Genomic DNA, 47,502 nt, shown 5'->3' on the forward strand with positions numbered 1-47,502 from the left:
TTCTGAGGGGAGGCCATGCCAAACACCAGCGAAAACCGAGCCCCTGGAGCGGAAATCAACAGACTTATTACACAGTCAAATAAATAAAAAGGGGCTTCCAAAAGTCAGTTACCTGACTTTTGGACAGCCCCTAGATTTTAATAACCTTGTGCAGACCGTCAAATTCGAATGGTAATATCATGAGGTCTTTGATAAAGGTTAATCCATATTGATTTAGGTAATAGAAAATATTCCAGACCCTTTCCTGCGGGGATCCGTCTGGTCTTAAGGCGAGATTGATGCGGCTGAATTTTTTTAATTGGATATCGTGTCTCTGCTTTACCGCATCTTCGAGCTTTGTTTCCATGAACCCTATCTCCTTAAGAAGATAGCTTTCATTTTTCTTGAGCAGCGGCAGGAGACCACGGTCGATCACCGCTGTTTTTGCTTCAATAAACTGATATTGTTTAAGCAGTTCTTCCTTAACAGAAGAAAATAACATTTCAACTTCCTTATCCTTCACTGTTTCAAGAAATTGCTCTTTTTCTTGATTCGTTCCCCTTTGTAAAACTTCCTCTAGCTTTAAATTTAATTGTGTCACTTCCGCTTCCACTGAGCGGTCCAAAAACGTAATATTTAAACGAGGAACAATCGGTGGCATTTTCATGTTAAATTGTTCAAAGACAAGCTTTAGTTCTGCCCAATACGATATCTCGCCTGGACCTGCAATAAAGGCAAGGGTAGGAAAGATCCATTCCTGCATGAGCGGCCTGGTCACCACATTATTGCTAAATTTTTCAGGATATTGTGCTGCCATCTCCACTAATTCCTCTTGGGTGAAGGTAACTCTTCCACTTTTCCCCACAAAGCAATTGGCGGCCCGGTCATATTCCAGCAAAATGCGTTCTTTTAATTTTTGATCATAATAAAATAAATTAGCAGCATGTTCCCCCGCTTCGATGGTGATTGGGAATCCTTTATCTCCTATCTGCTTTTGCTGTTCCAATAGTGAAAAGGTGATTGCCTCGTGATTGACAATTTGCTCCGTTAGAAAATCCCTTTGAAGCTGCCGGAAGCTTTTGTCGCCGGAGTCAACAAGTAATAAACCATAATCCTTAAACAGTTCCATAATTATATAAGCAAAAAAGTCAACAAAGGTTGCCGATTTTTCAATCTGCCTTTCGGCAAACTCTAATAGCCGCTTCGTATGCTCCGATTCACCGAAATTCTCAATAATATTGCGAACCCATTCCCGGCAGATTTCCTGGTCCAATGGAATATCAGTAACCATTGGCTTGCTATGAACCTTTTTCGGATAGGTCCATTTATCAAGCTTTTCTTCCATCGGAACATAGACATGATTCACTTCTTGATAATCATGGTCTTCACCCGCAATCCAAAACACTGGGACAACCGGAATCCCAAGAAGCTTCTCTTTTTGTTCTGCCAATTTAATGATTGAAATAACCTTATGTATCGAATAAAGCGGACCTGTGAGGATTCCTGCCTGCTGTCCCCCAATTACGACTGCACTGTCCTCACGCTTTAACTTCTCAATGGAGTTTTCCACCGCTTCCGAGGTGCCAAATCGCTCCATAAAGCTTTCAATATGTGTGGCAGTCTCAATGCGCGGAAAGTTTCTCTCCTTTAATTCAGCCGTCCTCTTTAAATCTTCGTTTAAATCATTAAAGTGATAATGAAAAAAAGACATAACATCCTTTGATTGCGCCAAGTAATTTGAAGCGAACCGGTTGGCCGCTGGTAAAGAGAGATTTAAAATCTCCATTCATGAACTCCCTTTCTGTAAACCCAAATTATTCTTTTAAGAGTATACCACTCCCCGGCCTATATAAAAAAAACATATGCCTCAATTTTTTTAAGATGCTAACGAAAAGATAATGGCCCGATGAATGACACCAAATAGTGTCAGGGATATATAGGCAAGAAAAAATAGAAGAAAATTAAACCGCCAAAAACCTTTCATCACCTTTTTTAAAATGATCTCATCTTTCACTTTCCAATGGACAACAACAAAAATGATCGCGATGAAAATCATTACTAGTAGTATTATCCAAAAAAATGAATTCCCCCAAATTGTTTTTACTAAAAAATGAACAGAAATAATAAATAAAATGGTTGAATAATCAAGGGCATGATGCACTGATTTCCGAGTGTCATTCGTGATGAGTTTAAAGACAAGGAAAACGAGTAAAAAGCCAAGGAACGGCATAATGAACAACAGCGTTAACAAAGTCGATAGGACGGCGCTCAAAATTTCTCACTCCTTCCTTCTTGTTCTTTTCCCTTAATTAGGGAATATAACCCCTGTATTTGAGCGGCCTGTTTATGCAGCTTCTTAGCCTCATCCAAGAGAAACCCTAAAATGGCGTCCACCTCGGTCATTCTGCCCGCTTCCAAATCCTTCAGCATGGACGAACGATTTTCGGCTGTTGATTGACAGACATAATGAATATGCTGCAAATAGGCTTCCTTATTACCTAAACGCAGCACGTCCGAAATTTCCTCGAATAAGTTGTTCAGCGCCTGCAGGTAATATGGATTTTCGATTAAGTCGCCGTTTTTGACGCGAAGAATAGCCGTCAGAGGATTAATTGTTGCATTGACAATCAATTTCTTTAGCAACATATCAAAATAATTTTCTCTTATCACAATCGGAAAGTCATTCGGTACTTTAGCAGCAAGAAAATGCAGCCAATCGGCCGTTCCTTTATAACTGGCAGCATTCGTGATTCCTTCCCCATTATGATAAACCGTGTAGGCATTTTCTCTTAAGGCACCGTGTTCCACAGATCCTACCGCAATATTTTTTTCCTTAATCGCTTCGAGCAGCTTTAAATGCCCCATACCATTTTGGATAAATAGTAAGTTAGGTGCCGCCGAGCTGTTCACATTTTCAATAATCGTTTGCAGATGATATTGTTTTACAGCAACAACCGTAACGGTTTCTGTTCCTTTCCAATCGCTGATAGGCAAGGCTTGTACATTGGTGCTCGTCACAGTATCTCCTTTTTTAAGCACGATTCCATTTTGATTAATTTGCTCTGCTTGTGCGGGGGTTCTTGTGTATATAATAGTTTCAAAAGCCCTGCTCAAATAGGCAGCAAATAATAAACCTAATGAACCCGCTCCAATAATTCCAACCTTCATCGCTATCCCTTCTTTAAATCGTCTTACCCGTATTTTACCAAAATCAATTAATTGTTTGTAAAAAAATAAACCCTCTTCGACAGAAAGTTCGAAAAGGGATATTTTTTTTAGACTGGGTAGACAGGATGTTTCCTGACACCGAAGTTCAATTCTTTTGTTTCATAGTAATCAAAGCGCTGAATGAGTACGCTTCTTAATTCGGATGGGGCAACAATTTCATCAACAATAAGCTCAGAAGCCAGCTTATAAATGTCAATAGCTTCTTTATATTCCTTTTGCTTCGCCTGAACATAAGCGATTCTTTCCTTTGGATCGTTAATTTCATTTATTTTATTGGAGTAGACAGCATTTACCGCAGCTTCAGGACCCATTACGGCGATTTGCGCGGTAGGTAGAGCGATACAACAATCCGGTTCAAAGGCGGGGCCTGCCATCGCATAAAGCCCAGCACCGTAAGCCTTGCGAACAATGACCGAGATTTTTGGCACTGTGGCAGAACTCATAGCAGCAATTAATTTAGCCCCATGACGGATGATGCCCGCACGCTCGACCTTTGTTCCAATCATAAAGCCCGGAACATCCGCCAAGAACAATAACGGAATATGAAAGGCATCACAAAGCTGAATGAATTTTGCGGCTTTATCCGCGGAATCGACAAACAGGACGCCGCCCTTTACCTTCGGCTGATTGGCAATGATGCCAACCGCTCTTCCATCTATTCTAGCAAGTCCAGTTATTAACTCAGGTGCAAATAATTTTTTAATTTCATAGAAGCTGCCGGCATCAACCAGTCTATCAATACACTCATACATATCAAACGGTGCATTTTGGTTTTCCGGAATAATCGCCTCTAATTCCCTTCCTTCCTTAGCCGCCGTACCAGCAATTTTTTTTGTCTTCTCTTTAAAATTGGCTGGAAAAAAGCTGATATATCTTTTGGCAGACTCAATTGCCTCCTCCTCGCTGAAAGCCAGAACATCACCACAGCCCGAAATTGTACAATGCATTCGAGCCCCGCCCATTTCCTCTAGCGTCACCTTTTCGCCGATGACCTTTTCCGCCATTCGCGGCGACCCTAAGTACATGGAGGCATTTTGGTCGACCATGATGACAATATCGCAAAAAGCTGGGATATAGGCCCCGCCTGCTGCGGATGGCCCAAAAAGGATACATATCTGCGGAATCATGCCGGACAGCTTTACCTGATTATAAAAAATTCTTCCGGCCCCGCGGCGGTTTGGAAACATCTCTAATTGGTCGGTTATTCTCGCACCTGCCGAATCCACCAAATACAATAAAGGCAGCTGCAATTTCTCAGCAGTTTCTTGAATACGGATAATTTTTTCAACGGTCCGTGCTCCCCAGGAGCCCGCTTTTATGGTGGAGTCATTTGCCATTACACATACAGTCTGGCCATTTATTTTGCCAATTGCTGTTACCACGCCATCAGCAGGCAAATCACCTGCCGTAAAGTTAGCAAATTTGCCGTCTTCTTCATATTTCCCATCATCAAACATTAATCTTAAGCGGTCACGGACGAACAGCTTATTCTGCTCTTTGGCCTTTTCATGATATTTTGGATGCCCGCCCGCGTCGATTTGTTTCCGGTATTCGTTTAATTGGTCATTTAATGTATTCATCTGTGCCATAGTGCCCCTCCTAAACTAGAACAATCAGCACATCGCCTTCATTTACGAAGTCTCCGATGTTAACCTTTACTTCCTTAACCACACCTTCGATACTGCTTTCAATCGGAATTTCCATTTTCATGGATTCAAGCATTAATACTTCTTGACCCATATTGATTGATTCGCCTGCTGCTGTGAAAATATTAAGTACGGTTCCTGCCATTGATGCTGTAATTTCTTTCATCTTTAAAACACTCCTTAGTTCACTAATGTTTTTGTTAAAAAGCTTGTGGTATAATTTCCATTTTGAAAATCTCTATTTGCAAGAATATTTAAGAATAACGGGGCATTCGTTTTAATCCCCTCAATTTTAATTTCCTGGAAGAAAATCTCAGCCATTTCCAATGCTTTTTGCCGGTCTGCACCATAAAAAATGCATTTAGCTATCATTGGATCATAAAATGGGGTGACCGTTCCACCTTCTTCATAACCCGAATCGATCCGTACACCTTCTTTTTCTTCCCACCTCAAGGTGGTGATTTTGCCAGGAGAAGGCAAAAACCGTACAGGGTCTTCCGCATAAAGACGAAATTCCACAGCATGGCCGGAAGAATGGACTTCTGATTGCAGCAGCGGCAGCCTTTCTCCCCGCGCAACGAGAATCTGCCATTTTACTAAATCAAGACCTGTAATAGATTCAGTTACTGGATGTTCAACTTGAAGTCTCGTATTCATTTCAAGAAAATAAAAATTCTCGTTTTCATCAACAATAAATTCAATTGTTCCCGCATTTGTATAATTGACAGCACGAGCCGCTTTAACGGCTGTTTCATACATTTGCTGCCGGACTGAATCGGAAAGAAACGGCGATGGCGATTCCTCGATAACCTTCTGGTGCCTTCTTTGGACGGAACAATCCCTTTCAAATAAGTGAATGAGATTGCCAAATTCATCACCGAAAACTTGAACCTCAATATGCCTGGCATCCGCGATATATTTTTCGATAAATACCTCATCCGACCCAAAATAGGCAAGTGCCCTTGCCTTGGTGGATGCGTATGACTTAGCGAGCGCTTGCTCATTTTCACATAAGACCATGCCGATTCCGCCTCCGCCGCCGCTTGCTTTCAGCATAATCGGATAGCCTATATTTTCTGCTAAGGCAAGGGCCGCTTCAACCGTTTTTAAACCGGTGCCGCTGCCTGGGACAACCGGAACTCCCGCTTTTTCCATTGTTTGCCGGGAAACAATTTTATCTCCCATTAAATCAATTGTTTCGGGCTTCGGTCCGATAAAGATAATGCCTTCGTTTCTGGCTTTCTGTGCAAAAGCTGCATTTTCCGATAAAAAGCCATAGCCTGGATGGATGGCATCCACTTTTTCTGCTTTTGCTACCTCTAAAATTTTCTCTGCCTGTAAATAAGACTTGTTAACTTGAGCTTCCCCAATACACACCGCCCTCGTCGCAGCCTTTACAAAAGGCATCTCCCTATCTGCTTCGGAATAAACAGCAATTGTCTCAATTCCCATCGCTTGGCACGTTCTAATAATACGAAGGGCAATTTCTCCCCGATTGGCAATTAAAATTTTTTGCACATTTCTTCCCCTTTCCTGACCCAATGTCACTTTCACTATTAAGTTTCTACATCATTCTTCGAATTTCCTGCCATTTTTGAAACCGCTTTCGATTATTCAATGAGGAAATTTTAGTTTTTTTGTATTATAATGATAGTAATTCATTTGAATAATGAAAAAATTATTCATATCATGTTATTCAGTAAAAAAAAATATATACAAGGTTACAGAATATAATTTCTAGGAGGAAGAACATGGGGACTAAAGTGGAAAAATTAAAAGTTAATTTCAAAACTCTAGAAGAATTTAAAAAATTTAAAGAATATGGTCTTCAAGAGCTTTCAATGTTTGAAGATCTTGAAGCCAATATGATAGACAATGATATCAATTCACCGTTTTACGGTATTTACTATGGAGATAAGCTTGTTGCCCGGATGAGCTTATACCAAATTGAAGCTAAATTCGATCGATATTTTTATCCGCCCCAAAGTTATTTGGAATTATGGAAACTGGAAGTATTACAAGACTATCAGGGAAAAGACTTTGGTAGACAACTTGTAGATTTCGCCAAAAGCTTTGGACTACCAATTAAGACAAATGCAAGAATGCAATCTCGCGGCTTCTGGGAAAAGATGGGCTTTTCAAGTGTTGATTACGATATGGAACGAGACCGTGGGGAAAATCCGCTTGTCTGGTATCCAGAAGGTGTGGAAGCACAATAATATAAATGAAAACTCGCCGATTAGCGAGTCCGATAGGACGGTTCATGAGGCGTAGTTGAATTTATACTTTCTTATTAGCTAAGCGAAAAAGCGGACCGGATGTCCGCTTTTTCTATTTCTCTACTCTTTCTAGGTTGCCGTTTTTATCCATCTGAAATCTAACCTTGGATTGACGGTCTTCATCCTGAAGAACAACCATTTTGCGAGCTCTTTCCATAATTTCCAGTAATGAACGGTAGTCCTCTTCGATGGCCTTTAGGTTCTCCGTAAGTCTTTCATTCTCTGCTGCTAAATAATAAGTTTGCTTTTCTAATTCTTTTATTTTTTCGGAAGACTTCCTGCTTCCCTCTTCAAGCTCAGCAAAATTCTCTACTTGTTTAAAAACGCCCTCTAAAAACTGAATGACAGCCGGAAATGTTAAAGTACCCCCTGGCTCGGTCGAGACAGCTTCCTTTTTAATTATTTCAGGGGCTGGATCAGCTTCAGCAGGAGCAATATGTTTTTTCAATTCTTTACGCTGCTTCTTGGCAAGCTCAATTCCAGACTTGTATTGCTTTCTTACATATGAGTTCCAGCGGAATCCACAGGCCGCAGGTGTCCGCGATAGCTGTTTCCCCACCTCCTCAAATGCTTGAAGCTGTGTCCCGCCTTCTCGAATATGCCTTAATACTACTTCAGCAAGCAGTAAATCCTCATCTTGGCTCCAAGCATCTTGTCGAGTTGGTGACATCAAATCCCCTCCTAGTAGTGTTTTTATAAACATATGCATCTACTAGAAAAGATAGACTTAATCTGGAGCCGTGAATTCATCTTATCTGGTGTTTTTCTTAATAAAATTTTTTACATATTGATGATGGGCATCACTTTCCCAAAGGATGGCACAGTTTTTAACCTCTTCCTCTATTCTTTCACGAAGGCCTGCTTGCTTCCACTTATTAATCCATATTCTTTTATAGGATTTGAGAACCTCTAAATCATTGGACAGCATTTTCTTAAGAAAATCTTCACATTGTTGAAGGGAGTCTCCGTCGAATAGGTGATTAATAAAACCGGTTTCGGTTAAATATTCTGCAGTTTCGAGGTCTGCTTCCATCAAAAGCTTCATTGCAAATGGGGATGGAAACTTTTCGACAAGAATAGAGCCTCCACCCCAACCGGTCGTAATGGCTTGTTTTCCTTGAACAAACCCTGCTTTAACGCCTTTTCTGGCGAGCCGGAAATCACAGGCAACAGCAAGCTCACAGCCGCCGCCAACCGCTGGACCGTTCATTAGTGCAATGGTGGGAATGGGCAAGGTTAATAAGGAATACAGAATATTGGACATTTTCGAAAGCATTGGATACGCATCCTCTTTGGTGTGCAGGAGATGAAAAACGGATAAGTCTCCGCCGGAGCAAAACGCACTCTCACCGCTCCCCGTAATGACAAGAGCTTTTATTTCAGGTTCACTAGCTTTTTCTAACGCTTCCCATAGCCCTTCCATAACATCGTAGTTTATGGCGTTTCGCTTTTCGCTTCTTTCGATGGTAAATAATAAATATCCCGTGTCCCGCCTTTCAATCGAAAAAGCCATTTTTTGCTCACCCTCTCAATTAAAAAAGTATGTATTTGTTTTGAAATGACAAAAGCACAAGGGCGTTTGCTCCTTGTGCTTTATCTAAGTAGAAATTAGTCGTTTACTACTTCTTTTCCTTTGTATGTTCCGCAAGATTTGCATACGCGGTGAGCAAGTTTCATTTCACCACAGTTTGGGCATGCTACCATACCAGGAACGTTTAATTTAAAATGAGTACGACGCTTTCTCTTCGCAGTTTTAGAAGTCCTTCTAAAAGGTACAGCCATTCTTCCCACCTCCTTATAAGAAATGCGCAGGAGCGCTTGAAGTCAGATCATTTCGATTAGCTTTCCGATGAATTGTTTTTGTCAAAAAACTTTGCTAGCCCTGCAAGACGTGGATCAATCTTGTTAGATTGTTCCTCCTCCTGAATAACCTCCCAATCCTTACCGGATTGCGGCGCTGCATCTTCAGATTGGACATCGTCACAGAATACTTGCATTGGAACCTCAAGTAACAGAATTTCTCTTATGATTGGTTTTAAATCAATCATATCTCCTTTTACCTGATGGACCTCCTCTTCAGTTTGGTAAACTGAATTTTGCAGGAGGAAGGTTTCCGTAGTTTCGACATTAATTGGAAATTTGACATCCACTAAGGTTCGCGAACATGGAAGAATCAGATACCCCTCAATTTTTAAATGAAAGGTAACTTTTGAAGAATCAATATCCCCACGTCCGGTAATTTGCATTGGAGACACTTCACGAATAGTTGGGTCATCCAGTTTAAGCTCGTCAACCCGAATGGTATCGTCAATCGAAAATTCCTTATCTCGATATTTTTGCAGCTGATTTAATGTCCATTTCAATTGAATCACCCCAAGGCAACAAAGGTAATTATAGCTTTCGATAAAATTTTTGTCAATATTTTTTCTTTACACTTCACCTTGTGTTGCATAAATAAAAAAATTTTTTCCATTATAGTGTATCCATAAATACCTTTTGCAAACATATGTATCATCATATCATATTATTCGATTGAAAAACGGAATAAATTGCTATAATGATAGTAATTAAATTTCAAGGAGAGAGTTATGAGAGCAGTTGGTGTTATTGTTGAATACAACCCATTTCATAATGGACATGCCTTTCATTTACAGGCATCCCGCGAGGCAGCCCAAGCGGATGTGGTTATTGCGGTAATGAGCGGAAATTTTCTGCAAAGGGGAGAGCCTGCACTTGTTTCGAAATGGGAGAGAACGAAAATGGCCTTATTAAATGGTGTGGACATCGTTTTTGAACTTCCCTACCGCTTTGCCACACAAAATGCCGAAACCTTTGCAAATGGGGCAGTGTCCATTCTTGCTGCTGCAGGCTGTCAGTACCTTTGTTTTGGAAGCGAAAGCGGGGAGATTGAAGCTTTTCAACAAACGATTCATTTTTTGGAAAGTCAGCAGGATTCACATAAAAAAAATATAAAGCATTTTATGGGGTCAGGTGTCAGCTATCCGAAGGCTTTAGCATTATCATACAAACAGCTGTCAAATTCGAATAATTATTTAGATTTGTCCAGGCCAAACAACATACTAGGCTTTCACTACATAAAAGCGATCCATGAGCAAAGAAGTCAGATTACTCCCTTAACGGTGGCACGTAAAAGCGCAGACTATCATGATGAACATTTTGCCTCCGAAACTATTGCCAGTGCAACCAGCATCAGGAAAGCACTATTCGCAGATATAAACAGCCCATCTGAAATTAATCAGTATGTACCGGAGCCTACTAGACAATTATTACATGAATATCTAAATCAATATGGGCTTTACCACCGCTGGGAAAATTATTGGCCATTTCTTCAGCTTCGTCTCCTCCATTCCTCCCCAGAAGAGTTGAAAGAAATATATGAGGCTGAAGAGGGACTTGAGAACAGGTTACAACATGCCGCAACCGAAGCGCGAAGCTTTCAGGAGTTTATGGAAAGAATTAAAACAAAACGCTATACATGGACGAGGCTGCAGCGATTATGTGTTCACATATTGACCAATAGCAAAAAAATAAACATGGAAGGAAGCAAAAGAGCGGGCTATTTAAGGCTCCTTGGGATGTCTGAGAGAGGACAAGAATACCTAAATAAAATGAAAAAGGAATTTGCTTTGCCTTTGGTTGCGAAATTGTCTTCATTTAAGGACGAAGAGATTAACCTCGACTTAAAGGCTGCTAGGGTATATGCAATGGGGGTCCCGGGCCCGGCAAAAAAATTTTTGATGGAACAGGAATTCAAACAGCCTCCCATCATTATAAAGAAATAGGACGGCGCACTCTGGCACCGTCCTATTTCTTTTTAGGTAATTTTTCTAAATATTTTACCGCATCGTCAAAGGTATCCACCGGAACAATTTTCATCTTTGTTTTGATATCTCGTGCTGCCTTTAAGGCTGCTCGATAATTGGAGTCCTTAGCACCCTTTTCGTTTGGTGCAAAAAAGATTTCTGCGCCGGCATGATCAGCGGCAACAATTTTTTGTTCGATACCGCCAATCGGCCCAACGGTGCCATCTGGGTCAATCGTTCCCGTTCCAGCAATTTGGTAGCCTTTGGTTAGGTCATTCTTGGTTAACTGGTTATATATCTCCAAGGTAAACATTAAGCCGGCAGAAGGCCCGCCGATTTCATCTGTTCTGACTTTAACATTGGGATCGACGGAGATTTCTTTATCATCCACAAGTGAAATGCCAATGCCTGCCTTCCCAGGCTGATCCTTAAATGGCTGCAGAATAAGATTCACACTTTTTTCCTCGTTATTTCTGGAATAGGTTAATGTCACTTGATCACCGGCACTTTTTTTCCCTAAATATTCAATGAAATCTTTTGATGAGGGAAATGTGTGTCCATCCATTTTAAAAACGCGGTCACCAGCCTGGAGCTTCCCTTCTGCAGGCATTCCCTGCAGGACCTGCATCACATAAATCCCCTTATATTTATAATGTACAGGCAGCCCTGCTTTATGGTATGCCACCTCAATCGCATTAAGTTTTGATGCTGCCATCAAATGCAGCTGCCTGACATTATACTCTTCTTCCGTTTCCTGTTCATTTAATACCATATCGAGCGGATAGATTTCCTCATATTTTCTCATTTTGGCTTCTATATAGGAATAGATATTAGCCCTTCCCATCCGGACAGTTGTCAGCATAAAATTTCCCTTTTCCTGATAACCGCCTTCAACTGTAATGATTGGAGCAAGTTCTTTTGCCATCCCTGGTTTTGAAACATAGTAAGGTAATGAATAATACATTCCGCCAATCAGAAACACTGCAAGGATAAAGAAAATGCCAATTGATAATTTTTTACGCAAGCTGCCATCACCCCTTCCAATTATCAATTTCCTTCTTAATTTGCTCAAGATACTTTTTTGCCTCGTCTTCGCCAATTTTAATGATTTCTTCAATGTTAGTAAATGCACGCGAACTATAGCCCTCGACAGGGGGACGAATCATCACATTTGCAGATGTTTCGTGGAAATTGATAATCTCAGTCTGCATAATATCAATACTTTGCATGATGACATCATAAATGGAGGTAATTTCAGCGTTTCGCTTAACCCGTGAAACGTCCACTGCAATCACAATATCCGCCCCCATCTCTTGCACAACAGAAATGGGAACACGGTCGGCAACTCCTCCATCCACGAGGATTCTTCCCTTATACTTTTCAGGCACAAAAATTCCGGGTATGGAAATGCTTGCTCTGACAGCCTCTGCCACTGGCCCCTCTTTAAAGACCACTTTTTCTCCGGTTAATAAATCCGTTGCCACAATCCCAAGTGGTATTGACAAATCTTCGATGTTTTTCCCATGGGTAAAGATACGAATAAATTCCTTTACTTTCTTGCCTGTAATAAATCCCATTTTCGGTACAGTAAAATCAAGAAAATACTTTCTCCTAAACGCGGTTGAATATTTATATAGAAGGTCTAAATCAATCCCTGCTCCATAAAAACAGGCGACCAGGGCTCCCATGCTGCTGCCTGCAATTAAATCAATCGGAATGCCGGCATCCTTTAACACCTTAATAACACCCAAATGAGCAAACCCGCGGGCTCCTCCTGAGCCGAGCGCCAAGCCAATCTTAGGGTGCTCCATAGCAGAACCCTCCTATTATACATCTAATAAATCACGTTCAATCTTATGGTCTAAAACAACATTCTATGAGTATATTTATTTTATATGAGGACATGCAGTTTCACAAGGAAGGAGAACTCTTTGATGTTTCGGTCAAAGCTCAAAACGCTTGCTTTAGCCATCTCCGGCATCGTTTTAGCGGCGTCACTTATTTTCTATCCAAAAGAATCATTTGAAGGCTCTATCCGTGGCCTGAATATGTGGTGGGAAATAGTATTCCCTTCCCTCCTGCCTTTTTTTATTGTATCAGAAATGTTAATCGGGTTTGGAGTGGTCAAGTTCATAGGGGTTCTTCTTGAACCACTTATGCGGCCGCTTTTCAAAGTTCCTGGTGTTGGAGGCTTTGTTTGGGCCATGGGAATGGCCTCAGGCTTCCCGGCAGGTGCAAAATTTACCGCAAGAATGCGGCAAGAAGGACACATAACGCGAATTGAAGCTGAGAGACTCGTCTCTTTCACCAATTCCTCTAATCCCTTATTCATCTTTGGAGCAGTAGCTGTGGGTTTTTTTCACAATACCCAATTAGGCATTCTCTTGGCCGTTGCACACTATTTGGGCAACATATGTGTTGGCATTATGATGCGTTTCCACGGTAAGGAGTCGCCTAATAAAGCGAAAAACGCCAAAAAATTCAAGATTCGGGAAGCCTTATCAGCTTTGCACCAAACAAGGCTGAAGGATAACCGCCCGATTGGAAAGCTTCTCGGCGATGCTGTTACCTCATCGATTCAAACCTTATTGATGGTCGGCGGTTTTATCATCCTATTTTCTGTGATTAATCAACTTCTTTACCATCTACATATTACGGCTGCGCTGGCAAAATTCGTGGAAATGATTTTTTCAGTTTTTAGATTTTCAGAAATGTTAAGCATACCGTTTATTTCCGGACTGTTTGAAATCACTCTTGGCAGCGATTTGACCAGCAGAGTGGAAGATGCCACACTGCTCCAGAAAGCGATCATAACAAGTTTTATTTTGGCCTTCAGCGGTTTTAGTGTCCAAGCACAGGTGGCCAGCATCCTAGCCCAGACTGACATCCGCTTTCGGCCATTCTTTATTGCACGAATCTTCCAAGGCATTTTTGCCGGTCTCTTTACTCTCCTATTGTGGAATCCCATTTATGTGCGCTTCCAAGGCCATAATCAGCCTGCAGGAGCCCTGCCTGTATTTGGAGATGGAATATGGACAAAGGATTTTTATCATAAAATGCTGGAAACCGGCCCACTCATCACGATTTGCTCCCTATCATTATATGTACTAATCTTATTTATCAGGCTAAAAGAAAGTAATATAAAAAAGAGCTAAAGGATTTGCTAACAGATTGTCGGGAAAGAGTATTTTTCTCGGCAATTTTTTATTTCGTCTAATTACGGATTTTTAATAATTGATTATTCCTGCAAATGGGCCTGTTGAAAAGCCAATATTCAATAACATTATTCAACAAATAAACGCGAAGAATTATAAAAAAGGAGTAAATTAAAAGGCTATCGAAAGTTTTTCGACAGCCTGCAAGCTAAAGAATTTAGCTCTTTTTTATCTGTATTTTTTTTGCAATTCTTTTTGGACTGGAGGAGGAACAAGCCCTGATATATCCCCTTTGTACTTTGCTGCTTCCTTAACGATGCTGGAGCTCAAGAAGGAATATTGATTATTGGTCATCATAAAAAAGGTTTCCACATGATCGTTTAAAAACCTATTCATCGAGGTAATCTGCATTTCATATTCAAAATCGGAAACAGCCCTAAGGCCCCGAAGGATTGCATTTGCGTTCACACTCTTGGCATAATCGACAAGCAGCCCGGAAAATTGATCGACAGCCACGTTAGGGATGTCCATTGTAACTTCCTTTATTAGGTCAAGCCTTTCCTCAACAGTAAAGAGCGGATTTTTTGAGACATTATTTAATACCACAACATAAACCTTATCGAAAACCTTAGCCCCTCTGCGGATGATATCTAAATGGCCATATGTAATTGGATCAAAACTCCCCGGACAAACGGCTATACTTGCCAACTTGACTCCCCCTTATTCCCCATTAGATTTTAAATATATTGTTATAGCAATAATCCCGTATTTCTCATGTTTTATCTGCGAGAACCGCCCAACAGAGGGAGGTAAATCGACATCAAAACTATGTTCACAGACAATAATTCCTTGGTCTTTGACCACATTTGCCTTTTCCATTTTTTCCATTAATCGGACCAGCTCTTGAAGCTTGTACGGCGGATCCAAGAAAATATAGTCAAACATAATTTCTCGTTTAATTAAAGCCTTTAGTGCCCTGTCTGCATCATTCCTGTATACCTCAGTTTTGTCTTCAAACCTGCATGCGCTGATATTATCTTGGATTGTCTGAATTGCTTTGGCGTCCCTGTCGATAAAGATCACTTTATCCAAGCCTCTGCTCAGTGCTTCCAAACCTAATCCTCCGCTACCGGCAAAGAGGTCAAGCCCAGTACCCCCGTCAAAATAAGGGCCAATCATATTAAATAGGGCTTCCTTCACCTTATCAGTTGTCGGTCTTGTTGTATTACCAGGGACAGCTTTAAGAGGACGGCCTTTACAGATGCCAGAAACTACTCTCACGTGTTCACCACCACATTTTATCCAAAATCACGTTTTTTTACATCCTACCATAGGCTGCAAAATATAAACAAATTTGTCACATTAGTTTTTTCTTTTCTTACATTTTATAAAAAATTTGCGAAAAAAGGAAATTTTAAATTTCGACGTATAAGGTTTTGGGTTGTGGAAATAATGTAAGTAACAACATCAATTCGAGGATGTTGTTGCCAACCGCGGAGAAGACTTACGTTTCCCCATAAGTTCTTCCTCCGGTTTCTCCTCTCCCTTTGCCTTCTGTCCTATATCAGGATTTAGAAGGACCCTGCAAAATTTTTGCAGGGTTTTTTTCTTTTTAGGGCAAAAAAAAGATGAGATGATTCTCACCTTTTTATATCCCCATTTTATAGTCATATTCTTTTGCCTTGTCAGGTGCTGAATTTTCGTATTCCATTTTTAAAAAGGGCTTGTATGAAGGCTCTACTTTTTTCACGAACGAAAAGGATTGGAGCTTTTCTATAATTTCCTCTGCGTCGTCCTGGTTACAGTAAACCACAACATATTTTAGCTTTTTTGACACATAATGGACATTTCCAAAACGTCTGAGCATTTTGGCCTGTTTTAGTGAATACAGCCAAACAACTAATCCTTGTCTTTGAACAAACATAATTTTTTCCCCTTCATTGCAGGCTTCTTTTTAAATAAGTCTAGCACATGAAAAGGTTTTATTTCAATCCTTACCCCTTTAGCTCACATGCTCATTTTTTTAACTGCAGCCACAGCTTCCTCCGCCACCGCAGCCGCTTGAATGACCTTTATCAAAAAACGGGTTGCCGGTCGGGACTTTTATATGCTCGGAGACGGATCGGCCAACGTGGAGACTGATTTCATCCAAAAGGCTTTGCAAATCGTTTTCCGCCAATTTAAATTCGGCTACGTTTACGTCCAAGTCCATTTCCCGTTTATATTGACGAATTTGAGTCATCACGTTTTTGTAATCAGGATGGTATTTACCAAACCTTTGCACCTCTTCATAAAGGTCTTTAAGCTTCGCAAAACGCTGAATCTTTTGCTGCGTTTCAGGGCTGCTTTGCATTTTATATAAACAAATCCGATAATGTTCAACAATGTCAGATTCGAGTACCATTTTTGCCAGTTGTTCAGCGTAGTCCAGTAATTCAACTCTTTCTGATGTAGCAAGCATGTACGCTCACCTCCACTGACATTTTATCATGAATTCATCCTGAAAGCGAAAAAATCCATTTAATTAGGGGATATTTACTATAAACTCCTTTTTCAAACCGTAGGAATTATTTTTTAAATCAACCACATCCAGCTTTACCTGGTGGTTCCCTGGAGAAAGATCCTTGATAATGAATACCGCCGAGGAGGCTTCGGATTTTTTCAGCCCGTCTACCCAAATGACAATTTTGCCCGTTTTTTGTTTTGAATCCTCCGTCCCCCTAAAACTAATTCCCGTTAAAATGCATTCTACCAGCACTTGATTTCCTTTTGTTTCATGTTGAACAATCAGCTCAGGTATTTCGCTTGAGATTGCCTTTGCTTCGTGAAGTATTAGGGCGCCTAAGGACCAGAACAAAATAAAACCAATGAGGATATGTTTTTTCACCAATATCACTCCTTCTCATGTTTGTATTGTTCGCCTTCTCAATATTTTTTAATCCAAACAAAAAAAGGCCACATCCAAATTTATGTGCCCTTTGTTAATTTTGGTTTTTCATGGCTTGGAACATGGAGTACATCATTGAAGCCATTTGCACTCCATTTGTGAATTTCTCCACTTGGTCTGGAATGGTTTTTTTGTAATAGTGTAATGCTGCAATTTCTAGCGATTGAATATCATAAGGATTTCTTGACAGTTTCCGATACCAAAGTGGCTGCTCCCGAATAAATCGTTTTAAATCCTTTTGTCCTTCTACATATTCTAAAATTTCCTTGCGCATTTCCCCCACCCTTTAATTAGTCTTGTCTAAATGAAAATGGATGTTTTGGCCCTTCAGGAGGTTTTACAGGATTATTTGGTGCATTACCGCCTTGAAATTGGGAAACAAGGCCTTGGATGGCGCCAATCGCCTGACTGATATTCTGTAGATGGGACTGCATTTGATTGGGATCCATCTTTTTGAAAATTCCCATCACATTGGACATTAAGTCCCCTTTGGCTTCTTTCTCATCTTTTACCTCCGCAGCTTCACCATCTGAACCAATTTTCTCCCAACGCTGGTCTTCTTCCCCTAATAAGTACCAGTCCTCGTATAATTCCTGCCAGGTGGCGTTTCCTTTGCGGACCTCCTTAATAATTTTCGGATTATTTTTAACAAATTCTTTAAATTTTTCAACGGATGGGTGCAATTTTTTTTGCGTCATTATCCTCACCTCTGCCCCTATTCATTCCAATAATAAAGTATGATAAACCAGAAAAAATGTGAAACGGCGAATTAGGTTTAAAACATTTATTATTAGGCACACAAGTGGTAAGATGGTCAAAGAAATGTAAATGAAAACTCGCCGATTGGCGAGTCCGATAGGACGAAGACAGAGGCATAGTTGAATTTATGCGTTAGGAAAGTATAAATTTGTGAAAATTTATACTTTTCTATTAGCCAAAAAAAGAAAGAGGTAAAAAAATGAAACAAGAGTTAAGGCATCTTTTAGAAGATTGTATCGAGAATGGCTCGGAAACAGACTTGGAAAGTCTCGCCTCCCTATTACGAGGGGTTCAGCAAAAGATTGACAAGAACAGTGATACCTATATTGGCCATCTTCTCCATATGGACAGAAAAATGGACAAAAACACGTGTGAAATTACCATCCCCATTAATCCAACCATTCATAATAATTTAGACATTGTTCATGGCGGCATTACAGCCACAGTTTTGGATACTGCAATGGGTTCATTAGCAAACTATGTTTTGCCAGAAGGTTTTGGGGCCGTAACTAATCAGCTTAATATCCACTATATTGCCCCTGGAATTGGGGACACATTAAGCTGCAAGGCTGACATCATTCATCATGGCACAAAAACAATCGTCGTCTCAGGCACCGCCTACCGAAATGACGGCAAAAAAATAGCCTATGCCACCGGCACATTTTTTATCATAAATAAATAAGAAGGGGACTAATGATAATGGTTACAGCCATTCTGATCCCGATTATTTGTTTTTATTTCTACCTGCTGACTAAAAAAGAAATGAAAGAGCACGATGAAAAATGGCTTGCTGCAGGGAATGTAAGGGAAGAAGCAATATTAACAGGTGAAATTAAAAGCATCGACGAAAGCAAGGAACGCTATTATTATCACCGTTATCTTTTGGTTCAGACAATAAAACTTCAAACTGATGCTAAAATGATCACTGCCAAAAGAATGACTCCTGTTACGAAAAACATGGAAAAATGCTTATTTACACCAGGCCATTTTATTCGTCTATATGGGAGCTGGGAAGGAAATACGTTTTTATTTAACCGATTTGATTCGAAAACTCCGAACGGCTAATTTTATAAGAAATAATAAAGGGAGAAAATGCAGGACCCTGCTTCTTCTCCCTTTTATTGTTCTGTTTTTTGGATAAAGTTTTGCGTATAATATTTTTGATATACACCAACACCAAGATGGGTGAATTCCTTATTTAATAACGAATCCCTGTGGCCCTTGCTGTTCAGCCACCCTTCAACCGCAGCAGGCCCGTCCGTATAATTGGCGGCGATATTCTCACCAGCCGTTTTATAGGCAACCTCAGCTTTATTTAATCGATCGGCAAGACTGCCAAATTTTTTAGATGTATGTGAAAAATCATTATTCAATGCCATATCCTTACTATGGCCAAATGCTACTTCAGCCGTCCTATCGTCCCATTTTAATGGATCCAATTTGTACCTTTGCCTTAACACATTTGAAATATCAAAAATTTCTTGTTCTGCCCCTGTTTCAATCTTTTCCCACATTTCTTCGTCAGGCAGAGGCTGTTCGATTAATTCACCGCGATAGACGAGCTCATAAGGGCGCTGCTTGATAAACGTCTCAGCATTTAAAATGCGTACGCTTGAAAGAGTACCCTTGAATTTATCAATATAAAGCTGAAAAAAAACATCACCCAGCTGAATGATTGGTCGCAGGTTTAAATCTGTGTCATTTAATTCAAACCGATAGTTATTCCCATTCAAATCGATATTGATATTCGTTTCGAAAAATTGCGTATTAAATATTTCTTCAACCGGCTGCCCGATCTCAAAAGGCGATATATTCAAATTTTCACCAAGGACGAAAATCGTTGCCACATGACTATTTTCAATCCCAACTTGAACATAACGTTTAAAGTCCAAGTTATAAATATACCATTGATAACCGTATGGAGTCTCATCAATTCGCTGTGGTTCCCCTAGTTCTTTGACAATGTCCGCAGCATTTTTGCCTATCAATAAAGACAAGCCTTCTTCAGGTTTTTTCAATTTATTGTTTGATTCCGAATTGGGATTTTGCTGATAAGTTTGTTCCATTTCTGATGTGCTGTCTTTCTTTATTAAAACCTTATCCTGATTCTTTTCATTTATGCCAACATAAAAGCCAATGGTGACGATTACCGCAGAAAGCACCAAAATTCGTAAAAGCGTCTTCAGAGGCTACACCCTCTCTATTACTATTTCTACCATTATATGTACTGTTAGAATAATTATAGCATTTATATCTTTTTAAGTAATACCCGTTTTCCTAAAATGTCTGAAAATGCTTAATTAAAAAAGAAAACAGGCACCGGGGCGCCTGTTTAGAAATATTTGTCCTATAATAAATTACTATTTTAATGCTGCGCACTTTTATAATTTTGTTCCGAAATTTGTGTCAAGGCCTGCCTTGCTTGATCATCAGTTAGTTCACGGATTGCAAAATCGCCAAGTGATACAATACCAATCAACTTCTCATCCTCGACAACAGGCAAACGACGAATTTGATGCTGTGCCATCAATTTTGCCGCCTCTCTAGTAGAGGCCTCTGGAGAAACAGTAATCAGGTCATTGCTCATAATTTCCTCCACTTTGGATGAGCCAGGATGCTTTTCTGCCACGCCTCTAATGACAATATCACGATCAGTAATCATACCAACAATTTTTTCTTTATCGACAATAGGAATAGCCCCTACATTTAATTCTTTCATTTTAACGGCTACTTCATAGATATTATCTAATAGAGTACAGCAGTCTACCTCATCAGTCATAATATCACGGATTTTTTCCATAAAATCGCCTCCAAAATTAATAGCTCTTTTCGTAAATTAGAATATCCAGCCATAATGGATTTATTCGTTAAATGATTTCGTTGCAAGTTACAGAAATTTCATCTATTATTAAATTGAATTAATCTTGCTTTATTACCAAATAATGAATACAGGCAAGCGTTTCTAGGAGGGATTTATTTATGAAATTCGAAAATACTGGTATTGAGGAGTTCAAAGCAGACATAAACCGGCTTGATGACGTAATGCATCAGCATGGTTTAGTGCGCGCAGGACAATGGGATTATGAACGCGTTACATACGACAAAAAGTTTGAACTAAGAGAGGGAGTATTTTACCTTCGCATCCAAGGCTATTCTGTTGAAGGCGATGTAGATACCTTCAAAGCTGTGGTTCAATTGATGACTCCTCTGTTGGGAAAACATTATTACCCACACGGTGTTGAATACGGTGAAGGTGAAAATTTCCCTGCATCACTTGTAAATCAATGCAAAAAAATTATCGAAGATGTAAAAAATGAAGTCAGCAAATTTGCTGTATAACGCACAAAAAGCCGCATGAATGTTAATCATGCGGCTTTTTTGATCTTAAAAACCTAAAATCGCTTTAATCATGGAAGTTGTTTCTCCGCCTCGGTAAAATACGTATAAGAGCAGGTAGACCACTACTCCGGTAGCGGCTGAAAAAAACCAGACGATGCTGGTAAAGGGGCCAAGACGGCGATGGAAGGTGAGTTTATTTTTATAACCTGAAATAAGAGACATTATCCCCAAGACTGCTCCTAACGTGGCCAAGGTAATATGAAAAATCAAAAATACAGTGTAGAATATTTTGATATTATCCGGTCCACCAAACGATGTGTTCCCGATGAATATAGTTCTAGATGCATAAATAATAAAGAAAATAAGAGCAAAAATACCTGCAAAAAACATAGTCCGTTTGTGAGCTTCCAATTTTCTTTGTTTAATTTGCCACCAGCCGATGGCAACTGTAATCCCGCTTAAAACGATAAAAGTGGTACTAATCGTGGGTAAAATTGGTATCGAATCCATGCATAAATCCTCTCTTTTGTTTATTCTCCTCTTATAGTAGAGGAAACCTTCCTAAACTTCAACCAAAAGAAATAGAGGTTGTCATTCGGACAGCCTCTATTTAATAAGCGATGGATTAAATTTTTGATTTAAATCGCGCTCTGTTTCTGCTTGGTCCTTTCGATACCATTCAAAAAAGACGCGGAAAAGGATTACCCCATAAATTATTTCCTGCATAATCTTCATCAATACTCCGCCAAGCTGTTGGTCGTGGATTAAGGACATCGAACTAAACAGCTCAGGACCGCTCAAATTTAAGCTGTTAAAATTAGCGGTACCAACACACAAGCTCATCACGTTGCCCCATACATGCGGATCAGAATAGGTGGCATAAATAGGTGTGTCAGCAAAGATAATCAATGCGCAGGCCGGTGTTAAAAGAATGCCATCCGCAAAAATATACCCAACCTTTTTTAAACCGCTTAGGGTTTGATGCTCAGGAAGCTGATTAATTAATGGCCACCACATAAAAATGGCAACGACAAACAATAGAATCGAATAGCCTGCATGCAGCCAAATATTTTGCATGACATGATCAAAAATGATAGGAACATGGTAAAACGAAAATAACCCGTTAAAGATTATTAGAGCCATAAGCGGTCTAGTGAAAAACTTAAAGAGAGAGTTAAAAACTCCGATGCGTAAAACCGCTCTCCACAGCCATGCAGGTACACCCAAAATGAATAAAGGCGGAACAATCAAGACCAGTGCAGCCATCTGAATCATATGAATATAAAACATCAAATGGGCCATTAAGTCCAATGGAGACCCTTTAATAGCATACAAAAGAATCATTGAAGTAAGAAATAAAGACCCTTGCTGCCATGTTAATGGCTCACTGTCCTGGAAACGGTGTCTAAATCTTGTGGTTAGAAGAAAAAATCCTCCTGTCAAAACAATCATAATCAATAAAAAATACGGGCTCCATAACGCTTCAAATCCAAATATATCCAAGGTAAGCACTGCAATATCACCTCTAAAATAGTTAAAGAATCATCAACTTTATTATACCCTTGGCTTTTGGGATAGGCAAAGAAATGATGCTGCATATGTTTTCCAATTACTAAAAAAGAAAATCGGCTAAAAGCCGATTTTCTTTTTAATTACTACCACCAAATAATGGTAGAAAATGCCCAAATCATAACCAAGCCAACAAATAAGCCTGAAAACAGGAATAAAGTTGGGGCCTCATGGCCTTTATGACTCATATGCATAAAATAAAACAATTGGAAAACCACTTGCACGAACGCTAAAAGAACGATAAATGGTATAGTAAACCACGCTGTAAATCCTTTAGCAGCTACAGCAGCAAACGCAATCAATGTTAAGAAAATCATCAAAGCAAATGAAATGACTTGATATCTCATCTCTTCCGCACTTTTACGGCGGCGATATTCAAGGTCAACTCTTGGGTTACCTGAATTTAATTGTTGATTTGCCATCAGTTTATCCCACCATTCCCATTAAATATACAATAGTAAAGATGAATACCCATACAACATCAATAAAGTGCCAATACAAACTAAATACATAGAATTTTGGCGCGTTGTATAAGTCTAAGCCGCGTTTTGCATTACGTAACATTAACGATAAGCACCAAGCTAATCCGAAAGCAACGTGAGCTCCGTGGAAGCCAACAAGTGTGTAGAAAGCAGATCCAAAAGCACTACTCGTAAATTTATGCCCTTCATGAACATAATGTGTGAACTCATAAACTTCAAGTCCTAAGAACCCAAGTCCTAATAGGACAGTAAGACCTAACCACACCATCATTTTTTTGAAGGCGAAATTTTTCATCTGGTACATAGCGTAAACACTTGTTAATGAGCTTGTTAATAACAGCATCGTTGCCACGAAGGTCAACGGAAGTTCAAATAAATCCTTTGCCAGAGGCTGAGATGTATTTGGCACTTTATCCTTTAACGAAAGGTAAGTGGCGAAGAGAGAGGCGAAAAGCACAGTCTCTCCCCCTAAGAATAACCAAAAACCTAAAAATTTATTTTTCGCTTCAAGGGTTGATTTCTCCGGCTCTGCAGGCCAAGTTTCATAAGTTAATTTTTCTTCAGCGTGCATTATGCCTTAACCCCCTTATTATCATCATCGTTCATTAATTCTTCTTTATGAATATGGAAACCATGGTCATCTTTAACAGATCGTAATAACATGGAACCAAATGTTACGAGCAGACCAATAAACAAGACTGGCAATGCCCATCCCTTATCATCCACATGGTACATCGCACCGAAAGCAGCGATGAAAAGACCAAGCGATGTTGTAAATGGCAAGAAAGAAGAGTTTGGCATATGAATATCACCAAGCGGCTCAGCAGGAGTCATTTCTTTCTTTCCTTCCATTTTTTCTAACCAATAAGCATCTAAACCGCGAACAAGCGGAAGCTGCTTAAAGTTATAGAACGGCGGTGGAGATGGAATAGACCACTCTAATGTACGTCCGTCACCCCAAGGGTCATTTCCAACTCTAACATTTTTAACAGATGTAACAATAATGTTAATCAACAGCACAATAACACCGACAGACATGAAGGCAGCTCCAATGGAACTAATCATATTAGAGGTTTCAAAGCCCTGACCTGGCAGATAGGTAAATACGCGGCGAGGCATACCCCATAGACCAAGGAAGTGCTGGATAAAGAATGTCATATGGAATCCGATAAAGAATGTCCAGAATGTAATCTTACCCATCGTTTCATTTAACATTGTTCCAAACATTTTTGGCCAATAAAGATGTGTACCAGCTAAAAGCGCTAAGACAACCCCACCAACAATAACATAGTGGAAGTGGGCAACAACGAAATATGTGTCATGGTATTGATAGTCAGCGGCAGCAGAAGCAAGCATAACACCGGTTACTCCACCCATAACAAATGTCGGGATAAAAGCAAACGCATAATGCATTGGTGTTGTAAATTTAACACTTCCGCCCCACATGGTGAACAGCCAGTTGAAAATCTTAATACCAGTCGGAACCCCAATTGCCATCGTAGCGACAGCAAAGATAGCATTAGCCACTGGACCAAGACCAGTTGTAAACATATGGTGCGCCCAAACCATGAATCCTAAGAAACCAATTAACACGGTTGCGAACACCATTGAAGAATAACCAAATAGACGTTTTCTTGAGAACATTGCAAAGATTTCCGAGAAAATACCGAAAGCTGGCAAGATCAAGATATAAACTTCTGGGTGACCGAAAATCCAGAATAAGTGCTCCCAAATCACGGTATTACCACCTTGGGCCACTTCAAAGAAATTAGCTCCAAATAGACGGTCAAACATCATTAATACTAATCCCACTGTTAATGGAGGGAATGCAAAAAGAATAAGTGCTGACGTTACAAATGTTGTCCAAGTAAACAACGGCATACGCATATAGGTCATTCCAGGTGCACGCATGTTAATGATGGTTACAAGGAAGTTAATACCACCAATCAACGTACCTAAACCTGAAATCTGTAAACCTAGAACATAGAAATCTACACCATGTCCTTTGGAGTGAATAGCAAGAGATGCATAAGAAGTCCAACCAGCATCTGGTGCTCCTCCTAAGAACCATGAAAGGTTTAGAAAAATTCCGCCAAAGAAGAACAACCAAAATCCTAATGCGTTCACATAAGGAAAAGCTACGTCACGCGCTCCTATCTGGAGTGGCATAACGGCATTCATGAACGCGAACACAAGCGGCATGGCAGCTAAGAAAATCATTGTTGTTCCGTGCATTGTAATGATTTCATTAAATGCCCCGGCGCTTACAAAATCATTGTTGGGAACTGCAAGCTGGATACGGATAAAGACAGCTTCAATACCGCCAACTAAGAAGAAAAATCCACCTGCAATCAGATATAGGATGGCGATTTTTTTATGGTCAACTGTTGTTAAAAAATCCCATAAAGTTGCACCAAATCCCTTTTTTTGAGCATAGGTACTCACGTTTTTACCTCCCTTTCAACCAAATCCCCTATTAGTCCTGAACCTTTAAGCCCATCAGATATTCTGCTAAAGCATTTAGCTGATCTTCCGTCATTTGCGGATACTTACCAGTCATAGTGTTGCCTGGCTTATAGGTTTCTGGATTACGAATCCAATTTTTTACTTCTTCCTTATTATGGTCCAAAATACCAGCAACACGTGATCTTTCGCCAAAGTTTGAAAGGTTCGGCGCGATACGAGCTGTTTCCGGCATTTTGTTTTCAGGTGTTACAGCATGGCAGCCAATACAGCTTTTATTAAAGATATCCTGACCTTGCTGTGCTAAAGCAGTTTGGGCTTTTTCAGGAGCTTTGACGCTCTGCATATCTTTCACCCAAGTATTGAAATCGTCTTTGCTCATTGCTTTTACTTTAAAGTCCATTAAAGCATGGGATGGTCCGCAAAGTTCAGCACATTTCCCATAGAAAAGATTTCCTGCTTCATTAGCCTTTGCTGCATCAAACTCTAACCAAAATTTATTAATATTGTCTGTATTTGTATCAAGTTTTCCGCCTACAGCCGGAATCCAGAAGGAGTGTTTAACATCCATGGATTTCAAACTGAAATATACCTTCTCATCGGTTGGTACAACTAGTTCTTGGCTGGTTACAATCTTTTGTTTAGGATATTCGAAATCCCACCAATATAAATGAGAACGAACATTAACTACAACTGCATTAGATTTTTTGTCATCCATTGTTTTAACATCCGCAAGTTTAAATGTTGCGGAAACAGTTGGAACAGCTAGAACCAAAAGCAAAAGAATCGGAATAACGGTCCAAATAATTTCTAATTTATGACTTCCTTCTACCTGTTTTGGTATCCTGTCATCCTTCCTTCTAAAACGGAAAAAGACGATAACAAAAATTAACATAACTACAATAATAACGCCAACCATAATTATCGTGCTTAGCTCCATCAAATCGTACTGGATGTCAGCAACTTCACCGGCTGGAGTTAATGTGGATAAATATGGTTTACCACAACCGGAAAGTACAAGCGCTACCATCGCAAACAGCGAGAATAAACGCCAATTTGCTAGCCTTTTCATGCTTAATCAAACCCCTCTTTCACTTTTAGTTTATTATTTTATTGATTGATCAAAGAAGTATGTACGACCTCTTTCCCGCAAAGAAATTGCTTCAGGAAAGAAACGTCAGCAAAACTAGATTAATGTAACTATAACCATCGCCACAAAAATAATAGTCAAATATTGCAATGAGTAAACAAACATTAGTTTTGCCCACTTTATGTCATCTTTGATCTTATATCCATAAATCCCTAATGCAAGCCAGCCGAGATTTAAGACGGTGGCAAGAATTAGAAATGGGATTCCTAATTTAGTAAGAAAAAATGGGATTGGCAAAAGCACTGCAACCCAGAGTAAAATGTGAATTTTTGTGGTTTTAAACCCTTTCACTACAGGAAGCATTGGGATGTTCGCAGCTTTATACTCTTTCACCCTTCTCATCGCCAAAGCATAGAAATGCGGCGGCTGCCAAACAAACATTAACACAAATAACGCCCATGCCATGACATCAAGATTTGCATCTACTGCAGCCCAGCCAATCAACGGTGGTACAGCCCCAGAAATACTGCCAATAATGGTATTAGAGACTAGCTGTCTTTTTGACCATAAAGTATATAAGAAAACATAACTAAAAACTCCAAGCAGTCCTATTACTGTTGCAGTTATCGTTGTAAACAATAAAAACAGTGTTCCCAGTCCTATAAGTAAAATACCTAATCCCAAAACTTTTACCGGCACCACTTTCCCGGTAACAGTAGGTCTAGATTTTGTTCTTTCCATTAAGTGATCGATATCCCGGTCAACGTAATTGTTTATTGCACAGGAACCGGCAACGATTAAAGCCGAACCCGCCACTGTATAGAAGACAATATCTAAATTATTCAAAAAGCTAAGGCCGGAAAAATGCAAGGCGAGCCAAAGACCTGTAAAGACAGTAATCAGATTGGAATTAACGATTCCAATTTTGATAAGGGCCATAAAGTCTTTCCAAACGGATGTTTTTTCTGAAACAGAATCCAGGCTTGTCGCACCATTTCCTATGGCAGCCTTTGAGTTGGACATTTAATTTCTCCTCCTGATTCTTAATACTGTCCTCGATGAAGCATACCCTCATTATGTATACCGTGATTTCAATAACACTTTCTCTGTATATTAAATCACACTTTCAGGAATTTTTGTGAACTTTTTTTGAATAATTTTTGACTAATTTGTGACTAAATAAAATTTCTTCTTATTTTCCCCTTGTTCGGACCATTAAAGTTTTGTAAAAAAATAAAAAGGAAGTCTTTTAAGTATTTATTTCAACAGTATGAATATAGGATTGTTGGAATTAAGACTGCAGTATGCAAACCCTATCGGTCTCTTGAAAAATGCATCCCTCTATAGTTCTAACAGACTACACCTTAAGTTTCAACGTTTTCCACTATAATAATAGTGATAAATTAACATTATCCATTTTCAAAAAAAATCCTATAAGAAACTAGGCTGAAATTCTGTTCTTTTTTTGGATAATTCGTTATGATGTATAAGTACTTTTAATCTTGCTTCTTTTTTTATCCATTATACTGTCAAGAATTTTTTTTGACAAATTATTGAACTTTAGTTAGAGGTGAAATTTTTTGCGACGCTCTTTGAAGTGGTTGGCTGTTGCCACCACCATTGGAATGATACTTATTTTACTCGGCGGGGCACTCGTTACCAAAACGGGTTCTGGAATGGGCTGCGGCAGATCTTGGCCATTATGCCACGGCAAGATTCTGCCTTCGGACATTACACCGGAACTTATTATTGAACTTGCCCACCGGCTTGTTTCAGGTGCAGTCGGCATCATGGTATTAATATTGTCCGTTTGGTCTTGGAAGGCAATCGGGCATATAAGGGAAACAAAATTTCTTTCCTTTCTGTCTTTTTTCTTTCTTCTGCTCCAGGGGTTAATCGGAGCTGCTGCAGTAAAATGGGGACAATCTGATTTTGTCCTGGCTTTACATTTCGGCATTTCTCTCATTTCATTTGCGGCTGTTTTCCTATTAACGCTGCTAATTTTTGAAATCGATAAAAAGTTCGCCGCCGAGAAACTCTATATTGATAAACGGATGGGTTTCCATATTATTGGCGTTACTATTTATAGTTATATCGTCATTTATACCGGCGCCCTTGTCCGTCATACAAAATCAAGCCTTGTCTGCAGGGATTGGCCATTTTGTCTAAACGATTCTCCCGGACTTCCAAGCAATCTATATGAATGGGTGCAAATGGGCCACCGAACGGCCGCGGGCTTGATTTTTCTCTGGATCCTTTACATTACTGTACTTGCTGTCCGTCATTATAAGCACCAAAGAGTCCTGTATTGGGGCTGGATTATTTCATTGATATTGGTATCAATGCAAGTAACCGCAGGCGCATTTATCATTTTTAGCCGCCTAAACCTTTACATCGCATTGCTGCATGCTTTTTTTATTACTTGTTTATTTGGTCTCTTAAGCTATTTTGTCCTTTTGTATTCAAGGTCAAAAAGGAACTTTCATTAAAAAAGGCTGTCTCAAGTTTGAGACAGCCTTTTTCTTTATGCTTTAACTAGTTCAATCAAGAGGTCACCGGTTTGGATAGAGTCACCGTTTAATGCATAGATGTCTTTTACAACACCGGAAAATGGTGCTTGAACGGTCGTTTCCATCTTCATCGCTTCTGTAATCATCAAATGATCACCACGTTCGACCTTTTCACCCTTCTCTACCAATACTTTAATAACTGTTCCAGGCATCGAGGCAGAAATATGGTTTTCATTTTTCGGATCCCCTTTAAGTCTAGAGACAACCTTTGCTTTAATACTCTCATCTTTTATAACCACTTCACGAGGCTGGCCATTTAATTCAAAATAGATGACTCTTGTCCCGTCTGCCTGCGGCTGACCAATCGAAACTAGTTTCACAATTAGCGTTTTACCTGTTTCGATTTCTACTTCAATTTCCTCCCCCATGCGCATTCCATATAAGAAGGTTGGAGTATCAAGAACGGAAATATCCCCATACAGCTCTGTTGTTTTAGCATATTCCATAAACACCTTTGGATAAAGGGCATACGAAATAATTTCAAAATCAGTTACCTGTCTTCCCAATTCCTCATAAAGCTCTTCTTGTAACGCATTAAAATCAACTGGTTCAAGCAGTTCTCCAGGTCGCACTTCCAAAGGCTTCTTGCCTTTTAAAATCACCTTCTGCAATTCCTCGGGGAATCCGCCATGCGGTTGACCTAAATAACCTTCAAACAATTCAACAACTGAATCAGGGAAATCGAGCGAATTTCCTTTTAATACGACGTCTTCCTCGTTTAAGTCATTTTGCACCATGAACAACGCCATATCGCCAACAACCTTTGAGGATGGGGTTACCTTGACAATATCGCCAAACATTTGGTTTACACGGGAGTACATTTCCTTTACTTCATCCCAGCGCTCGCCAAGCCCGACTGCCTTTGCCTGCTGCTGAAGGTTGCTGTATTGCCCCCCCGGCATTTCATGCTGATAAATTTCCGAATGCGGCGACATCATTCCGGACTCAAAATCTTGATAATATTTACGGACATCCTCCCAATAATGGGAAAGCTTTTCTAGAGCATCGATGTTTACATCAGGCTTTCGCTGATTGCCTTCTAAAGCGTAATAAAGGGAATTACCACTCGGCTGGGAGGTTAACCCTGCCATTGTACTCATGGCAACATCTACAATATCTACACCTCCGTCGATTGCACGGGCATAAGTATAAATCCCATTACCACTAGTATCATGAGTATGAAGGTGAATTGGTATATCGATTGTCGCTTTTAATTCTGACACCAGCCGGTAAGCAGCTTCTGGCTTCAATAGGCCTGCCATATCCTTTATGCCAAGAATATGGGCACCTTGATTTTCAAGCTCTTTGGCGAGGTTTTTATAGTATTCAAGATTGTATTTCGTTCTCGTAGGGTCCAATATATCCCCAGTATAACAAATGGATGCTTCGGCGATCTTTCCGGTCTGCCTTACAGCGTCGATAGCCACTTCCATTCCCTTGATCCAATTTAAGCTGTCAAAAATTCGAAACACATCTATCCCAGCCGATGCTGATTGCGTAACAAATTCCTTGATCAAATTGTCAGGATAGTTTTTATACCCAACAGCATTTGCTCCGCGAATTAACATTTGGAACAGAACATTTGGAATCTTTTCGCGAAGATTCAAGAGTCGGTCCCAAGGGTCTTCCTTAAGGAACCGGTAGGCCACGTCAAACGTAGCTCCTCCCCACATTTCAAAAGAAAATAGATCCGGTAATAGCTTTGCTGTCGGTTCGGCGATATGCGCGATATCAGTTGTGCGCATCCGTGTTGCGAGCAATGATTGATGGGCGTCCCGGAAAGTTGTGTCAGTTAACAGCACCTGCTTTTGGTCTTTTACCCACTGGACGAGGCCATCTGCTCCTTGCTTTTCTAAAATTTGTTTAGTCCCTTCTTTATATGCTAGATCAAATGGCAGAGAAGGAATTCGCGGCTTTGAAAAAACAGGTCTTTTCTTTTTTTCAATGCCCGGAAAACCATTTACTGTGACGGTACCGATATAGGACAGCATTTTTGTTCCCCTGTCTTTACGGACTGGGAAAATAAACAGTTCAGGTGTTGTATCAATAAAGGAGGTATCATACTTGCCGTTTAGGAACAATTCATGTTTCACAACGTTTTCTAAAAATGGAATATTCGTTTTGATTCCTCTTATCCTGAATTCCTGCAAATTACGAACCATTTTTGCAGCCGCCTGTTCAAACGTTAATGCCCATGTGGAAAGCTTCACTAATAATGAATCATAGTAAGGAGTAATGACTGCGCCTTGAAATCCATTCCCGGCATCCAGTCGAACGCCAAAACCACCACCAGAGCGGTACGCCATAATTTTGCCGGTATCAGGCATGAAGTTATTTAACGGGTCTTCTGTTGTAACCCTGGATTGAATAGCATATCCATATAAAAGAATCTTTTCTTGTTCCGGTATCCCAATTAAAGGCCCATGCAGTTCATGTCCTTCGGCAACTAAAATCTGTGTCTGCACAATATCGATACCTGTTACCATTTCTGTAATGGTATGCTCCACTTGAACACGAGGGTTTACCTCAATAAAATAAAAGTCATTCTCCGAAACTAAAAATTCCACTGTTCCTGCATTGATATAATTGACATTTTTCATTAATTTTACAGCCGCATTACAAATCTGCTTTCTTAACTCATCAGTAAGGGAGACGCTTGGAGCAATCTCGACCACCTTTTGGTGGCGCCGCTGGACAGAGCAATCCCTGTCAAAAAGATGAACGATATTTCCTTCTTTATCTCCAATAATCTGAACCTCAATATGTTTAGGTTTTTCAATTAATTTTTCCAGATAAACATCATCGTTTCCGAATGCTGCCTTTGCTTCTGATTTAGCCCGTTCAAATGCTTCACGAACTTCTTCGCGGCTTCTGACAATTCTCATTCCTCGTCCACCGCCGCCAAGCGCTGCTTTGATGATGATTGGGAAGCTATGTTCTTCGGCAAATTCCAGCACTTCCTCAACACTGTTAACAGGGCCGCCGCTCCCTGGTATAACTGGTATTCCCGCCAGTTCAGCCTGATAGCGGGCTTTTACCTTATCGCCAAACATATCTAAATGTTTAGATGCAGGACCGATAAACACAATCCCTTCTTCTTCACAGCGTCTGGCAAAGTGGATATTCTCCGACAAAAAGCCATAGCCCGGATGAATGGCGTCTGCACCACTTCTTTTAGCAATCCCAATGATTCCTTCAATATCTAAATAGGCATCTATTGGTTTCTTCCCTTCGCCCACTAAATATGCCTCATCTGCTTTATAGCGATGATAAGAGCCGGAATCCTCCTTTGAATAAATCGCAACAGTTCGAATATTCAGTTCAGTACAGGCGCGAAAAACCCTGATTGCAATTTCTCCACGGTTTGCAACCAATATTTTATTTATTTGTCTTGCCACATGAAACACCTCAATCTATGTATTTTTAAAAATGCGGGAGGCTGATGGACAGCCCCCACAATTTTATTTCATATAAATAACTTTTCCATTACCGCTTTGCACTTTAGTATCCACTGCTTGTTTTTGAGTTTTATATTTTTTCTCATATTTAACAAACATAGAAACGTTCACAAGGATTCCCATTGCAGCAGCCAGCATTAACAAGGAGGAACCTCCATAGCTGATGAACGGCAGCGGAACACCTGTTAACGGAATAACCCCAGATATCCCGCCAAGATTAATAAATGTTTGAATCCCAATCATACTTGAAATCCCAATCGCAAGGAGACTCCCGAAGGGGTCCTTACATTGTAAGCCGATATAAATCCCGCGCAAAACAATATAAGCTAGCAGCAGAATGACAAAGCCTACACCCCAGATTCCTAATTCTTCGGCTATTACCGCCATAATAAAGTCAGTATGAGATTCCGGCAAATAGCCTAGCTTTTGAATGCTTTTACCTAGACCCAAACCATTTATTCCGCCCTGTCCTATCGCAATAAAGGAATTTGCAAGGTGAAATCCAGCGTTTTGGGCATCAGCAAACGGATCGCCCCAAGATGAGAATCGTTCAAGCCGTTTTTCAGAAAAGATAAACCCCTTAGCCGCAATAAAAAGAGGCAGAATAATGATTAAAGCCATCACAAGCAGTTTCCCGATCGTTTTATAATTCATGCCAGAACTAAAAATGACCATGCCGGCAATGAGGGCAATGATGCTCGCTGTGCCGTAATCAGGCTGAAGAGCAATTAATACACAAACTATAAAAAGAAAGAAAATTGGAGGTAGTACCCCTTTGTTAAATTGATTGATATAATCCTGCTTTTTGGAATAAACAGCTGCCAAATAAATGATAATTGCCAGTTTAACAAATTCAGAAGGCTGAAATTTAAAACCACCAATCTGATACCAGCTTTGTGCACCGCCTGCAACAGTACCAAATACGAAAAGTCCCAATAAAGTGATAAGGGAGGTCAGAACAATAAATACCATTACTTGCGTAAACTTCATAATTTTATACGGAATGATAGCTGTAAAAAGGAAGATGAAAGCAAACAATAGCAGCCACATTTTTTGCTTTTGATAAAAATAATCACTTGGCACATCATACCTTTGAACGGCCCAAGCCATGCTGGAGCTATAGATCATGATTAAACCAAAAGTACATAAAAGTATAATGGCAATGATTAGAGAATAATCATATGATTTTAATATTTTCTTTACCATGCTTACATCCTCATTTTCAATTTAGGTTTATACCATTCTATTATAATCGAAATTTCATGTTATGACTTGAGGAAACAATTATTTGTTACAAGATTTTAATAGAGAAAATTCAGAAAAGTGGGGTAAAAAATATTAACTCTATATATAACAAAAAACTCAAACAATGGCAAGCATTGTTTGAGTCCTTTTGTGTTATTTTTTTATGGATGCATCGTGAAGCGCAGATAGTTCTCGTTCCAATTGATCTAAAATCGCTTTCCCATCCTTGCTATCTATTAAGCCCAATCTTACCGCAAAGTCTATTTCTCTAGATAGGCCAAACATTTGGGTATCCAACACCTCTTCATAAAGAGGGCATTGAGGCATCGTGAGATTGTCCATTTGCACTTTGATAAGCTTTAATATTTTTTCAGCGTCTGCCTGCAATAAGGCAAAAGCTTTTTCCTGGTGATTCACGATCATTTCAGACGCCAACATTGATCCCCCCATTTCAGAGCGAATATTCAACTTATCTATAAATTTTACCTTTTGCAGCGGAAAATTGCAAGAACAATAAGCCTTAGCTGCCGCTCGAATGAATAATTATGACTTTCGGGCAGAAAAAGGCTATACTTAATAATGTAAATAAGGAGGATTGACCATGGAACGCATTATCAATATAAAAGGTAAAGTAAAATATCCAATCACACTTGACCCAAGTGTTTGGATTTTCGATGATCGCCGGCTTGATTTAACTACTCATTTTTCAACTGAAAAAGATAATACCGATTCGACGGAAGCATATACGAAAGCCGTGTCAAAGCACTGGGACCGTGAAATCATGGAAGGAGCCGTCTTCCCTCCGACATTAAAAACAGAGCGCATATATGAAAAACAAAAGATGCTAACCGGAACCTTCGGAATTCTGTTTAAACCATTTCTGAAAAATTCCGAGCCAGAAAGCACCGCATCAGTGCTTGTAATTGAAACAGAAGATGAAAATTATGAGCTGCCCTTAAATGAGGCCTATGAGTTGATTTTGGGATTCTCAGATAAAGGCAAGCAACTATCCGCTGATGGCCCTGTTCACGTTTATTTTGGCGATGGCTCAAACCAGCAAAACCCTATTAAAAAAGTAAAAGGTTTTATCGTAAAATAGGACGGGCAATCTTGCCCGTTTTTACTTACAATAAATCCGCGGCTAGCCGTGCCAATCCCGACCTTTCCCCTTTTAATAGTTTCACATGCCCGGAAATAACTTGATTTTTAAATTTCTCCACGACATAGGTTAAACCGTTATTATAAGCATCAAGATATGGATGATCAATCTGCTCCGGATCCCCCATTAAAACGATCTTACTGTCCTCTCCAACCCTGGTTATAATTGTTTTCACTTCATGCTTGGTCAGATTCTGCGCTTCATCGATAATAATAAATTGCTTAGGAAGACTCCTCCCCCGAATATAAGTTAGTGCCTCCACCTCAATGGATCCCATACCAGCTAAGATAGCATCCAGTTCCCCAGGTTTTTTTGTATTAAACAGAAATTCCAAATTGTCAAAAATCGGCTGCATCCACGGACGCAGCTTTTCCTGCTTTTCACCAGGCAAAAAGCCTAAATCCTTGCCGACCGGAACAATCGGCCGGGCGACGAGCAGTTTTTTATATTCGTGAAAATCTTCTGTCTGCATAAGTCCAGCGGCTAATGCCAGCAAGGTTTTTCCTGTTCCTGCTTTGCCGATTAAAGTTACTAGCGGGATATCTTTTCGCAGCAGCAATTCGATTGCCATTGTTTGCTGTACATTCCGCGAATGAATTCCCCAAACATGCTCTTGGTTCAGCGCTAGCTTCTTGACCTTCTTGGCCGTTATATTAACCATCCCAATCGCCGAGGCCGAGCTTCCGAGGGAATCCTTTAATATCAGAAATTGGTTTGGATAAAAGGTATAATTGGCGATTTCTGAAAGTAGAAGTTCTCCTTTCTCATAATAACGGTTTAACAGGTCTTTTGGGATATAGACCTCAAGAAATCCCGTATATAAAGAATCAACTTCCACCACCCGGTCATTTAGAAAATCTTCTGCAGATAGTCCGATGGCATCCGCTTTTACTCTTACTAATGCATCCTTGCTGACTAGAATAACGGGTTTCCCATTCTCCTTTGTTTGTTCCTCTAAAAACAAATTTTTCGCAACCGCAAGAATTCGATTATCATTCGTTTTTTCAACAAAAATATCCTGAAGCTCATGAAATGATCGGTGATTCAGCTCAATCCTGATGGTTCCTCCATTTTCGAGCGGGATTCTTTCATGGAGCTTTCCCGAGGCTCTGAGACCATCAATTAATCTTGATACATGCCTAGCATTTCTACCGATTTCATCCATGTACCTTTTCTTTGAGTCCACTTCTTCAAGTACGACTGCAGGAATAACTACTTCATTATCTTGAAAGGAAAAAATGGAATACGGGTCTTGTAATAAGACGTTTGTATCTAACACGTATATTTTACTCAAAGCGACGCCTCCTGCTTTACTTGGTGTAAGGAAAGTGTAAAGTTACTATACATGCCATTTTGCCGGTTGTACTTTGGTAAAATATATGTTTATTGGAATAAAGATAGAAGGTGTTCCGCACAATAATTGTTAGTTGGGACCTTCATATCAAATAGAATATTATGTGAATTTTCCCAGTCTTTTAATTAGCTTTTTGGGAGGGTTTTTTATGAAGAAGATTTTAGTGACAGCTGCCATTTTCTTATTATTAACGGGATGTAATACGAATCAAAATAACGAGACGGCAAAAAATCAACAAAATAAATTAGTAAATGTAAAAAATAGCTACATAGAAAGTGTAGACCGAAAAACGGGCCAGGAAATATCAAAGCGGTTGGTGGAACTGGCGACCAGCGTACCGAATGTAAATGATGCAACTGCCGTGGTAATAGGGCGTTACGCAATCGTTGGAATCGATGTAAATGCTAAAATTGACCGTTCTCAGGTGGGGACTATAAAATATTCCGTGGCAGAAAGCCTCAAAAAGGATCGGTATGGTGCCAATGCCATCGTTGTAGCAGATGCCGATACAACTGAGCGGCTCAAAGAAATTCAGGCGGATATAAACAACGGGCGTCCAATCAAAGGGATTATGGAGGAACTAGCTGACGTTGCCGGGAGGTTAATGCCGGAAATACCCGGAGATTTAATAACCCCTAATCCGAAAAACGCTACGGAAGAACCCGATAAAAAGCTCCCTGCAAAACAAGAAAACAAGCTTGAAAAAGAGCAGGAAAAACAGTCTAATTATCATAAATGAGAAAAAAGCTTAGCTGTAGGCTAAGCTTTTCTTATTGCATCCATGACCTGCCTGTCCAATCTTTCAGCGGCATTTTTATCATAGGTTTTGTCATATTGGACTTCCTGAACAATTTTAGAGCCATAAAACATGACATCCCTTACTTCCTTAATTTTCACTTCAATAAGGGCTAGTTTCAATGGAACGTCTTTCAATCTTTCTTCTTTTAAATTAGCTTCTCCCTGGATGGAGTATGTAGACTCATTTGCGATAATATTAATAACGACATGGTTATTTTTATTTATATTTTCAATGATTCTGGAACGGTTATCAACCGCAAAATAAATGATATTTTCATCTTTTGCAAGCACCCAGGATATAGCGCTGACATTTGGTCCACCTGTTTCATAATCAACGGTAGCCAGCGTAACAAATCTTTCTTTTTGCAATTCCTCAAATAAAGGTTTAATTAATTTTGGTTCAACTTGATTAACCATTTCTATTTTCAACTCCTTTTTCTTCAATGCTGCCTTAAAACAGACATTCCCATATTACTACTATCTCTTTTTTTCTTCAACTAATACAACGTTCCCCTACAGACAGCCTTGATACTATAGTATAATAAGTAGTAACCAAGAAATATAAAGAGGTGCATAATGAGAGTTAAATGCGTGCTTTGTGATAAAATTGAAACGATTGATGACGAATCTCCAGAGGCAAAACGACTAAGAAATCGTCCAATCCATACATATATGTGCGATCCATGTCAGGAACGTATAGCGAAAAAAACGAACGACCGGCTGGAAACCGGAAATTTCCGTTTTCTCAGGCCAAAATCAGATAGGGATGAATGGTAAAGAGGCTGACTTTTCCGGTCAGCCTCTTTTTTTTAATCTGCAATAGGAAAGTTTTCGTATTTCTCTGGTTCCCTACTGATTTGGTCCAGCATAACTTCAATTAATTCCCGTGGGAAACGTGTTTTTTTACTATCTTCCCCCTGCTGATAGGCAACATAGTACATCACTTCATCGTGCGTAATTTCAACTTTGCTAATATGGTATTCATCCTTAAGCATTCGTTCGAAATGCTTTAAGGTGTCTATCGCAGCCGTATCTTCCGGACGGGCATCACTAACCACTTTTATTGTCAGCCAATTATATAAAACATCCTGAACGGAATTCATCGTATCCCCCCATTACTTTGCCTCCGACTGCTGCTTTTTCGATTGATGCAGGCGGATTTTATATATGATTAAGATTAGCGCAGATACAGCTAACGCTTCGGCTACTGGCAATGCATAAGAAAGAATCAGCAAAACTAAGCATCCAATTACGAGACAAGTATAAATGACCACGTTTTTTAAAAGAGGCAGCTTCTTCGCATATCCCAATTTATATACAACGACAGCTAAAATCACGATATATATAAACTGTAGCCAAACAGCCGTTTTAACATCTGTAAGCTGCATGAAAAATCTTAGAGTGGGGGAGAATCCTTCCATCTAAATTGCACTCCTTTTATTAACTCATTTCAGCATATTTTTTCTTTTTAGCCAAACGTTCCCGTTCGTTTTTATCAAGAATTTTCTTACGAAGACGAATTGATTGTGGAGTCACTTCACAAAATTCATCCTCATTTAAATACTCCAAAGATTCCTCTAAGGTCAAGAGACGAGGTTTTTTAATAACAGAAGTCTGATCTTTATTGGCAGAACGAACGTTTGTTGCCTGCTTAACCTTCGTAATATTAACTGTCAGGTCATTTTCTCGGGTATGTTCCCCTACGATCATTCCTTCGTAAATTTCCGTTCCCGGCTCAACAAAGATGGTTCCGCGGTCTTCCACTTGCATAATACCATAAGTTGATGCTTTACCCGACTCCATTGAGACAAGAACACCTTGTCTTCTTCCGCCAACCTGACCCGTAGCCATTGGCTGGTAGCTGTCAAATGTATGATTGATGATTCCGTACCCTCTGGTCAGAGTCAAAAATTCTGTTGTGTAGCCAATTAAGCCGCGGGCAGGAACATTAAATATTAGCCGAACCTGACCTGTTCCATTATTAATCATATCAAGCATTTCACCTTTACGAGCTCCGAGAGATTCCATGACAGAACCGGTATGCTCCTCAGGGACATCAATTTGTACCCTCTCGATTGGCTCACAGCGTACCCCATCAATTTCCTTAACAATAACCTCTGGTTTAGATACTTGAAGCTCATATCCTTCACGGCGCATGTTTTCAATTAAGATGGAAAGGTGAAGTTCTCCGCGTCCGGAAACAATCCATGCATCTGGCGAGTCTGTATTTTCAACACGTAAGCTGACGTCTGTTTGCAATTGAGCTTGAAGTCTTTCCTCAATCTTTCTGGATGTTAAATATTTTCCTTCACGGCCGGCAAATGGGCTGTTATTGACAGCAAAAGTCATTTGCAGGGTCGGTTCATCGATCCTTAGCACCGGCAGGGCTTCCTGATTTTCTACTGGACAGACGGTTTCCCCGACATTAATATCCTCCATACCGGAAACAGCCACTAAGTCACCGGCAACCGCTTCTTGAACTTCCTCACGCTTTAATCCAAAGAAACCAAAAATTTTCGTTACCCTGAACTGTTTGACGGAGCCATCAAGCTTCATTAAAGCAACCTGTTGTCCCACTTTCATCGTTCCGCGGAAGACACGGCCAATACCAATTCTTCCTACATAGTCACTGTAATCTAGAAGGGCTACCTGAAATTGCAGCGGTTCCTCCCTGTTATCGACTGGTGAAGGAATGTGTTCAATAATGGCTTCGTATAAAGACTGCATATTTTCATCTTGTTTATCCGGAGTCAAACTAGCTGTTCCATTTATGCCTGATGCATAGATGACAGGGAATTCTAATTGGTCCTCATTGGCATCTAGTTCGATAAACAAGTCGATAACTTCATCTACAACCTCGGCTGGACGGGCAAAGTCACGGTCGATTTTATTTACCACCACGATTGGAGTCAGATTTTGTTCCAACGCCTTTTTTAACACAAATCTTGTTTGCGGCATAGTGCCTTCATAGGCGTCCACCACGAGCAGAACGCCATCGACCATTCTCATAATCCGCTCTACTTCCCCGCCGAAGTCAGCGTGTCCGGGAGTATCCAGGATGTTAATTCTTGTATCTTTATATTGTATAGCAGTATTTTTGGCAAGGATTGTAATGCCGCGCTCTCTTTCCAAATCATTGGAATCCATGGCTCGTTCATCAACATGCTCATTTGAACGAAACGTTCCTGCCTGTTTTAATAACTGGTCCACCAAAGTGGTTTTTCCGTGGTCAACGTGCGCAATAATTGCAATGTTTCTTATATTATCTCTTTTCTTCAAAGAAGTTCCATCTCCTGACTATTTTCGGGTAAAATCTATTTATAGTTTCATTTACAACTAAAACATTATACCATAATAGAAGTGGAAACCTAAAAGTATTTTATTGTAGAATGAAAAATAAAGTTTTGATAAAGGAGTAAAGATCATGAAAGATGTGAAATGGCCATTCCTCATTTATGCAATCCTTGCCGCAGCATGCATTATGGGAATAGGTGTTGCTATTGCCGAAAAAAGCCTGCTAGGGATATTAGGATGTATTATTGCTGTTATCGTTATCATGGGACTTGGTTTTAAAACAAAAAAGAAGATGCGTGAAAACGGAACGTTATAAATGAAAACTCGCCGATTGGCGAGTCCGTTAGGACGGTTCATGAGGCGTAGTTGAATTTATACTTTCTTATTAGCTAAAAAAAGAGGCTGACCTTATTAAGTCAGCCTCTTACCATTTTCCGTCCTTTAAATATTCATGAAGAATCGTTTGATGAAGCCCCGGCTTGGCGACAAAAAGGGAGTCCTGTGAAAGGTAACCCAGCTTTTCTCCCCTTAAATTAGTGACAACTCCACCAAGCTCCTCGATAATCACAGCCCCTGCAGCATAATCCCATGGTGACAGACGCATGGAAATATACGCATCTACCCGTCCAGTAGCTACAAACACCATTTCTAAAGCTGCTGATCCATAGGATCTCGTCCCTCTTGCATCCCTAACTAATGGAATTAACAAATTATGGTCAATTCGGTGATTTTTCATTACCCATGTTGCGTTCAAGGCAATAATGGACTTTTTCACTGACGTCTCGCTTAAATTCGCAATCGGAGTTTCATTCAGATAGGCTCCCTTGCCGGAAAAAGCATGATACAATTCATCATGAACCACATCATAAACTAACCCAATTTTGCCAACACCGTCTTCATAGACCCCAATAGAAATCGCAAAATTCCTTTGCTGATGAATAAAGTTCATCGTTCCATCGATTGGATCAATCATCCAGACGATTCCGTCAAGGCTGTCCAATTTATCTCCGAACCCTTCTTCTCCCATGATTTTATGATGAGGGTAAGCCTCTTTTATTTTTTTGATAAAAAATTGTTCTGTTTCTTTATCGATATTCGTTACCAAATCATTGGCATTTGATTTGGTTTGAATACTTAAGCGCTGATTAAAGGATTTCCGAATACTCTCTCCTGCTTCGTTTACCCATTGTTTTGCCTGGGAATAAAGACTTTCCCAATTCATCCTTCTTCACTCCAATTTATCTTTATTTCTTGTGAGCTTTCGATGTATGTAGTATGAGATACGGAAAAAATTTCATGTATCTATAGCTTAATCAATGATAAGCCAATCATCAACTTTTAGCGCCTTTATTCCTTTTTTACTTTTATTAACTTTTTTCCAAACACAATAATAAACGAACTCCCCCGTCCACATTGGAGTTCGTTTAGATTATGAAAACTTTTCGTTTCATTCTATTTTGTATCCCCTTAAATTATTAATACAAATTTATTTTTATAAAGCTTTTAGCCGCATTAATTCCAAACGGATTCTTTCAAGCTTCTGTTTACATTCTTTGATTTTTTTCTCATCTTTTTCTTCAATCGCTTCAAATAAAACTGCTAATTCATAGTCCATTTCCAATCTTAGAACTGCTGCTTTTTGCTTTTCGCCAACTTTTTTAAGTGATGTATTCATCAACTGCTTCACCTTATCTCCTCCCCCTAGGATCATTTCGGTTTATTTTTTTACTGTATAATATGAGGCATTTTGAAATGTTGGAACAAATATGTGCTTTAACCCAGAATGCTGTTCATTTCATGTCTGTAAAGGCATTATGCTACAATGTTTGGGGAATGGTTTATAGGAGGTATAGGGATGGATTTTAAAGGATTTACCGAAGAAGATTTTAATGTGTTTTTAGTCGAGGGATTGGAGAATAGAATGGAAGCCTTAAAAACCTACATTCGTCCTAAATTAGAGCAATTGGGCCATCATTTCGCCCCAGCCTTGAATTTATTAACTGGTGATGAAATGTTTGTTCATATTGCCAAACATGCAAGGCGGACAGTTAATCCTCCAAAGGATACCTGGGTGGCTTTCGCCAATAATCCGCGCGGCTATAAAATGCTGCCTCATTTTCAAATCGGCTTATGGCATACCCATTTATTTATTTGGTTTGCGGTAATTTATGAAGCTCCACAGAAGGAAGTAATCGCAGAGCGTCTATCAAAAAAATTGACCAAGATATATAAAGAAATACCAACAGAATTTGTGTGGTCTGCCGATCATACGAAGCCTGATACTTTCTCACACAGGGAAATGTCAAAGGAAGAATTAAAGGGGCTTATCGACCGCTTACAAACAGTTAAAAAAGCAGAACTATTGTGTGGCTATACGATAGATAGAGAAGTTGCCATCGCGCTTGGCTCTGAAGGCTTGATAAACGAAATCGAAAATGTATTCCAAAAGGTTGCCCCAATATATAAAATTGCTTGTAATTTAAAATAAACAAAGGAGACAGCTAATGTCTCCTTTGTTTATTTCATCATAATCTTCTCACCGGGAGAAGCTTCTTTTGCTTTTTTAATGGCCCGATAGGATGAATATCCGCTGATTTCTTCAAATTCACCGCAAACGGTCTTTTCTTCTGCTTTACTTGGGACAATTTCCTTAAATCTCCGGTAGACGGACATCAGCTGGTCGCGTTCAATTCCGGACTCATACGCTTTTTCAATGGCTTCAAAGAAATGAACGACATCAACAATTTCCTCTGTCGACCATCTGTAGTCTATTGGATACTGATATTCCATGTGATCACCTGCTGACTCTCTTTTGTATTGTTTCTTATTCTTTCCACTTCCGGCGAATTTGTTCAGCTTCATGGATAATCCGATCAAAAAGCTCGGCAGTAGACGGTACGTCTTTAATGAGTCCCATGACCTGGCCCGCCCAAGCGAAGCCTTTATCAACTTCACCATTATAAATGTACTGTTGATTAGCTTTTCCACTAATAAAATCCTTAAGCTCTTCATAACCGCCATGATTCTTTTCAATTTCAAGGATTCTATCAGTCCATGTGTTCGCAATTGCTCTTGCTGGTGCGCCGAGCGAGCGCTTAATCACCACTGTATCAGTTTCAGTGCCTTCAATCAATGCATTTTTATACACATCATTAGCATGAACACATTCCTTAGTGGCAATAAAACGAGTCCCCATCTCTATTCCTTCAGCACCTAAACTGAGTGCAGCCATTAGCCCTCTGCCATCACCTATTCCGCCCGAAGCAATAACCGGTATTGACACTGAATCGACAACCTGAGGAATTAACACCATAGTACCTAGATCATCACGGCCGAGATGCCCTCCTCCTTCCTGCCCAACTACCATTACAGCATCAGCGCCAAGTTCCTCCGCTTTCACTGCCTGCCTTCTTGCAGCAACAAGGACAAGCTTTTTAATGGATGTACCCTTTAATTGTTCAAAAATTGGAGCCGGATTTCCGCCAGTCATAGAAATAACAGGTACCTCTTCATCAATAGCTACCTGCAAAAAGTCAGCAAAAGGCCTTCCGGTTTGTCCGATGGCAAAGTTCACTCCAAAAGGATTATCGGTTAATTCTCTAACCTTCTTAATTTCTTCTCTAAGAAGTTCAGGACTTGCCAAGGACATGGCCGTAATTTGCCCAAGACCGCCACTATTGGATACGGCTGCGGCTAAATCGGAATAAGCTAAATACGCAAGCCCGCCTTGAATAATTGGATAGCGGATATTTAATATTTCTGTTACTCGTGTCTGCCAATTCATTTGAAAAATCACTCCTTAATTAGTCGTTATTTGTTATTTCGTTTCAAACGGGTAAATTTCCTTTTCTTTTGGGAAACTAAATTTTATAAATCCATTCGGATAAAAATTTACAGAATTCCTATGCAGACCACATATTTAATGCTATAATTCAATTTGTTTTTTTGAATTTTTATTTATAAGAGATCTTAATAAGAGGTGTGTATAAATTGTCCCAAAATCAAACACCGCTCTTTAGCGGTTTATTAGCACATGCCAAAAGAAATCCAATTCAATTTCATATACCTGGACATAAAAAAGGAGCCGGTATGGATCCGGAATTCCGAGAGTTCATTGGTGAGAATGCTCTTTCCATTGACTTAATCAATATTGGACCGCTTGATGACCTCCATTCACCTAAAGGAATGATTAAGCAGGCCCAGGATTTGGCGGCAGAAGCTTTTGGCGCCGACCATACTTTCTTTTCAGTCCAAGGCACCAGCGGAGCCATTATGACAATGGTTATGGCAGTTTGCGGCCCTGGAGATAAAATCATTGTGCCACGAAATGTCCATAAATCAGTCATGTCGGCCATTGTCTTTTCAGGTGCAATTCCTGTATTTATCCATCCGGAAATTGACATGGAGCTGGGGATTTCCCATGGTATTACACCGGAATCAGTGGAAAAAGCACTTGAACAGCACCCTGATGCAAAAGGAGTATTAGTCATTAACCCTACTTACTTTGGAGTTTCCGCCGACTTAAAAAGAATCGTGGAAATTGCCCACTCTTACGAAGTACCTGTCCTTGTAGACGAGGCCCATGGAGTTCATATTCATTTCCATGAAGCCCTTCCAATATCAGCCATGCAGGCAGGTGCGGATATGGCTGCAACCAGCGTCCATAAGCTTGGCGGTTCGATGACGCAAAGCTCCATTTTAAATGTTAAAGAAGGTCTTGTTTCGGTTAAACATGTTCAATCCATTCTCAGCATGCTTACGACAACATCCACTTCTTATTTATTATTGGCTTCGCTGGATGTTGCCAGGAAACAGCTGGTGATGAAAGGAAAAGAATTAATTGACAGAACGATTCACCTTGCGCAGTCCATCCGTCAAAGAGTGAACGAAATAGAACATCTTTATTGCCCTGGTGAAGAAATTTTAGATTCCAAAGCCATATTTGATTATGACCCGACAAAACTGATTATTTCCGTCAAAGATTTAGGGCTTACTGGCTATGAAGTAGAAAAATGGCTCCGGGAAAAGCACAATATCGAAGTGGAAATGTCTGACCTTTACAACATCCTCTGTATCATTACTTTAGGAGATACGGAAAATGAAGGGGATATTTTAGTAACCGCCCTAAGGGAGCTTTCTAAAGAGTATGAGAATCGTTCTGAAAAGATAGAGCCTGTTGAGGTTCTTCTTCCGGAAATTCCACTGCTTGCCTTAACTCCGAGGGATGCATTTTACTCTGAAACGGAAGTAGTAGCCCTGGAGAAATCTGAGGGCAGAATAATTGCTGAATTCATTATGGTGTATCCTCCAGGAATCCCAATTTTTATTCCTGGTGAGATTATTACGAAAGAAAACCTCCACTATATAAAGAAAAACTTGGAGGCCGGACTGCCTGTTCAAGGACCGGAGGACGATGAACTGAAAACAATCAGGGTTATTAAAGAATATAAGGCAATTCAATAGCAAATAAAAAATACAGGATTCCTAATGGAATCCTGTTTATTTTTAAGTAAATTATATTTATTTCACTTCTTTTTCCCCATGGCTTTCGCAGCAGCAGCCGCATTTTGAATAGAGAACCGTTACTTTTTCATCTTCAAAATGATCAATTGTTGAATTACAAGTTTGGCATACAATAGTACCCATGCTTATTAGTCCCCTTTTTTGTGGAATTAACACTAAATTGAAAGCGATTTACTATCCTTGAAATCATAATAATATATCACATTAAAAATTTCAAGCCTAATTGTATGTCACATTTAAAAAATAATTATTTAAATAGGAATTAAAATTGTCCCAATAACAAACATTTTAGCTTCAAACTGTACAAATAAAGAAAAGTTTATAAATATACCTATTTAAGTTGTCATTATTTTTTATTCAATGCTAGAATAAAAGAGGTGATATTACAGGTAAATAAGGGGGATAATGATGGCTTTAAATGCATATATAAAGCTCGTGCCTTCATCAGCGAAGCAAACGATTACAATCGAAGAAGTAAAGGATTTATTTCACTACTATAAAGACATTACAAGTAAAACTGGCGATCAGCTGAATTGGCAATTTGAGGATGCAGCACTACCTTATGAGATAAAAGAAACGGCTGAAGGAAAAGGAAACTGGTTTTATTTACATTCTGACCATGAACGTTACTTTGCCATTTTAATAGGTGTTGATAAAGAAATTGTCAAAACAGAAGAAGGCGGGGAATATGAGCAGACATATATTCAGGTTACCTTGCCGGAACAATCTACATACGGAGATAAAGGAAAAGCAAATGAATTTTGCAAATTCCTAGCCAAAAAGCTTCAAGGCGAATTGCACCTTTTTAACGAAAGAATTATGTACTTTTACCCAAGAAAATAAGCTCCCAAAGGGAGCTTTTTTTAATTTTCTCGGAAAATAAATTTACAGAAATTTAAAAATGCTAATTTTTATAATTGTTTTCCTATGCTATAAGGCCTGTTGATTTCCACTCCGGGCACTCGCTTTCCGTGGGGAGGTCCTGGAGCCTCCTCGGCGCTCAAAGCGCCTGCGGGGTCTCCAGTGACCTCTATTTCCCACAGGAGTCGAGTGCCCTCCGCTCCAATCAACAGGGAGACAATTCACCCTAAATATTGACACACACTTTTTCGCACCTTGCTAAGTTAAGTGTGTCGCCTAAATGAGGGACTTCTCCTTCTTGGATTCCATCGATTTTGTCCTTCATCGGCTTTATAAGGGACTTTTTCCTTCATAGATTCCATCGATTTTATCCTTCAGTGGACTTAATGAGGGATATTTCCCTCCTGGATTCCTTCAATTTTGTCCTTCAATGATCTTCTTACAAGAATATAGTTGCTCAATCTTGTGGTTTAAGTTCTT

Annotated in this window: 55 protein-coding genes; 14 read left to right on the forward strand and 41 right to left on the reverse strand. The window is 39.7% G+C overall.

Annotation, left to right across the window (positions count from 1 at the left end):
* Positions 1-130 precede the first annotated feature (130 nt).
* The 6 genes from bshC to ACNQGS_RS24485 form a co-directional block, all read right to left on the reverse strand.
* Entirely contained in the window at positions 131-1,765 is a 1,635-nt protein-coding gene (gene bshC / locus ACNQGS_RS24460) for a bacillithiol biosynthesis cysteine-adding enzyme BshC (RefSeq protein WP_491489605.1), read from the reverse strand.
* Positions 1,766-1,855: 90 nt separating this feature from the next.
* Positions 1,856-2,251 carry a DUF3397 domain-containing protein gene (locus tag ACNQGS_RS24465; RefSeq protein WP_213140846.1) on the reverse strand — a complete coding sequence of 132 codons (396 nt, stop codon included), beginning with the start codon at positions 2,249-2,251 and terminating at the stop codon, positions 1,856-1,858.
* Positions 2,248-3,147: a 2-dehydropantoate 2-reductase gene (locus ACNQGS_RS24470; RefSeq protein WP_491489606.1), complete on the reverse strand. Its 900-nt coding sequence runs from the start codon at positions 3,145-3,147 to the stop codon at positions 2,248-2,250. The genes ACNQGS_RS24465 and ACNQGS_RS24470 overlap by 4 nt, the downstream gene beginning before the upstream one ends.
* Positions 3,148-3,254: 107 nt before the next feature.
* Positions 3,255-4,796: an acyl-CoA carboxylase subunit beta gene (locus tag ACNQGS_RS24475; RefSeq protein WP_491489607.1), complete on the reverse strand. Its 1,542-nt coding sequence runs from the start codon at positions 4,794-4,796 to the stop codon at positions 3,255-3,257.
* Positions 4,797-4,806: 10 nt separating this feature from the next.
* Complete coding sequence (locus ACNQGS_RS24480; RefSeq protein WP_213116433.1) at positions 4,807-5,019, reverse strand: biotin/lipoyl-containing protein; 213 nt, start codon at positions 5,017-5,019, stop codon at positions 4,807-4,809.
* A 14-nt stretch (positions 5,020-5,033) separates the two neighbouring features.
* A complete protein-coding gene (locus ACNQGS_RS24485; protein WP_491489608.1) occupies positions 5,034-6,371 on the reverse strand; it encodes an acetyl-CoA carboxylase biotin carboxylase subunit in 1,338 nt (445 codons plus the stop codon).
* Positions 6,372-6,604: 233 nt separating this feature from the next.
* Between ACNQGS_RS24485 and ACNQGS_RS24490 the strand changes: the two genes are divergently transcribed.
* Positions 6,605-7,072: an N-acetyltransferase gene (locus tag ACNQGS_RS24490; protein ID WP_213140851.1), complete on the forward strand. Its 468-nt coding sequence runs from the start codon at positions 6,605-6,607 to the stop codon at positions 7,070-7,072.
* Between the two features lie 112 nt (positions 7,073-7,184).
* On the opposite strand, the gene ACNQGS_RS24495 is transcribed toward ACNQGS_RS24490, so the two are convergent.
* The 4 genes from ACNQGS_RS24495 to ACNQGS_RS24510 form a co-directional block, all read right to left on the reverse strand.
* Positions 7,185-7,802, reverse strand: coding sequence for an RsfA family transcriptional regulator (locus tag ACNQGS_RS24495; protein WP_491489609.1), 618 nt, complete (start codon positions 7,800-7,802; stop codon positions 7,185-7,187).
* A gap of 81 nt (positions 7,803-7,883) precedes the next feature.
* Positions 7,884-8,645, reverse strand: coding sequence for an enoyl-CoA hydratase/isomerase family protein (locus tag ACNQGS_RS24500; protein WP_491489610.1), 762 nt, complete (start codon positions 8,643-8,645; stop codon positions 7,884-7,886).
* A 95-nt stretch (positions 8,646-8,740) separates the two neighbouring features.
* Entirely contained in the window at positions 8,741-8,914 is a 174-nt protein-coding gene (gene rpmF, locus ACNQGS_RS24505; RefSeq protein WP_213116438.1) for a 50S ribosomal protein L32, read from the reverse strand.
* Positions 8,915-8,970: 56 nt separating this feature from the next.
* On the reverse strand, positions 8,971-9,495 hold the full coding sequence (locus ACNQGS_RS24510; RefSeq protein ID WP_213140854.1) for a YceD family protein: 525 nt from the start codon (positions 9,493-9,495) through the stop codon (positions 8,971-8,973).
* A gap of 225 nt (positions 9,496-9,720) precedes the next feature.
* Between ACNQGS_RS24510 and ACNQGS_RS24515 the strand changes: the two genes are divergently transcribed.
* Positions 9,721-10,935, forward strand: coding sequence for a nucleotidyltransferase (locus ACNQGS_RS24515; RefSeq protein WP_491489611.1), 1,215 nt, complete (start codon positions 9,721-9,723; stop codon positions 10,933-10,935).
* Positions 10,936-10,957: 22 nt separating this feature from the next.
* Here the strand turns inward: ACNQGS_RS24515 and ACNQGS_RS24520 are convergent, their stop codons facing one another.
* Together ACNQGS_RS24520 and ACNQGS_RS24525 are read right to left on the reverse strand one after the other, a co-directional pair.
* Positions 10,958-11,980 (reverse strand): SepM family pheromone-processing serine protease, encoded by a 1,023-nt coding sequence (locus ACNQGS_RS24520; RefSeq protein WP_491489612.1) that lies wholly within the window; start codon positions 11,978-11,980, stop codon positions 10,958-10,960.
* A gap of 7 nt (positions 11,981-11,987) precedes the next feature.
* Positions 11,988-12,767 (reverse strand): patatin-like phospholipase family protein, encoded by a 780-nt coding sequence (locus ACNQGS_RS24525; protein WP_213116441.1) that lies wholly within the window; start codon positions 12,765-12,767, stop codon positions 11,988-11,990.
* 123 nt (positions 12,768-12,890) lie between these two features.
* Between ACNQGS_RS24525 and ylbJ the strand changes: the two genes are divergently transcribed.
* Positions 12,891-14,111 carry a sporulation integral membrane protein YlbJ gene (gene ylbJ, locus ACNQGS_RS24530; protein ID WP_491489613.1) on the forward strand — a complete coding sequence of 407 codons (1,221 nt, stop codon included), beginning with the start codon at positions 12,891-12,893 and terminating at the stop codon, positions 14,109-14,111.
* Positions 14,112-14,339: 228 nt separating this feature from the next.
* Here the strand turns inward: ylbJ and coaD are convergent, their stop codons facing one another.
* The 7 genes from coaD to ACNQGS_RS24565 form a co-directional block, all read right to left on the reverse strand.
* Positions 14,340-14,819, reverse strand: coding sequence for a pantetheine-phosphate adenylyltransferase (gene coaD / locus ACNQGS_RS24535; protein WP_213140857.1), 480 nt, complete (start codon positions 14,817-14,819; stop codon positions 14,340-14,342).
* A gap of 12 nt (positions 14,820-14,831) precedes the next feature.
* Positions 14,832-15,392 (reverse strand): 16S rRNA (guanine(966)-N(2))-methyltransferase RsmD, encoded by a 561-nt coding sequence (rsmD, locus tag ACNQGS_RS24540; RefSeq protein ID WP_491489614.1) that lies wholly within the window; start codon positions 15,390-15,392, stop codon positions 14,832-14,834.
* Between the two features lie 367 nt (positions 15,393-15,759).
* Positions 15,760-16,035 (reverse strand): YlbG family protein, encoded by a 276-nt coding sequence (locus ACNQGS_RS24545; RefSeq protein WP_213116444.1) that lies wholly within the window; start codon positions 16,033-16,035, stop codon positions 15,760-15,762.
* A 99-nt stretch (positions 16,036-16,134) separates the two neighbouring features.
* The gene (locus tag ACNQGS_RS24550) at positions 16,135-16,572 is read right to left on the reverse strand and encodes a YlbF/YmcA family competence regulator (RefSeq protein ID WP_491489615.1); all 438 of its coding nucleotides are present in this window, start codon (positions 16,570-16,572) and stop codon (positions 16,135-16,137) included.
* Positions 16,573-16,635: 63 nt separating this feature from the next.
* Complete coding sequence (locus ACNQGS_RS24555; RefSeq protein WP_491489616.1) at positions 16,636-16,998, reverse strand: hypothetical protein; 363 nt, start codon at positions 16,996-16,998, stop codon at positions 16,636-16,638.
* 94 nt (positions 16,999-17,092) lie between these two features.
* Positions 17,093-17,332, reverse strand: coding sequence for a YlbE-like family protein (locus ACNQGS_RS24560; protein ID WP_423801622.1), 240 nt, complete (start codon positions 17,330-17,332; stop codon positions 17,093-17,095).
* Positions 17,333-17,348: 16 nt separating this feature from the next.
* Entirely contained in the window at positions 17,349-17,756 is a 408-nt protein-coding gene (locus ACNQGS_RS24565) for a YlbD family protein (protein ID WP_423801621.1), read from the reverse strand.
* A 260-nt stretch (positions 17,757-18,016) separates the two neighbouring features.
* Here ACNQGS_RS24565 and ACNQGS_RS24570 point away from each other — a divergent pair, with 260 nt between their 5' ends.
* The gene (locus ACNQGS_RS24570) at positions 18,017-18,499 is read left to right on the forward strand and encodes a PaaI family thioesterase (RefSeq protein WP_491489617.1); all 483 of its coding nucleotides are present in this window, start codon (positions 18,017-18,019) and stop codon (positions 18,497-18,499) included.
* A 17-nt stretch (positions 18,500-18,516) separates the two neighbouring features.
* On the forward strand, positions 18,517-18,882 hold the full coding sequence (locus ACNQGS_RS24575) for a hypothetical protein (RefSeq protein ID WP_491489618.1): 366 nt from the start codon (positions 18,517-18,519) through the stop codon (positions 18,880-18,882).
* 53 nt (positions 18,883-18,935) lie between these two features.
* Here the strand turns inward: ACNQGS_RS24575 and ACNQGS_RS24580 are convergent, their stop codons facing one another.
* Positions 18,936-19,979, reverse strand: a complete 1,044-nt coding sequence (locus ACNQGS_RS24580) for a CAP domain-containing protein (RefSeq protein WP_491489619.1) — start codon at positions 19,977-19,979, stop codon at positions 18,936-18,938.
* 203 nt (positions 19,980-20,182) lie between these two features.
* The gene (locus ACNQGS_RS24585) at positions 20,183-20,617 is read right to left on the reverse strand and encodes a CBS domain-containing protein (protein ID WP_491489620.1); all 435 of its coding nucleotides are present in this window, start codon (positions 20,615-20,617) and stop codon (positions 20,183-20,185) included.
* Between the two features lie 179 nt (positions 20,618-20,796).
* Here ACNQGS_RS24585 and ACNQGS_RS24590 point away from each other — a divergent pair, with 179 nt between their 5' ends.
* On the forward strand, positions 20,797-21,156 hold the full coding sequence (locus ACNQGS_RS24590) for a YugN family protein (RefSeq protein WP_491489621.1): 360 nt from the start codon (positions 20,797-20,799) through the stop codon (positions 21,154-21,156).
* A 45-nt stretch (positions 21,157-21,201) separates the two neighbouring features.
* Here ACNQGS_RS24590 and ACNQGS_RS24595 read toward each other — a convergent pair whose 3' ends face one another.
* The 7 genes from ACNQGS_RS24595 to cyoE all read right to left on the reverse strand — a co-directional run bounded on the left by ACNQGS_RS24595 (position 21,202) and on the right by cyoE (position 27,783).
* Positions 21,202-21,666 carry a DUF420 domain-containing protein gene (locus ACNQGS_RS24595; protein WP_423801616.1) on the reverse strand — a complete coding sequence of 155 codons (465 nt, stop codon included), beginning with the start codon at positions 21,664-21,666 and terminating at the stop codon, positions 21,202-21,204.
* A 96-nt stretch (positions 21,667-21,762) separates the two neighbouring features.
* On the reverse strand, positions 21,763-22,668 hold the full coding sequence (gene ctaG, locus ACNQGS_RS24600; RefSeq protein WP_491489622.1) for a cytochrome c oxidase assembly factor CtaG: 906 nt from the start codon (positions 22,666-22,668) through the stop codon (positions 21,763-21,765).
* Between the two features lie 143 nt (positions 22,669-22,811).
* A complete protein-coding gene (gene ctaF / locus ACNQGS_RS24605; protein ID WP_423801614.1) occupies positions 22,812-23,147 on the reverse strand; it encodes a cytochrome c oxidase subunit IVB in 336 nt (111 codons plus the stop codon).
* Between the two features lie 4 nt (positions 23,148-23,151).
* Positions 23,152-23,778 carry a cytochrome c oxidase subunit 3 gene (locus tag ACNQGS_RS24610; protein ID WP_491489623.1) on the reverse strand — a complete coding sequence of 209 codons (627 nt, stop codon included), beginning with the start codon at positions 23,776-23,778 and terminating at the stop codon, positions 23,152-23,154.
* Positions 23,778-25,652 (reverse strand): cytochrome c oxidase subunit I, encoded by a 1,875-nt coding sequence (gene ctaD, locus ACNQGS_RS24615; RefSeq protein WP_491489624.1) that lies wholly within the window; start codon positions 25,650-25,652, stop codon positions 23,778-23,780. The genes ACNQGS_RS24610 and ctaD overlap by 1 nt, the downstream gene beginning before the upstream one ends.
* Before the next feature lie 31 nt (positions 25,653-25,683).
* Positions 25,684-26,742 (reverse strand): cytochrome c oxidase subunit II, encoded by a 1,059-nt coding sequence (coxB, locus tag ACNQGS_RS24620; protein ID WP_491489625.1) that lies wholly within the window; start codon positions 26,740-26,742, stop codon positions 25,684-25,686.
* Between the two features lie 114 nt (positions 26,743-26,856).
* Entirely contained in the window at positions 26,857-27,783 is a 927-nt protein-coding gene (cyoE, locus tag ACNQGS_RS24625) for a heme o synthase (protein ID WP_491489626.1), read from the reverse strand.
* A gap of 557 nt (positions 27,784-28,340) precedes the next feature.
* On the opposite strand from cyoE, the gene ACNQGS_RS24630 reads away from it, so the two are divergent.
* Positions 28,341-29,249, forward strand: coding sequence for a COX15/CtaA family protein (locus tag ACNQGS_RS24630; protein WP_213140873.1), 909 nt, complete (start codon positions 28,341-28,343; stop codon positions 29,247-29,249).
* Positions 29,250-29,284: 35 nt separating this feature from the next.
* Here the strand turns inward: ACNQGS_RS24630 and pyc are convergent, their stop codons facing one another.
* The 3 genes from pyc to ACNQGS_RS24645 form a co-directional block, all read right to left on the reverse strand.
* Positions 29,285-32,728, reverse strand: coding sequence for a pyruvate carboxylase (pyc, locus tag ACNQGS_RS24635; RefSeq protein WP_491489627.1), 3,444 nt, complete (start codon positions 32,726-32,728; stop codon positions 29,285-29,287).
* A 63-nt stretch (positions 32,729-32,791) separates the two neighbouring features.
* Positions 32,792-33,994, reverse strand: a complete 1,203-nt coding sequence (gene ftsW / locus ACNQGS_RS24640; RefSeq protein WP_491489628.1) for a putative lipid II flippase FtsW — start codon at positions 33,992-33,994, stop codon at positions 32,792-32,794.
* Positions 33,995-34,186: 192 nt separating this feature from the next.
* On the reverse strand, positions 34,187-34,468 hold the full coding sequence (locus ACNQGS_RS24645) for an Fpa/YlaN family protein (RefSeq protein ID WP_213141311.1): 282 nt from the start codon (positions 34,466-34,468) through the stop codon (positions 34,187-34,189).
* A gap of 166 nt (positions 34,469-34,634) precedes the next feature.
* Here ACNQGS_RS24645 and ACNQGS_RS24650 point away from each other — a divergent pair, with 166 nt between their 5' ends.
* A complete protein-coding gene (locus tag ACNQGS_RS24650) occupies positions 34,635-35,132 on the forward strand; it encodes a peptidyl-prolyl cis-trans isomerase (protein ID WP_491489629.1) in 498 nt (165 codons plus the stop codon).
* A gap of 25 nt (positions 35,133-35,157) precedes the next feature.
* Here ACNQGS_RS24650 and ACNQGS_RS24655 read toward each other — a convergent pair whose 3' ends face one another.
* Positions 35,158-36,486, reverse strand: coding sequence for a PhoH family protein (locus ACNQGS_RS24655; protein ID WP_213140877.1), 1,329 nt, complete (start codon positions 36,484-36,486; stop codon positions 35,158-35,160).
* Positions 36,487-36,694: 208 nt separating this feature from the next.
* Here ACNQGS_RS24655 and ACNQGS_RS24660 point away from each other — a divergent pair, with 208 nt between their 5' ends.
* On the forward strand, positions 36,695-37,285 hold the full coding sequence (locus ACNQGS_RS24660) for a YhcN/YlaJ family sporulation lipoprotein (protein WP_491489630.1): 591 nt from the start codon (positions 36,695-36,697) through the stop codon (positions 37,283-37,285).
* Between the two features lie 20 nt (positions 37,286-37,305).
* Here ACNQGS_RS24660 and ACNQGS_RS24665 read toward each other — a convergent pair whose 3' ends face one another.
* Positions 37,306-37,761, reverse strand: a complete 456-nt coding sequence (locus tag ACNQGS_RS24665; protein WP_491489631.1) for a pyridoxamine 5'-phosphate oxidase family protein — start codon at positions 37,759-37,761, stop codon at positions 37,306-37,308.
* Positions 37,762-37,920: 159 nt separating this feature from the next.
* Here ACNQGS_RS24665 and ACNQGS_RS24670 point away from each other — a divergent pair, with 159 nt between their 5' ends.
* A complete protein-coding gene (locus tag ACNQGS_RS24670; RefSeq protein ID WP_213116467.1) occupies positions 37,921-38,121 on the forward strand; it encodes a YlaI family protein in 201 nt (66 codons plus the stop codon).
* Positions 38,122-38,153: 32 nt separating this feature from the next.
* Here ACNQGS_RS24670 and ACNQGS_RS24675 read toward each other — a convergent pair whose 3' ends face one another.
* Genes ACNQGS_RS24675 through typA form a run of 3 tightly spaced genes read right to left on the reverse strand, consistent with a single transcriptional unit; the run spans position 38,154 to position 40,623 of the window.
* Positions 38,154-38,447: a hypothetical protein gene (locus tag ACNQGS_RS24675; protein WP_213140879.1), complete on the reverse strand. Its 294-nt coding sequence runs from the start codon at positions 38,445-38,447 to the stop codon at positions 38,154-38,156.
* Between the two features lie 12 nt (positions 38,448-38,459).
* Positions 38,460-38,765 carry a YlaH-like family protein gene (locus ACNQGS_RS24680; RefSeq protein WP_213116469.1) on the reverse strand — a complete coding sequence of 102 codons (306 nt, stop codon included), beginning with the start codon at positions 38,763-38,765 and terminating at the stop codon, positions 38,460-38,462.
* Between the two features lie 19 nt (positions 38,766-38,784).
* The gene (typA, locus tag ACNQGS_RS24685; RefSeq protein WP_491489632.1) at positions 38,785-40,623 is read right to left on the reverse strand and encodes a translational GTPase TypA; all 1,839 of its coding nucleotides are present in this window, start codon (positions 40,621-40,623) and stop codon (positions 38,785-38,787) included.
* Positions 40,624-40,768: 145 nt separating this feature from the next.
* On the opposite strand from typA, the gene ACNQGS_RS24690 reads away from it, so the two are divergent.
* Positions 40,769-40,954 carry a YlaF family protein gene (locus tag ACNQGS_RS24690; RefSeq protein ID WP_213140882.1) on the forward strand — a complete coding sequence of 62 codons (186 nt, stop codon included), beginning with the start codon at positions 40,769-40,771 and terminating at the stop codon, positions 40,952-40,954.
* Between the two features lie 108 nt (positions 40,955-41,062).
* Here ACNQGS_RS24690 and ACNQGS_RS24695 read toward each other — a convergent pair whose 3' ends face one another.
* The gene (locus ACNQGS_RS24695; protein ID WP_491489633.1) at positions 41,063-41,860 is read right to left on the reverse strand and encodes an inositol monophosphatase family protein; all 798 of its coding nucleotides are present in this window, start codon (positions 41,858-41,860) and stop codon (positions 41,063-41,065) included.
* Between the two features lie 270 nt (positions 41,861-42,130).
* The gene (locus ACNQGS_RS24700) at positions 42,131-42,325 is read right to left on the reverse strand and encodes a YkzI domain-containing protein (protein WP_213140884.1); all 195 of its coding nucleotides are present in this window, start codon (positions 42,323-42,325) and stop codon (positions 42,131-42,133) included.
* 168 nt (positions 42,326-42,493) lie between these two features.
* Between ACNQGS_RS24700 and ACNQGS_RS24705 the strand changes: the two genes are divergently transcribed.
* Complete coding sequence (locus ACNQGS_RS24705) at positions 42,494-43,126, forward strand: YktB family protein (RefSeq protein ID WP_491489634.1); 633 nt, start codon at positions 42,494-42,496, stop codon at positions 43,124-43,126.
* 29 nt (positions 43,127-43,155) lie between these two features.
* Here ACNQGS_RS24705 and ACNQGS_RS24710 read toward each other — a convergent pair whose 3' ends face one another.
* Both ACNQGS_RS24710 and ACNQGS_RS24715 read right to left on the reverse strand, forming a co-directional pair.
* Positions 43,156-43,428 (reverse strand): UPF0223 family protein, encoded by a 273-nt coding sequence (locus ACNQGS_RS24710; protein ID WP_491489635.1) that lies wholly within the window; start codon positions 43,426-43,428, stop codon positions 43,156-43,158.
* A gap of 34 nt (positions 43,429-43,462) precedes the next feature.
* Positions 43,463-44,422: an NAD(P)H-dependent flavin oxidoreductase gene (locus tag ACNQGS_RS24715; protein WP_491489636.1), complete on the reverse strand. Its 960-nt coding sequence runs from the start codon at positions 44,420-44,422 to the stop codon at positions 43,463-43,465.
* A 206-nt stretch (positions 44,423-44,628) separates the two neighbouring features.
* Here ACNQGS_RS24715 and ACNQGS_RS24720 point away from each other — a divergent pair, with 206 nt between their 5' ends.
* Complete coding sequence (locus ACNQGS_RS24720; RefSeq protein WP_491489637.1) at positions 44,629-46,101, forward strand: aminotransferase class I/II-fold pyridoxal phosphate-dependent enzyme; 1,473 nt, start codon at positions 44,629-44,631, stop codon at positions 46,099-46,101.
* 57 nt (positions 46,102-46,158) lie between these two features.
* Here the strand turns inward: ACNQGS_RS24720 and ACNQGS_RS24725 are convergent, their stop codons facing one another.
* Entirely contained in the window at positions 46,159-46,284 is a 126-nt protein-coding gene (locus tag ACNQGS_RS24725) for a GapA-binding peptide SR1P (protein WP_213116478.1), read from the reverse strand.
* Between the two features lie 285 nt (positions 46,285-46,569).
* Here ACNQGS_RS24725 and ACNQGS_RS24730 point away from each other — a divergent pair, with 285 nt between their 5' ends.
* Positions 46,570-47,004, forward strand: coding sequence for a DUF1885 family protein (locus ACNQGS_RS24730; protein ID WP_491489638.1), 435 nt, complete (start codon positions 46,570-46,572; stop codon positions 47,002-47,004).
* Positions 47,005-47,502 lie beyond the last annotated feature (498 nt).

This window comes from Neobacillus sp. PVCKKU3 (assembly GCF_058323225.1).

Bases quoted from the DNA above. Each gene is read 5' to 3' on its own strand.
- bshC (WP_491489605.1), bottom strand. From the start codon at position 1,765: ATGGAGATTTTAAATCTCTCTTTACCAGCGGCCAACCGGTTCGCTTCA.
- ACNQGS_RS24470 (WP_491489606.1), bottom strand. From the start codon at position 3,147: ATGAAGGTTGGAATTATTGGAGCGGGTTCATTAGGTTTATTATTTGCT.
- ACNQGS_RS24475 (WP_491489607.1), bottom strand. From the start codon at position 4,796: ATGGCACAGATGAATACATTAAATGACCAATTAAACGAATACCGGAAA.
- ACNQGS_RS24480 (WP_213116433.1), bottom strand. From the start codon at position 5,019: ATGAAAGAAATTACAGCATCAATGGCAGGAACCGTACTTAATATTTTC.
- ACNQGS_RS24490 (WP_213140851.1), top strand. From the start codon at position 6,605: ATGGGGACTAAAGTGGAAAAATTAAAAGTTAATTTCAAAACTCTAGAA.
- ACNQGS_RS24495 (WP_491489609.1), bottom strand. From the start codon at position 7,802: ATGTCACCAACTCGACAAGATGCTTGGAGCCAAGATGAGGATTTACTG.
- ACNQGS_RS24500 (WP_491489610.1), bottom strand. From the start codon at position 8,645: ATGGCTTTTTCGATTGAAAGGCGGGACACGGGATATTTATTATTTACC.
- rpmF (WP_213116438.1), bottom strand. From the start codon at position 8,914: ATGGCTGTACCTTTTAGAAGGACTTCTAAAACTGCGAAGAGAAAGCGT.
- ACNQGS_RS24515 (WP_491489611.1), top strand. From the start codon at position 9,721: ATGAGAGCAGTTGGTGTTATTGTTGAATACAACCCATTTCATAATGGA.
- ACNQGS_RS24525 (WP_213116441.1), bottom strand. From the start codon at position 12,767: ATGGAGCACCCTAAGATTGGCTTGGCGCTCGGCTCAGGAGGAGCCCGC.
- ylbJ (WP_491489613.1), top strand. From the start codon at position 12,891: ATGTTTCGGTCAAAGCTCAAAACGCTTGCTTTAGCCATCTCCGGCATC.
- ACNQGS_RS24545 (WP_213116444.1), bottom strand. From the start codon at position 16,035: ATGTTTGTTCAAAGACAAGGATTAGTTGTTTGGCTGTATTCACTAAAA.
- ACNQGS_RS24550 (WP_491489615.1), bottom strand. From the start codon at position 16,572: ATGCTTGCTACATCAGAAAGAGTTGAATTACTGGACTACGCTGAACAA.
- ACNQGS_RS24560 (WP_423801622.1), bottom strand. From the start codon at position 17,332: ATGCGCAAGGAAATTTTAGAATATGTAGAAGGACAAAAGGATTTAAAA.
- ACNQGS_RS24565 (WP_423801621.1), bottom strand. From the start codon at position 17,756: ATGACGCAAAAAAAATTGCACCCATCCGTTGAAAAATTTAAAGAATTT.
- ACNQGS_RS24570 (WP_491489617.1), top strand. From the start codon at position 18,017: ATGAAACAAGAGTTAAGGCATCTTTTAGAAGATTGTATCGAGAATGGC.
- ACNQGS_RS24575 (WP_491489618.1), top strand. From the start codon at position 18,517: ATGGTTACAGCCATTCTGATCCCGATTATTTGTTTTTATTTCTACCTG.
- ACNQGS_RS24585 (WP_491489620.1), bottom strand. From the start codon at position 20,617: ATGGAAAAAATCCGTGATATTATGACTGATGAGGTAGACTGCTGTACT.
- ACNQGS_RS24590 (WP_491489621.1), top strand. From the start codon at position 20,797: ATGAAATTCGAAAATACTGGTATTGAGGAGTTCAAAGCAGACATAAAC.
- ACNQGS_RS24595 (WP_423801616.1), bottom strand. From the start codon at position 21,666: ATGGATTCGATACCAATTTTACCCACGATTAGTACCACTTTTATCGTT.
- ctaF (WP_423801614.1), bottom strand. From the start codon at position 23,147: ATGGCAAATCAACAATTAAATTCAGGTAACCCAAGAGTTGACCTTGAA.
- ACNQGS_RS24610 (WP_491489623.1), bottom strand. From the start codon at position 23,778: ATGCACGCTGAAGAAAAATTAACTTATGAAACTTGGCCTGCAGAGCCG.
- coxB (WP_491489625.1), bottom strand. From the start codon at position 26,742: ATGAAAAGGCTAGCAAATTGGCGTTTATTCTCGCTGTTTGCGATGGTA.
- cyoE (WP_491489626.1), bottom strand. From the start codon at position 27,783: ATGTCCAACTCAAAGGCTGCCATAGGAAATGGTGCGACAAGCCTGGAT.
- ftsW (WP_491489628.1), bottom strand. From the start codon at position 33,994: ATGGTAAAGAAAATATTAAAATCATATGATTATTCTCTAATCATTGCC.
- ACNQGS_RS24650 (WP_491489629.1), top strand. From the start codon at position 34,635: ATGGAACGCATTATCAATATAAAAGGTAAAGTAAAATATCCAATCACA.
- ACNQGS_RS24660 (WP_491489630.1), top strand. From the start codon at position 36,695: ATGAAGAAGATTTTAGTGACAGCTGCCATTTTCTTATTATTAACGGGA.
- ACNQGS_RS24665 (WP_491489631.1), bottom strand. From the start codon at position 37,761: ATGGTTAATCAAGTTGAACCAAAATTAATTAAACCTTTATTTGAGGAA.
- ACNQGS_RS24670 (WP_213116467.1), top strand. From the start codon at position 37,921: ATGAGAGTTAAATGCGTGCTTTGTGATAAAATTGAAACGATTGATGAC.
- ACNQGS_RS24675 (WP_213140879.1), bottom strand. From the start codon at position 38,447: ATGAATTCCGTTCAGGATGTTTTATATAATTGGCTGACAATAAAAGTG.
- ACNQGS_RS24680 (WP_213116469.1), bottom strand. From the start codon at position 38,765: ATGGAAGGATTCTCCCCCACTCTAAGATTTTTCATGCAGCTTACAGAT.
- ACNQGS_RS24690 (WP_213140882.1), top strand. From the start codon at position 40,769: ATGAAAGATGTGAAATGGCCATTCCTCATTTATGCAATCCTTGCCGCA.
- ACNQGS_RS24695 (WP_491489633.1), bottom strand. From the start codon at position 41,860: ATGAATTGGGAAAGTCTTTATTCCCAGGCAAAACAATGGGTAAACGAA.
- ACNQGS_RS24705 (WP_491489634.1), top strand. From the start codon at position 42,494: ATGGATTTTAAAGGATTTACCGAAGAAGATTTTAATGTGTTTTTAGTC.
- ACNQGS_RS24710 (WP_491489635.1), bottom strand. From the start codon at position 43,428: ATGGAATATCAGTATCCAATAGACTACAGATGGTCGACAGAGGAAATT.
- ACNQGS_RS24715 (WP_491489636.1), bottom strand. From the start codon at position 44,422: ATGAATTGGCAGACACGAGTAACAGAAATATTAAATATCCGCTATCCA.
- ACNQGS_RS24725 (WP_213116478.1), bottom strand. From the start codon at position 46,284: ATGGGTACTATTGTATGCCAAACTTGTAATTCAACAATTGATCATTTT.
- ACNQGS_RS24730 (WP_491489638.1), top strand. From the start codon at position 46,570: ATGGCTTTAAATGCATATATAAAGCTCGTGCCTTCATCAGCGAAGCAA.